Source organism: Sulfitobacter sp. 1A13679, assembly GCF_043557115.1.
Lineage (GTDB): Bacteria > Pseudomonadota > Alphaproteobacteria > Rhodobacterales > Rhodobacteraceae > Sulfitobacter > Sulfitobacter faviae.
This window is the reverse complement of record NZ_JBIFFO010000008.1, coordinates 1-55,185: the sequence shown is the minus strand read 5'-3', so window position 1 is coordinate 55,185 and position 55,185 is coordinate 1. Positions and strand designations below refer to the sequence as shown.

Genomic DNA, 55,185 nt, shown 5'->3' with positions numbered 1-55,185 from the left:
GCCGAGGTCCGCGCTGAGGTGGCCCGGATGGAAAACCTGACCCGCCGCCTGTCGGACGACTACCTCGACCTTGATCTTCTCGACGAACGTGCGCGCAAAGTGCTGGGCATGGTCCGTACCGATGAGATCGTCATTCGCTAAGCTTTCGCGGCTTATCGTCTATCGGCCCCTGCCCTGCGCCTGCGGCCTTGCAATCACACCAAATCTCTGGCCTCCTTCGCCTTGTCAGCCGTGGTGCGCGCACCACTTCACAAAGTCTCTCGCAATCCATTCTGGAATGCGTTAGGGAATAGTTTAACGCTAAACTACTTTTGGCACCTGACCAAAGCCGACGGAGGAGACGTCCATGGCCGCGAGGAAATCGAGCAAGAAACCCAATGTCTCGGCGGAGGAGCTGACCAGCTACTACCGCGACATGCTGCTGATCCGGCGGTTTGAAGAGAAAGCCGGACAACTTTACGGCATGGGGCTGATCGGGGGGTTCTGTCACCTCTATATCGGACAAGAAGCGGTCGTTGTTGGGCTTGAGGCCGCTGCTGAGGAAGGCGACAAGCGCATCACCTCCTACCGCGACCACGGCCATATGCTGGCCTGCGGCATGGACCCTAACGGCGTCATGGCCGAGCTGACGGGCCGCGAGGGCGGTTATTCCAAAGGCAAGGGCGGCTCAATGCACATGTTCTCGAAAGAGAAGCATTTCTATGGCGGTCACGGCATTGTGGCGGCACAGGTGCCGCTTGGCGCGGGCCTTGCCTTTGCCGATCAATACAAGGGCAACGGGCGCGTCACCTTCACCTATTTCGGCGACGGTGCGGCGAACCAGGGCCAGGTCTACGAGACCTTCAATATGGCCGCTCTGTGGAAACTGCCGGTGATCTTCGTGATCGAGAACAACCAATACGCCATGGGCACCTCGCAGCAGCGCTCGACCTCCTCGGCCGAGATCTGGGAACGTGGCCGCGCCTTCGGCATCCCCGGTGAGGCGGTCGACGGCATGGATGTGCTGGCTGTCAAGGAAGCCGGTCAGAAGGCCGTGGAACACGCCCGCAAGGACGGCCCCTATATTCTGGAGATCAAGACCTACCGCTACCGTGGTCACTCCATGTCCGACCCCGCGAAATACCGCACCCGCGAGGAAGTGCAGAAGATGCGCGACGAACGCGACCCGATTGAGGCCGTGCGCAGCCTGCTGTTAGAGGGCAACCACGCGAGCGAGGAAGATCTCAAGGCCATCGACAAGGAGATCAAGCAGATCGTGAACGAAAGCGCCGATTTCGCCAAGGAGAGCCCGGAGCCCGACCTCGACGAGCTCTGGACCGACATCTACGCAACCGAAGTTCCGCAGGAGGCCTGAAGCAATGGCAACCGAAATTCTCATGCCCGCCCTCAGCCCCACCATGGAAGAAGGCACGCTGGCGAAATGGCTGGTCAAGGAAGGCGACGAAGTCTCCTCCGGTGACATCCTCGCCGAGATCGAAACCGACAAGGCCACGATGGAATTCGAGGCCGTGGACGAAGGCACCATCGGCAAGATCCTGATCGAAGAAGGCACCGAAGGCGTGAAGGTGAACAGCCCCATCGCCGTGCTGCTCGAAGAAGGCGAAAGCGCCGACGACATCGAAACCGCGAAATCCGCCCCCGCCGAGGACAAGGGCGAAGAGGCTAAGCCCGCGCAGGTTAAATCCTCGGACGATGACCGCGAAGCGCCTGCCGAGGGCAAGAAGCAGCCCGAGCCCGACACCAGCCCCGACTGGCCAGAGGGCACCGAGATGAAGCAGCAAACCGTCCGCGAAGCGCTGCGCGACGCCATGGCCGAGGAAATGCGCCGCGACGAGAACGTCTTCCTCATGGGCGAAGAAGTCGCCGAGTACCAAGGCGCCTACAAGATTTCCCAAGGTCTGCTAGACGAATTCGGCGCCAAGCGCGTGATCGACACGCCGATCACTGAACATGGCTTTGCCGGTATCGGCGTCGGCGCGGCCTTCGGCGGTTTGCGCCCCATCGTCGAGTTCATGACCTTCAACTTCGCCATGCAGGCAATGGACCAGATCATCAACTCGGCGGCGAAAACACTCTACATGTCCGGCGGCCAGATGGGCGCGCCCATGGTCTTCCGTGGTCCCAACGGTGCCGCCGCCCGCGTCGGCGCGCAGCACTCGCAAGACTACGCCGCGTGGTTCATGCAGATCCCCGGCCTCAAGGTCGCGATGCCCTATTCGGCTAGCGATTACAAAGGCTTGATGAAGACAGCGATCCGCGATCCGAACCCGGTGATCTTCCTTGAGAACGAAATTCTCTACGGTCGTAGCTTCGATGTGCCGGACCTCGAGGATTACACCGTCCCCTTCGGCAAGGCCCGCATCTGGCGCGAGGGTTCGGATGTCACCATCGTCAGCTTCGGCATCGGCATGACCTATGCGCTGGAAGCGGCCGAGAAACTGGCCGAGGACGGTATCGAGGCCGAGGTCATCGACCTACGCACCCTGCGCCCGATGGACACCGAAACGGTGCTTAAATCCGTGATGAAGACCAACCGCTGCGTGACGGTCGAAGAAGGCTGGCCGCAGGGCTCGGTGGGTGGCTACATCAGCGGCGTGATCATGCAGGAGGCGTTCGACTACCTCGACGCCCCGGTCATCACCTGCACCGGCAAGGACGTGCCCATGCCCTATGCCGCCAACCTCGAAAAACACGCGCTGGTTACCACCGACGAGGTGATCGAAGCCGTGCGCAAAGTCACCTACCGGTAAGGAGCGGATCATGCCCACAGAAATTCTCATGCCCGCCCTTTCGCCCACGATGGAGGAAGGCACGCTCGCCAGATGGCTGGTCAAGGAAGGGGACGAGGTCGCCTCGGGTGACATCCTCGCCGAGATCGAGACCGACAAGGCCACGATGGAGTTCGAAGCCGTCGACGAAGGCACCATCGGCAAAATCCTGATCGAAGAAGGCAGCGAAGGCGTGAAGGTAAACACGCCGATCGCCGTGCTGCTCGAGGAAGGCGAAAGCGCCGACGACATCGACAGCGCCGCCCCGGCCAAAGAAGAGAAACCTCAGGCCGAGGAAGCGCCCAAAGCAGCCGAGGCCGAAACGCCCGAAGCGGGCTATGGCCGCGGTGCGACGGATGCAAATGACGCGCCGACCAACAGCGACGCCAAAGCCCCCGCCGCGCCCAAGGACGACAAGGGCGGGCGCATCTTCGCCTCCCCCCTCGCCCGCCGGATCGCTGCGGACAAGGGGCTGGACCTCACCCAAATCGAAGGCAGCGGCCCGCGTGGTCGGATCGTCAAAGCCGATGTGGAAAGCGCCCAGCAGACGGCTGCCAACACCGACAGCCCCGCCGCCGCCAAGGACGCCGCGCCGGTGACACAGCCTGCTCCCGCCGGCCCCTCCTCCGACGCCGTGCGCAAGATGTACGAGGACCGCGAGGTCGAAGAGGTCAAGCTCGACGGGATGCGCAAGACCATCGCCGCGCGCCTCACCGAGGCCAAGCAGACGGTCCCGCATTTCTACCTGCGCCGCGACATTCAAATCGACGCGCTGCTCTCCTTCCGCAGTGATCTGAACAAGCAACTCGAAGCGCGCGGCGTGAAGCTCTCGGTCAACGATTTTATCATCAAAGCCTGTGCGCTGGCGCTGCAATCGGTGCCGGATGCCAACGCCGTCTGGGCCGGGGATCGTATCCTGAAGCTCAAGCCATCGGACGTGGCCGTGGCCGTGGCCATCGAAGGCGGGCTGTTCACCCCCGTGCTACAGGACGCCGACACCAAGTCGCTCTCGACCCTCTCGGCGCAGATGAAAGACCTTGCCACCCGCGCCCGCGACCGCAAGCTGGCACCGCATGAGTATCAGGGTGGCAGCTTCGCCATCTCCAACCTCGGCATGTTCGGGATCGACAATTTCGACGCGGTCATCAACCCGCCGCATGGCGCAATTCTCGCCGTGGGGGCTGGTGTCAAAAAGCCCATCATCGGCAAGGACGGTGAGATCACGGCGGCAACGGTAATGTCCGTGACCCTCTCGGTCGATCACCGCGTGATCGACGGGGCGCTCGGAGCCCAACTGTTGAATGCGATTGTCGAGAACCTTGAAAATCCGATGATCATGCTGGCCTAAGGGCGGCACCACCCAAACGAAGAAAGCCGGGGCATGCCCCGGCTTTTCTATTGCGATACTGGCATCTGCCGTTATTCGGCGTCTGGCCCGAAAAGATGGTTCATCGACATCGACGGCTGATCGCAGCCCGCCTCCCCAACGATCCGCGCGGGGATCCCGGCGACGGTTTTGCAGGCGGGCACAGGCTCCAGCACAACCGACCCCGCCGCGATGCGGCTGCAATGGCCGATAGAGATATTGCCCAGAACCTTCGCGCCTGCGCCAATCAACACGCCATTGCCGATCTTGGGGTGACGGTCCTCTTCCTCTTTGCCGGTGCCGCCAAGGGTCACCGAATGCAGCATCGAGACGTTGTCGCCCACCACCGCCGTCTCACCGATGACGATGGAATGCGCGTGGTCGATCATGATGCCCTTGCCCATCTTGGCCGCCGGGTGGATATCCACGCCAAAAATCTCGCTCACCCGCATCTGGATGAAATAGGCCAGATCGCGCTTGCCCTTAGCATAGAGGTAATGGCCCACGCGGTAGGCCTGCACCGCCTGATAGCCTTTGAAATACAGAATCGGCTGCAACAACCGGTGGCAGGCCGGGTCTCGGTCATAGATGGCCACCAGATCCGCACGCGCCGCGGCGACGAGATCAGGGTCTTCGGCATAGGCTTCTTCGACCATCTCGCGCACGACCATCATCGACATCTCGTTCGACGAAAGCTTGGCCGCGATGCGATAGGAAAGCGCATTCTCGATAGATTTATGGTGCAGGATACAGGCATGCACAAAGCCGCCGATCAACGGCTCATCACGCACCGCATCCTCAGCCTCTTGCTGAATCTGGTCCCAGACCGGGTCCACTTTCGAGATATTTCTGCGTGTCTGCGCCATGGCACGGGCTCCTTCACTCTGCCGTAAGGGTAGCTCATGCAATAGCGTAGGACCATTTGTAAATCCGCACATGCTCAAAATCGTGATAACGCGCGGGCCTATCCGGGGACGGTCAAACCTGTAGTCGGCCCCGCGCCATATGTGGCCGAGACCTGCGCCACCGTCACGTCAAACGCCCCGCTGACGCCATCCGCCGCCCGTGCCGCAGTGCTATAGATCCACCGCGGCGTATCGATCAGCACCTCCCGCCGCTGCTCGCCGCCTTCGTAAACGCGTAAGAGATAGCGTTCACTTTCCTCGCCAAGCGGCACCTCCGGCCCCTCCCAAGCGTCGCCGTCGATCCGCGTTCGGCGAATCCAGCTAAGGGTGATATCGCCACTGGCCCCAGCCTCGGCCCGCAGATGACAGAGGCTGTAGGGCCGCAGACCATTCCCGTCAAAGGCATGAACCTGATGCAGGTAAGAGGGGTCATCCACCGGTCGCCGCGCAGGCCCGATGCGGTAATGCTGCGCCACGCGGCGCAAGTGCGGGCTCAGCTCGACCTGCTGTGGCGTCCCGTTCATCAGCACAAAGCGCGACCCGGTGGGCCAAACCTCGGGCATCAACCCATCGCTGCCTGCCTGCCCGCGCAAGCGACCCGTCAGCCAATAGGTCATCGGGGCGACAAGCTGCGCCTCCTCAAACTGGAACAACTCCCAACGGTCCGCGCTCCCATCCCCAATGGCGGCAAGGTTCGCCCCATTCAAAAGCGCCTCTCTGCTAACGGACTGAAGGCTGCCGCTGGTTAATTTGACCTCCAGCACCGGCCCCGCGTCAATCAACCCTGGTCGTGCCGCGCTTAGCGGCGTTTGGGTAACGCCCATGATCGACCGGTTCGCCACGATGGCGTTCAGCGCATAATCCGAATCCACGGCAGAGCGGTAGACCGCGACGGACCCCGGCCAAGGGGTCGCCGTCACCGCCAGATGCGGCGCATGGGGCACCTCATCCCCGCGCAAAAGCGGCAGGTCCATGAACTGCGGCAGAACCGGCAGCGGCGGGACGAAGGGGCGCAGCGCTGCAAGTTCTTCATCAAGCGGTGCGGGATCATAGACTTCGGGCTCAATCCGAACGCCGTCGATCAGCAGGGAGCCGGCCTGTTCCACCCGGTCGACGCGGTAGCGCCCCGGCCCCTCCGCCCCATCGCCCGGCAGTTCGATCACATCCCCCGCCCCGACAGCCATCCGCGACGGCGGCAATGCCAGCCGCAGCGTCTCACGCGCGACACGCGCTTCGGTCAGCCAGCGTTCGGCCACCTGCCGCCCCTCGCCCCGGGTCAAGGCCATGTTCAACTCGGTCCCGGTGACCGCATGGGTCGCCTCATCTGCCAGAACCACCTCTTCGGCAATCGGGTCAAAATCCGCATCGGCCTGAATGAACCGCAGCCGCACACGGCCCGAGACTTCGGCCTCCGCCTCACGCAACTGCTCGGTCAACCCGCTCAGGTCGGGGTGAACCGCCAAGTGATCGGGGTCGAGGGGCAACGCATCCGTCCCGTCACGCATCCGAAACTGCAAGACCCCGTCGCGTTCGATCGCGTCAAACCCATAACGCAGCATCAGCGGTTGCAGCGCGGCCCGCGCCTCGCCAACCTCGGCTACCATATAGCCGCGCACATAGCCGAACAGCGCGGAGGGATCGAAATGCGCCACACCCGCGCGGCGGCAAATCTCTCCCACGACCGAGGCCAGCGACCGCGCCGAGGCGCGCCCGTTCAGCCAGTGGCCCCGGCTGTAATTCTCCCCATCGCTCCAGAGATCGACATCGTTGGGGAAGAAGGGAAACGGCCGCGTGTCCCATGCCCAGACAAAAGCGCGCGTCATATCCAGCATCGGCGCACCATATTCCTCCGAAATCGGATTATGCGCCGGATCGCGCCAGTAATCCGAGATCGCCCGCAGATATTGCATCTGCATCAGATCGTCCCGCGCGCCAGTGGAATAATGCGGCAAGGCGCTTTCCGAGCTCTTCAGATCGAGGAACTTGTTGGGCTGGTTCGCCCCTTTGTCGATGGCCGCGCAGCCGTATTCCGTGAACCAGATCGGTTTCGACATCGGCTGCCATTCCGTTGGAGCGGCTTGCCGCTGCCAGCCGATACGCGGGTGGTGCGGGCTCTCCCACCAACGGCGCAGGTCTTTGTAGCGGTACACCCAAGGCTCATCATGCGCGCCATCGGTGATCGGCGTGCGGATCTGCGCGTCGCGGGCCTCGGGCGAATGGTAGTACCAGTCATAGCCCTCGCCGCCTTCGATGTTGGATCTCAGATAGCCGACATCGTAGATCGCGGGCCAGTTCTCGCCGTCCAGATGCCCTTCCTCATCGCGCCAATCAGACAGCGGCATGTAGTTGTCGATCCCGATGAAATCGATCTGCGGATCTGCCCATAGCGGATCAAGGTGAAAGAAGACATCGCCGCTGCCATCCTGCGGGTGATAGCCGAAATACTCAGACCAATCAGCGGCATAGCTGATCTTAACCTCCGGCCCCAACAAGGCGCGCACCTCTCCGGCCAAGGCCCGCAGCGCGGCCACCGCGGGAAAGCTGTTGCCCGCCGCGCGTATCTGCGTCAGTCCCCGCATTTCCGAGGAGATGCAGAACGCCTCGACCCCGCCTGCCGCTGCGCAAAGCGCGGCATAGTGCAAGATGAATCGCGATAGGGTCCATTCCTCGGGGCCGTTGTAGATAACCGAGCCTTCGCCCACCGCGAAATCCGCAGCCGTGACGGTTCCAAAAAACGCCGCCACCTCGGCTTCTGCCACCGCCGTACCGTCCGGGCTGCCCGGTTGCCCCGGGGCCACCGAAAGCGTGATCCGCCCGCGCCACGGCAAGCGGGGCTGGTCCTCGGCATCGCTATAGGGGTCCGGCAGGCCGTTGCCTTCGGTCTGATCCATCAAGATAAACGGATAGAACATCACCGCCTTGCCCGCTGCCTTCAGCGCGTGAATGGCCTCAATCACCGCGGCATCGGCTGGCGTGCCGCCGTAGATCGGGCGCGCCTCTTGCTGGGCGATCACCTCCGCCGTGCCACGCGTCACGCCAGAGACCCGCCAAGGCATATTCTCCCCATCGATATCCGGGTCTTCGACCTTGGGCCGCAGGCGACAGTCGCCGCAGCGCAGATCGCTGCCAAACCACGACACGACGAGAGAGGCCGCTTCCAACCGTGGCAATTCCTCGGTCAGGCTTTCCAAGGACACAGCAAAATCGGTCTTGGCGGCGGGCGAGTTCACATTGGCGCTCCACCGGCTGCCGGGGCCATCGGTGTAATGCACCGGGGTCGTCGCCAGCGCGTATTCCCCGGTGCCGGGGATCAAGGCGACCCCCTGAACACCATAGGCGGGCGCATGCTCCCACCCCGGCGCTTGCGGCTGTTCCGGGCGCAGCACCTCGAAAGAGAACTGCGGCACCCGGTTGCCAAATTGCGCAAGCGAAAGGTCCTCCATCACCACATAGGCCGTGCCGCGATAGGCGGGCACCCGGTCCGCGCCCTCAATCGCGGCGATGGTCGGGTCAGGCTGCTGGTCCGCCGCGCCCCGGTAAATGCGCATGTTCAGATCGTCCGGGGCAATCTCCTCCCCATCTGCCCAGATGCGCCCGACGCTGGTGATCTCCCCTTCGCAGAGCCCGATGGCAAGGCTGACGGTATAGCTGTATTCGGTCGTCTTCGGCGTCGGCGGGCCGCCCTTTCCGCCGCCACTGACTTCGGTGACCTCTTGGAACTGCGAGGCCCAGATGACATGCCCCGCCAGTCGCATCCGCCCGTAAAGCTGCGGTATCGCCGCCCCTTCGCCCAAGCCTGTCAGGCGAAAGCGATCCACCTTGCCGGTCTCGACCGCCTCCCCGCCTTGGCCCAGCAAGCGTTGATCCACCAACCGCCCAAGGCTCGCCCCCACCGCGCGGCCCACCGCGACCGAAGACAGCCCCGCCAGCGTGCCCCCGATGGAGCCGCCAACCGCCGCCCCCGCTGCCGAAAGAACAATCGTCGCCATCAGGAGACCTCCTCAGGAAATACAAAACGCGCCACGATGCGCCGCTGCCATGCCGGGCTGAGCGGGCTTTCCACCACCCCGTGCCGCGCATAGGCGTGGATGAAACTGGCGCTGGCCCCGACGCGCGCCTGCAGCCCAAGGTGCTTTGCCACCGCACCCTGCCGCATTCGGAAAAGCAGCACGTCACCGGGGGCCGCATCACCGCTGTCTTTCATCGCCATATGACGCCGCGCCGCCGCCCAGAGCCGCTCCTCCCCCTGCGGCTCGGACCAATCCAGCGAATAGGCCGGGACCGTCTCAGGTTCCGCGCCCAGCAACTCCCGCCAAAGCCCCCGGATCAGCCCCAGACAATCGCAGCCCGCCCCCTTTGTCGCCGCCTGATGCACATAGGGCGTGCCGATCCATCCGCGGGCGCCCTGTACCAAACGCTCCCCCGCCGCACTCATCGGCGCGACCCGCCGCCGTTCGCACCGTCCGACCGGGGCACCGCCATCATCCAATCCTCCCCCGGCAAATCGGGAAAGCCGCGGTAGTTCAGCAGGTTGTTGAATTTCAGCCGACAGGTTTCCATCCGCTTGTCGCAGCCTGCGGTAAGCCGGACACGGGCGCCCGCCGCCACCGCGCCGCGGATCGGCTGCCAAAGCTCGATCACGCGCTGCCCGTCCTCATGGTAGTCACGTTTGACCATGCCCCAGAGCCCCGCCGCTGGCCCCTCCAGCACATCGAGCCGCCCCCGGGCAAACCAACCTTCCTCGTAGCCCGGGAACGCGGTCCAACGGAAATACTGCGCCTCCGCAATCGTCTCGACCACACGCGTCTCAGCATAGCCGGGCGCGGTGAGATCGAACCGGCACTTGCCATCTCCCAACACCGCCGAACAGGGCTTTTGATAGACCCGCCCCATGGGCCGGTTGAGCGGTTCCGTCAGCCCGCGCAACTCGGCGCGAAAGCTGCCCCCCGCGCGGTGCAACTCACCGATTGAGCCGCGAAATTGCAGCCGCCGCTGCGCGGGCTCCGCCCAGTTCACCAGCCACGCCTGCACCTCGGCGCCATCAAAGCGCCCCTGTTCGATTTCATCCTCGCGGATCGCATCATCGCTGAGCGCGCCAAGCGCCTCTGTGTTATCAACCGACAACCCGCTGGTCTGGTCCAGCGCCCTCGCGCTCAGCCCTGTATCGGCGCGAAAGGTGACCCCGTCGAACACCAGCGGCATGTCATGATCGGTAAAGGCAAATACCGCCCCATCCGCGCGCGTCACCTGCCAGCAATGGCAGAGCGTCGTCACACCCTGCGCGATATGGGCTGCAAAGCCTCTGTCCAGCCCCGCCATCAGACCCGCACCTCGATCACCGGCACGTCGGGCACCTGTCCGGCCTGAAAACTCTCGACCGAGACCAGAATGCGGTCGGTATCAAAGCGCACCGGCACGTCGAACTCGAAGCCCGCGAAAATCTCGATCTCAGGATCAGGCGGATGGGCAAAGGTGATGATCCCGCTCTCTGCGTCGACCTCAAATTCGACGCCCTCGCGCAGCTCATCCTGCTCCAGCCCCACGCGCACGGTCCCGGCCACCGGTTTGGTGATCGGACGGCGATAGGACTGCGCCCCCGAGCGGTAGGTCTTGGTCAGTTGAAACGCCGCCCGGACCCCATCCCCATAGCCGATGCTCTGGTCGTCGAAAGCCACCGGAAGCGCCATTTTGCCCGACTTATAATCGGCCCAATCTTTCCAGCGAAACCCGTACATCTGTCCCATGCGTGCCTCGAAAAAGGCAATCAGCACCTGTAGATCGTCGATTGAGCGCATCCCCAGCCCGGCATCATAGACCCGCCGCGAATGGGCCCAAGGCGAGTTACGCTCCTCATGGCCGTTGGCCAAGGTGACCACATCTGTCTGCCGTTGCGGCCCCCCGACAGAGCCAAAGCTTAGCGACGGGGGAAATCTGACCTCGTGAAACTGCATGATCTGCTCCTTTATCCGCCGCGAGGCCTATCGGTTGCGGTTGCCGGTGCTGAGGGCACGGCTCAACTGTGCGGCGATCTGGCTTTGGCTGCGCTGAAACCCCTGCACATCGGGGGTAGTGATGTTCATCACGATGGTCGTCGCGCCGCCGCCGTTGCCGTGCACGCCCAGCTTGCCATCGGCGCCCGCGCCAAGGGCATGATCGCCTCCGGCCCGGCCTCACCCATCAGCCCCGTGCCGCCACGCATGGGAAAGGCGGTCGTCGAGGTGACCACCCCACCCTGCGCGAAGGGCATGACCTTGCCTTGGGAAAAAGGCGCGCCATTGGCGAAGGGCAATATCCCCTCCACGATGCTGCCCACGCCCTCGCTGATCAGCCCGCCGAAATGGTCCGTCACCGGACGCATCGCGGCATTGTAAGTCGTGCGGATCATCGACTGCGCCAAGTCGCTCAGCGCGTCCGAGAGTTTGGCCCCGTCAAAGACCACCCCATCAAAGGCCCGCCGCAACCCACGGCTTAGCCCTTTCTCAAGCGTCGCCACGTCTTTGCCCGTCGCGGCAAGCGCGCCGCGCATCCGCCGTAGCTCACCGTCGAACCCGGCCACCAAACCGCTGGTCTGCGCTAACGTCTCATTCACCCCCTCGGCGCGGCTCTCAAGGTTCTCGAAATCGTCAAAGTCAGCCATCACCGGCCCCTTTCGTCTCATCTGGATAGGCCGCCATCAGCGCGGCGAGACCGTCGCTCAGGAGCGGCGCGGGGCCGGACTTCGGCCCCAGCATCAACTGCAACTCCGCCGGCGTCAGCGCCCAGAATTGGTCCGGCAACAGCCCCAATCGCGACAGCCCCACCCGCAGCAACGCGGACCAGTCAAAGCCGCGCGCCGCACTCACGCCTGCACCGTAAAGGCCCGCGCCAGCAATTCCGCCGCCGCCCGCGCCGCCGCCATCGGCCCGCCCTCGATCTGCGCGTGCTCAAGCGTTGCGGCATCCATCTCCGCCCCGCCTCCGCGCAGCCCGGCGAGCAACAGGGCCAAGACATCGCGGCTCGAAAAACGATTGCTTTCAAACCGCTCTACCAGGGCCACAAGGCTGTCGGCCTGCAACGCGGCCTCCAACTCGGCCAAGGCCCCGAGGGTCAGCCGCGCCTCATGACGTTCGCCATCAATCACGAGGCTCACCTCGCCGCGCCACGGGTTCGCCATGCTCACACCACCACATCGGGGGTAAAGATCAGCTCCCCCGCCGATTGCAGGCTAAGCTCAAAGGTGGCCTCCCCATTCAGCGACCCCGCGTATTCCAGAGCGGAGACCTGAAACGGCCCCAGCACCACGCCGAAATCCGGAATGATCACCTGAAAATCCGGCGTCAGCCCGTTGAAGAACAACTGCCGCGCCCGTTCATCCGTGCCCGCATCGCGAAACACCCCCGACCCGCTGATCGCGGCCGAGCGGACACCGGCACCCGCCAGCAATTCCCGCCAACCGCCGCTTGAATCGAGCGAGGTCACATCCACCGTTTCGGCGTTGAAACTCACCCGTTTGGCCCTGAGCCCGGCAATCGTCTCGAACTGCCCATCGCTGGTCATATCCACTTTGACCAAAAGGTCTTTGCCCGCTTGAACTGCCATCACTGTCTCCTCGCACCAATCTGAAATCCAAAGTCTTATGCGTCCGCGACGCGGGCGCGGAATTTCAGGTCGATCCGCCGGGCAGAGGCCCCGTCGATCCGCCGCGCCGTCGCTTTGAGAAAGGCCATATCCACCACGCGCCCCCGGCTGAGCGCCGGCTCCGCCCCATGCAGCAGGTCTGAGATCACCGCCGCGCAACCCTTCGCCGTGCTGAACCCCGGCGCGCTGGTGACCACCGACAGGGTCAGGCGATGCTCCGCCCCCGCGCCCTGCGGGTCCGACAGGTCCTTCGCCACCTCTTGGCCCAAGAGCACATAGGTCTCTGGCAGGCTCCCCCCCGGCACCGCGTCAAAGACAGCGTCACCGATCAGCGCGGTGAGCCCCGGATCGCTCTGCAACAGGTCATAAACCGCCGCCTGCAAAGCCCCTGAAAGCGCATAGGTCATACCGCCACCTCCTCATCGGCAAAGCAGATCAGACACCGCCCGCCCGCATCGCTTTCGGCCACCGCCCGGATCACGAAGACCCGCGTGCCCTCGCGAAACCGTTGCTCGGGGGTCGGCCGCTGCGGGGCACCTTCCGGCGCCGCCCGCACTGTGATCTTGACCCCCATCCGGCTAACGGCCACCCCGCCCTGCGCAGTCTCCCGCCCCGTCCGCGCGCGCACCTCGGCCCAAAGGGTGCCCAAGGGCTGCCAGACCTCGCGATGCCCTCCCGCGCCATCGCTCACCCACTGCGGCGCTTCCAACACGAGGGGCCGGTTCAACTGCGGGCGGCTCATGCCGTTCCCCCAAAGCCGAGGCGCACCCGGCGGTAGCGTTCGATCAGGCTGCTGACGCCAAAGGGCATGCACCCTTCGCCAAGCGCCGTGTCGTCGCGGTATTCATAGTAATGCGCGGCCAGCAGCATCACCGCTTGGGCCAAATCATCCGGCATTCCACTCCAATCGGCGGCCATGCCCGCGTCAAAACTAATCAGCGCGGCCCCCGCGCTTGGGATGCGCGGCAGGGCGGCGGTGCTGGCCCGAAGACGCGGCGTTTGCGCATCGCGTTCCAGCCAGTAGCGCTCGGGGTCCACCGCCGTCTCCACCCCGTCCCGCGCCACAAGCGCCACCCGCGCGATCTCTTGCACCGGCGCCACGGGCAAGACCTGCGCCGCCGCATCGCGCCAAAAGGTCAGCGACAGGGCAAACCGCCGAATGATCAACACCTTGCCTGTCCGCGCCTCCACCGCCGCCATCGCCGCGCGCAGGAAGCTGCGCAACACCGGATCTTGAAGGCCGTCCTGCGCAAAGCCGGTGCCAAGGCGCAGATGCATTCTGAAGGCCTCAACCGGCAAGACCGCATCCGGCACATTTGTCTCTTCGATCAACATCATCGAACGTCTCCAAAAATCGCTCCCGCGCCCCTTGGGGCCATGCGGTTATTCCCGGACGCGCACCGGTTGCATTGCTCGGTCGGAGGGGAGCAGCTAGACAACGCAACCTCGCAGGCGCACGTCCGGACCGGGGCCAAGTTGCCCCGGCCCCGGCTTCGGCACCGGCTTACGCCAGGCCGAATTTCATCAGCTTGATCGCCGCGAAATCGCTCACGTCGCCGCCGACACGTTTGGTGGAATAGAACAGCACATGCGGCTTGGCGCTGAACGGATCGCGCAGGATCCGCAGATCGGGGCGTTCGGCCACGGTGTAGCCTGCGGAAAAGTCGCCAAAGGCGATGGCCATCGCATCGGTCGCCGGGTCGGGCATGTCCTCGGCCACCAGCACCGGATAGCCCATCAACCGCGCAGGCTCTCCCGCGGCCAGTCCATCCGACCACAGAAAGCGCCCGTCAGTGTCTTTCAACTTGCGCACCTTGGCCGTGGTCTTGGAGTTCATCACGAAGACCGCTTTCTTGCGGTAAGCCGCGCCAAGGGCGTAGACCAATTCGATGATCGCATCCGCCTCGGGATTGGCGTTGATGCCGCTGGGGACATAGCCCAGATTGCCCCAAGTCCAGACGTCGTTGTCGACCGCCGGATGGCTCAGAAAACCGGTAGGCTTGTCGATGCCGTCACCGCTGACAAAGGCCGCCGCTTCGGCCCGTGCAAATTTGTCGGCGATACGCCCCGCCAGCCAACCTTCGATATCAAAGGCACTGTCATCTAGCAGACGTTGGCTCGCCTTGGGCAGCGCGCTCAGCTCATGCAGCGGCACGGTGATCCGGTCGATCTGGGGCGTGTCCGTCTCGGCTTGCGCCCCGCTTTCGGTCGCCCAACCAGCGCCCACATCGGCGTGATCGACCAGCACGTCATAAGAGGTGGCCTCCACCTGCACCACCGAGGCAATCGCGCGGATCGACGCCCCCGCATTCAGCACAGATTGCACCCGGTCGGCAGTTTGCGGATCCACCAGATAGCCGCCGTCCGAATTGACCGCCGTCGACATCGATTTGCTGTCCAATTCCAGCCCCCGCAGCCCATCGTCATCGCCGTTGCGCAGATAGGCGTCAAAGGCTTTCTTATGCGGCGCATCGTGATCGATCGCGCCGCTCAAAGGGCTGCGGGCAGGCAGGGTCATCTTGCGGTCCATCATGGCAATTCGCTCTTCTGATTGTTGAAGTTTCGTATTAATCTCGGCCCGAAAGCCGTTGAAGTCACTGACAAAACCGCTCACGGCCTGCCGCACTTCCTCCGCCGGAGACAGGTCTTTGCCCGCCTTTGTGCTCATCTCATTCTTGGTCATCGCTTTTCCTTCGATCTGCTCAGTCAAACTCAGGCTCAGCCCCGCGCCATCTCGGCCCGCGCGGCATCAAAGGCCGCCGCCATCTCGCGCAGCACATGGCCCACGGCCCTGAACTCCCCCTTGGCCCCGACCCGCGCCCAGGGCAGCATCGGAAAGGTCACCAAAGACACCTCCCAAAGCTCCAGTTCCGACAGCAGCCGCTGCCCCTTGGTGGTCTTGCCTGCTTTCACGGTGCGGTAGCCGATGCTGAGCCCGTCGATGGCCCCCGCCTCGATCAGCGCCGCCGCCTCCCGGCCCTTGGCCACAGTGCTAAGGATGCGCCCCTTGACCCAAAGACCCCGGCCATCCTCGCGCACCTCGTCCCATACCCCGATGGGCTGGGCCGGGTCATGCTGCCACAGCATCTTGACGCTGCGCCCCGCCTTCGCGACCGCCGCAAGGCTCACCGCATAGGCCCCCGCCTCGACCACATCGCCGCCCTGATCGACCGCGCCAAAGAGGCTGGCATAGCCGCTGATCTTCAGCCCATCCTCCACCGATGTCACGCTGCCGAAGCGTGCAAATTTATGCTCCAACCCGCAGCCCGTAGGCGCAACTTCCCCGTTCTCCGGCCAGCCGCCGAAGGCGTCCAATTGATAAGTCATCGTATTTTCCCTCGTTCAGCCCACTACGGCGCCACCGCCAGAAAGGATTGCACCGCCTGCGCCAAGATCACCGCCACCACGCCGTAGACCGTCAGCCACAGCCGCCGTTCCAACCGCTCCATCATCTGCTCGATCCGGTCGAGCCGCTTTTGCATGTTCTCGCGATGCACCGCGCTGAGCGTCTCATGCGCCTGAAGCCGCAACCCCGGCGCACATTCGAAGCGCTCGATCTCACGCAGCTCAGGCATCATCGGCCACCGCTGGAAGCCCCAATAGGCTGCGCTTCTCCGCATCGCTCAGGAACGCCGCCGCAGACACCCGCGCCCATTGCGCATCACGCTCCGCCGCCAATGCAGGCACTTGGTCAAGGTCCGGCTTCACCATCACCGCCGCCCCCAGATACCCGCTCAGCCACTCCGCCAGCGCCGCCGTCACCCGCGTCGCCAGCGGCAGCACCGTCAGACGATAGAACGCCCGATGCGCCTCCTGATAGTTTGCGTAAGTCGCGTCCCCCTGCACCCCGATCAGCATCGGCGGCACCCCAAAGGCCAGCGCAATCTCCCGCGCCGCACTCTCCTTTGTTTTCTGAAACTCCATATCAGAGGGCGAAAAGCCCATCGGCTTCCAGTCGAGCCCGCCCTCCAGCAGCATGGGCCGTCCCGCATTGCGCGCCCCTTGATGGTGGCTCTCCATCTCACTCACCAGCCGGTCATACTGATCCTCACTCAGCTTGCCCTGCCCCTCAGCCCCGCGATAGACAATCGCCCCCGAGGGCCGCGCCGCATTGTCCAGCAGCGCCTTCGACCAGCGGCTCGCCGCGTTATGCACGTCCATCGCCATCGCCGCCGCCTGCATGGGGCTAAAACCATAGTGATCGTCCTGCGGGTGAAAATTCCGGATATGACAAACCGGCGTCGCCGTCCCACTCGCGTCGAAACGGTGCTTGCGCCCACCCACCGCATATTCATAGGCCACCGGCCAGCCATCCGCCCCCGGCACCACGCTCATCCGGTCCGACCGCAACACATGGAGCTCAACCGGCAAACCATCCTCGCCGCCCACCGCTTCGACATAGCCATCCCCGCTCAGCAGCATCTGTCCATAAAGCGCCTCAAGCAACTCTGCCCGGCCTTGCCCCGCATTCGGGCGCCGCATCAGTTCCATGAGCGGGTGTTCGTCATAGCGCCGCGCGCTATCCTGCACGACCAGCGGCAGCGCCGCCGCAGCCTCGGCGATCAGCTTGACCGAACGAAACCCCACCGGATTGCCGCAAAAGCCCGAGCGCGTCAGGCTCACGCTATCGCGCGGGCTCCAGGCTACACGGCCCGAGGTCTGATAGGCGACGACCGACCCGGTGGCCGAAGCCCTGCGCTCCGCTGTTTCAACCGCCGCGCCCCGCCGTAGAAAATCGAATACCATGTCGTCGCTCCTCATTCTGCCCGACCCCGGCGGCGAAGACCTGCCCCGCATTGCCCGGCGTTGTCAGACTTTCCCTGAAATCCCTTAACGCTGGAGAAACCCACCGTGCGCTGTCCCACGCAACAGCCCGCTCACAGGCTCCGCACCCCCGGGCTGCGCCACTGCGCGGCAGGTTCGATCATCAGCTCATGCAGCGCCCAGACCAGCGCATCGACCCGGTCCGGGCTGCCCTTGCCCTCATAGCCGCGCGCCGTCATCAGACACATCTGATCCTCCAGCGCATCCAGCCCCGGCAAATGGCACACCCGCCCCTGCTCATAAAGCGCGGCCACTGGCTCCGCCCGCGCCACCTTGCCCCGCGCCGCATGAACGGTCTTGAGCGAGACCAGCGGATCGACCTGCCGCAACACCTCAGCCACCAACTGCCCGCCCTGATTGACCTCAGCCACCAACCGATCCGCCCCATAGCGCGTCATCGCCGCAATCGCCGCCTGCGCCCAGCCCATGGGCGTGGCCCCCTGCACCGTGCAATCAGCCAGCACCACCGCCCGCCACTCCTGCGGCGGCCCCTTTGTCTGCGCCCCCACCACAACAATCCCGCACTCGTCCGAGCCCGCCCCACTCGTCGTCGCCGGGTCCAAACCCACCACGATCCGGTCCAGCTCCGGCGCTTCTCGCACCCGCCCCGCCTCCAACAAGGCCGAGGTCCACAACGCCCCATCGGCATCGGCCAACAAAACACCATCCAACTCCTGCCGCCCCAGCCGCGTGCCGCGATACCGCGCCCGCACCTCTTCAAGGAACGACCCTGCCAGATTGGCCGCATTCGCCTCCGTCGGCGCATGGGTCGTGACCGTCGAGGGCGCGGCCAAAAGCGCCTTCAACACATCCACATTGCGCGGCGTCGTCGTCACGCAGACCTGAGGCCGCTCCCCCAATCGCAGCGCAAACTGCAACTGGTCCCAAGCCTCCTGCCCACGCTTCCACTTCGCCAGTTCATCCACCCAAGCCGCATCAAACTGCGGCCCGCGCAGTCCTTCTGGGTCATGCGCCGTATGCACCGTGGCAATTGCGCCATTGGGCCAGACCAACCGCTTGCGCGTCGCCTCCCAATCGGGCCGCCGATCCGGCGGGCTACAGGCCAGAATGCCGCTGTCGCCGAAAATCATCACCTCGCGCACCTGCTCGATGGTCTCCCCCACCAGCGCCACGCGACTGCACGCACCGGGGTCAAGCGGTCGGCTCCCCTCAACCTTGCTGCGCACCCATTCCGACCCGGCCCGCGTCTTGCCCGCGCCGCGCCCGCCCATGATCACCCATGTCCGCCAATCGCCCTCAGGCGGCAGTTGGTGGTCCAGCGCCCAAAACTCAAACAAAAAAGGGAGAGCCAGAAGCTCTCCCTCACCGAGTTCATTCAGAAACTGCGCCTGGGCCTGAGCATCGGCGCAGGCGATCCAGCTTGCACCCGATGTCAGCCCGCGCTTTGTCCATGTCGAGGGCATAGCCCCCGCGCGCGATTCCAGCTTGTCGGTTTCGACAGTCATTCAGCGTGTTCTCCGCTTTTAGGCAATGCGCCAGCAGTCCCGCCACTTTGGACGTTTTGCCAGACACCGCAGTTTCCTTGAGTTCCCCCCCCGGACCGGGTCTGTTCCGTCAGACCTTCGATTTCCCGACGCAGTGCGCCGATTGCTTCTTGGAGACCGCGCAGGATTTCCGCGCTGTCTTCCGTCTCTTGCTCCGGGGTAATGATCGTCATCGCTTTACCTCTCGTTGGTTATCCCCAACCGAGCAGACACAAAAAAACGACCACCGGGTCACCCCGGGGCCGTTCGCCCATGTCCTCTAGCGTGCCACAAGTCCTACGTCAGACCGCGCGCAAAGTCAAGAAAAACTGTGTCAACAACACCTTACAACGCCGTGCGGCAAAGCACCCGCGCAAATAAAAACCCCGCTGTCTCCAGCGGGGTTTTCAGTGGTCTCAGTTTCCGCCGGTTGAGGCATTGCCCGCCGCTTCCGCGCCGCGCTCCGCCTCGATCTGACGCCAGCGCGCCACGTTGCGGTTATGCTCGTCCAAGGTTTCCGCAAAAGCGTGCCCCCCGGTGCCATCCGCCACGAAAAAGACGTAGTCCGTCTCCGCCGGTTGCGCTGCAGCCATCAAGCTTGCCCGGCCCGGGTTGGCGATGGGCGTGGGCGGCAGACCGTCGATCACATAGGTGTTCCACGGCGTCTCTGCCCGCAGTTCCGAGCGGCGCAGCCCGCGGCCCAGCACGCCCTTGCCCTCGGTCACCCCGTAGATCACCGTGGGGTCGGTCTGGAGCCGCATGCCTTGGTTCAAACGGTTCACGAAAACGCTCGCCACCTGCTCACGTTCGGCGGCGACACCGGTTTCCTTTTCGATGATCGACGCAAGGATCAGCAGCTCCTCGGGCGTCTCGATCGGCAGATCGGGGTCGCGCGCTTCAAAGGCTTCGGCCAAGAGCACCTCCTGCGCCGCGGCCATCCGTGCAATCACCTCGGCGCGGTCGTCGCCCGGACGCACCTCATAGCTATCGGGCGCGAGGCTGCCCTCTGCTGGAAGCTCCGCAACCTCGCCGGTCAATTGCTCGACCTGCTTGAGCGCTTCGACAACCTGCCAGCTGGTCACCCCTTCGGCCAATGCCACACGGAACCGCGTGTCATTGGCGCTTGAGATTTCGGTATAGGCTTCGGGAGCCGCCTCCTCACCCGGGGTGAATTCCGCGCGTTCAACAAAACGGCTGGTGACCGGGTCCAACTCACGGACCTGCACGCTCACCCGGTTCACCCCGATGCGATAGACTACCTCAGTACCGCAGGTGCTGGCCCCGCCTTGGGTCACGATATCCACGATCCCCTGCATCGAGGTGCCGGGTTGAACAAGAAAGCTGCCCGCCTTCAGGCTGCTCGACTTCTCCTCGTAATCCGCGCCCATGCGGAAGATCGCGGGCGAGGAAACCGCGCCCTGTTCCTCAAGGTTCTGGCTGACCTGCCGCATGTTCGAGCCGCGCTCGACCTGCACACAGATCGCCTGTTCCAACGGACCCTCAGAGACATAGGTCGACTTGCCCCAGAGGATGATCCCCCCAAGCAGGAACAGGCCGACCAACAGAAACGTCACGGCGTTAGAGGCGATATGACGCCACATTTAGCTGACTTTCCCGAACAGGACCGATGCGTTGGTGCCGCCGAAACCAAAGGAGTTGCTGAGCGCCACGTCGATCTTGCGCTCGACCTTTTTGTTTGGTGCCAAATCAATCGGCGTCTCAACCGCCGGGTTATCAAGGTTGATCGTCGGCGGCGCCACCTGATCGCGGATCGCGAGCATGCAGAAGATCGCCTCGATCGCGCCCGCAGCCCCCAAAAGGTGCCCGGTGGCGGATTTGGTCGATGACATCGTCACATCGCCCCGAGCCTCGCCCATCAGCCGCTCGACCGCACCCAGCTCAATCGTGTCGGCCATGGTCGAGGTGCCATGCGCGTTGATGTAATCCACATCCGCAGGCTCCAGCCCCGCATTCTTCAGCGCCGCACGCATGGAGCGTTCGCCGCCCTCGCCGTCCTCGGAAGGGGCGGTGATGTGATGCGCATCGCCCGACAGGCCATAACCCAGCACCTCGGCATAGATCTTGGCACCGCGCGCCTTGGCGTGTTCATACTCTTCCAGCACCACGATGCCCGCACCCTCGCCCATGACGAAACCGTCGCGGTCCACGTCATAGGGGCGGCTGGCCTTTTGCGGATCGTCGCCGCGTTTGGTCGAGAGCGCCTTGCAGGCGTTAAAGCCCGCCATGCCGATCTCACAGATCGCCGCCTCGGCACCGCCTGCGATCATCACATCCGCATCACCGTATTTGATCAGCCGCGCCGCATCGCCGATGGCATGGGCGCCGGTCGAACAGGCGGTCACGACCGAGTGGTTCGGCCCCTTGAAACCATAGCGGATCGACACCTGACCCGAGATCAGGTTGATCAGCGCGCCCGGCACGAAGAAGGGGCTTACGCGACGCGGGCCCTTCTCATGCATCATGACGGCGGTATTGGCGATGGAGTTCAGCCCCCCGATGCCCGAACCGATCAGAACGCCGGTGCGTTCCTGATCTTCCTGCTCGGTCGGCTTCCAGCCCGAATCCTCAACCGCCTGCTGGGCGGCGGCCATGCCAAAGAGGATGAAGGTGTCGACCTTGCGCTGCTCTTTCGGCTCCATGTATTTATTGGCGTCGAAGGTGCCATCGCTGCCATCGCCCAAGGGCACTTCGCAAGCGTATTGAGTCACCAGTTTGCTGGCATCAAAGCCGGTGATCGGCCCGGCCCCGGACTTCCCATCAAGGATCCGTTTCCAGCTTTCTTCCACGCCGTCCGCGAGCGGGGTAACCAAACCCAAACCCGTTACTACAACTCTGCGCATCTCAGTGCCCCTTGCCGATAATGTCTCGGCGAACCTCTTACCCTGCAAAAGCCTGTAGGCACAAGCATATCGGCGGGGGTCCGCAGGCAGAGCGCAAAAATGCCGATGGGTCGAATCTCAGGGGCCTTCGCGGCTCACAAGCTCAGCCCGGCGGGCCGCGCCGGGTCATCAGATGCACCGCACCGCCCCCGGTCTTGACGTCGCGCAGCCCCTGATAGCCAAGCGCCCCCGCGATCCGCAAAGCGGCCTCATTCCCCGCCGAAATCATGCAGACCGTGCGGCCCGTGATCACCCGATCAAACCACTCATGCGCCGCCCGGGCGGCTTCTGCCCCAAGCCGCTGGTCTTGGGCCTGAGGGGCCAAGACCAGCCGCGCTTCGGGGTAAGTGTCGAAATCCTCACCGAAATTGCGGGAGCCAAAGACGAAACCGGTCTGACCCAACATCTCGCGCTGGCGGTGGAGCTGCACCGCCCACTGCCCAAAACCGGTGATCTGCCAATGGCCCGCGTTGCGCAGAAAAGCATCCCATGACTGCCCCTTGGGCCGGGGCTGATCGAGGATCCGGTCCGCCACATCGGGCATCGCCCAAATCTCGGCATAGCGCTGAAAATCCTCGGCCCGCATGGCGCGCAGGGTCAGTCTGGCGGTGTTGATGGTCGGGATCGTGCGAGACATGGGGTGAATTGCCTTCACGCTTGAGACTTCTTGGCGCAGACATGCGGCCTCCGCCTCCAAGGGACAAGCCCACCCCCGTTCAGACAAATAAAAACGGCGTCATTCCGCTAGGAACAACGCCGTTTTCAAAACTCAAATCCGCCGGTTGCCCGGCAAAGCCTTAGGAGGCTTCTTTGATGAACTTGACCGCATCGCCAACGGTCTGGATGTTCTCAGCCGCGTCATCGGGGATCTCGATGCCGAACTCTTCTTCGAACGCCATCACCAGTTCCACGGTGTCGAGGCTGTCTGCGCCGAGATCGTCGATGAACGACGCATTCTCAGTCACTTTGTCCTCTTCCACGCTCAGGTGTTCTACAACGATCTTTTTCACGCGGTCTGCGACGTCGCTCATAATAAGTCCTCATGTCTTCGGGCCATTCAAGGCCCCTTTTGGTTTCCGCCCGCCGGTAATCGGCGTTTGGAGGATGCCCCAAAAGGGGCGGCTATTTCCTTGTTCGCACAAGGCGCAGGGGGTGATCAAGCACCCTCCGTTTCGATTCTGCGCCCCCTTTAGCACATGCGCCGGGCTTGGCAAACGCTATTGAGGCGCAGGGTCACAACATGGCCATACCGCCGTTCACATGCAAGGTGGTCCCTGTCACATAGGCGGCCTCGGGGCTGGAAAGATAGACCACAGCCGCAGCGATCTCATCCGGGTCGCCCATGCGGCCTGCGGGAATTTGCCCCATGATTGCAGACTTTTGCTCATCCGTCAGCTTGTCTGTCATGGCGGTGGTGATAAAGCCCGGGGCCACGGCGTTCACGGTGATCCCGCGGCTTGCCACCTCATAGGCCAGCGACTTGGACATGCCCACGACACCGGCCTTGGAGGCCGCGTAATTCGCCTGACCGGGGTTGCCGGTGGCGCCCACCACGCTGGAGATATTGATGATCCGGCCCCAACGCGCCTTCATCATGCCGCGCATCACCCCTTTGCAGAGCTTGAAGGTCGCGGTGAGGTTCACATTCAGGACCGAGTTCCACTCTTCGTCCGACATCCGCATAAACAGGTTGTCGCGGGTGATGCCAGCGTTGTTCACCAGAATATCGACCGACCCCATCGCTTCCGCCGCCTGCTTCGGCAGCGCGTCGACAGCTTCCATATCGCTCAGGTTGCAGGGCAGCACGTGCGCGCGCCCACCCAACTCGGCCTTCAGCGCTTCCAGTGGTTCAGTCCGCGTCCCCGACAGGCCGACGGTCGCCCCTCGGGCATGCAGCTTGCGGGCGATGTCAGCACCAATGCCGCCCGAGGCGCCGGTGATCAGGGCATTTTTTCCTGTAAGATCGAACATGTCTCTTCCTTTATTCTCTCAAAGGGCGCGAGGCCCCGACGCGGCGGGAATGCCGCTTATTTTCATGCCTCAGGCGTCAGACGCGGCCTTAACCTCATCCGGCGTGCCGATGCTGCGGGTGGCGACACTTTTGTCGATGCGTCGGATCATGCCCGAAAGCGCCTTGCCCGCGCCGATCTCCCACGCCTCTGTCACGCCCTGCGCGGCCATCCACTCGATCGAGGAACGCCAGCGCACTCGGCCCGTGACCTGTTCGACCAGCAACTCGCGAATGCGGGCGGCGTCCGACACCGCCTCGGCGGTGACATTGGCCACCAACGGCACGGCGGGATCGTTAAAGGTCACCTCGCCCAGTGCTTTTGCCATCTCTTCCGCAGCCGGCCCCATCAAGGGGCAATGGAAAGGGGCGGAGACGGGCAGCAGCAACGCGCGCTTGGCCCCGGCCTCTTTCGCCATGGCAACGGCCCGCTCTACCGCGGCCTTTTCGCCGGAGAGCACGTTCTGGCTCGGGTCATTCTCATTGGCGACCTGACAGACCGCGCCCTCGGCAGCGGCTTCGGCCAGTTTCTCGGTCTCTTCGATGCCGAGGCCGAGAATCGCCGCCATGGCGCCCTCACCCACCGGCACGGCGGCCTGCATGGCCTTGCCGCGGATGCGCAGCAGCCGCGCGGTGTCAGCCAGCGACAGCGCGCCCGCAGCACAGAGTGCCGAGTATTCACCAAGGCTGTGCCCGGCCACGAAGGCCGCTTTCTCGACACTTACACCCTCGGCCTTCAGCGCGGCCATGGCGGCCATCGAAGTCGCCATCAGCGCGGGCTGCGCGTTCTCGGTCAGGGTCAGCGTCTCGATGTCGCCTTCCCAGATCAGGTCAGACAGCTTTTCGCCCAGGGCCGCGTCGACCTCGTCAAATACGGCGCGGGCTTCAGGATAGGCTTCGGCCAAATCGCGGCCCATGCCGATGGTCTGGGCGCCCTGCCCGGGGAAAACGAATGCGATGCTCATGGTTGCAGCCTCTTATTAGCGATTTGGCCTGATGTATCGCGTCCCGTGCCGTAAGGGCAAGCCTTGCGCCGCACCGCCGGTCTCTGGCGCGGCGGGCATCGGGGCTTGCCGTGGCCGGGAAACCGTGTATACGGGCGCTTCCTTGCACAGCATATGAACCGCGCAGACTCTCGTGGTGGGGAGCAAGGATAAACGCCCCGCCTATGAAATGCGCCTTGATACAAATAGGAGTGCACATGCCGCTTTATGAGCATGTTATGATTGCGCGTCAGGACCTGTCCAACACGCAAGCAGAAGGCCTCATCGAACACTTCGGCACCGTTCTCGCGGACAACGACGGCAAGCTCGTCGACAGCGAGTACTGGGGCGTCAAAACGATGGCCTACAAGATCAACAAGAACCGCAAGGGCCACTATGCCTTCCTGCGTTCGGACGCACCCGCGACCGCCGTGCAGGAAATGGAACGCCTGATGCGCCTGCATGACGACGTGATGCGCGTTCTGACCATCAAGGTCGACGAGCACAAGGAACTGCCCTCGGTGCAGATGCAGAAACGTGACGAACGCGACAACCGTCGCGAGCGCCGTTGATCAACGCTTGAAGAAGAGGACTTAAATCATGGCTGCAAAACCATTTTTCCGCCGCCGCAAAGTCTGCCCCTTCTCGGGCGACAATGCACCTGCGATCGACTACAAGGACACACGTCTGCTGCAACGCTACATCTCTGAGCGTGGCAAGATCGTTCCTTCCCGCATCACCGCCGTATCGGCCAAGAAACAACGCGAGCTGGCCCGTGCCATCAAACGCGCCCGTTTCCTCGCCCTGCTGCCCTACGCCGTCAAGTAAGGAGAGAGCACATGCAAGTTATCCTTCTGGAACGTGTGGCCAAACTGGGCCAGATGGGCGAAGTCGTGGACGTAAAGCCCGGCTATGCCCGCAACTACCTGCTGCCGCAGGGCAAGGCGCTGTCGGCCTCCAAGGCCAACGTCGAAGCCTTTGAGGGCCAGAAAGCCCAGCTCGAAGCACAGAACCTCGAGACCAAGAAAGAAGCCGAGAAACTCGCCGAGAAGCTGAACGGTCAGCAGTTCGTCGTGATTCGCTCCGCTTCCGACGCCGGCGCGCTCTACGGCTCCGTCACCACCCGTGACGCCGCCGAAGCCGCGACTGCCGAAGGTTTCTCGATCGACCGCAAGCAGGTCGTTCTGGGCAATCCGATCAAGGAACTGGGCGTGCATGACGTGCGCATCATCCTGCACCCCGAAGTCGACGCCACAATCGAGCTGAACGTTGCCCGTTCGCCCGAAGAAGCCGAGCTTCAGGCATCGGGCAAATCGATTCAGGAACTGGCCGCCGAAGAGGAAGCCGCCGCTGAATTCGAGATCTCCGAACTCTTCGACGACATCGGCTCTGCCGCTGACGAAGACGGCGACTCGGATGTGGTGCGCACCCCCGAGGGCGACGCACAGGACGACAGCAACAGCTGATCCGGCCTGTCCGATCTGACATGAAACGCCGCGCGGTCCTCCGCGCGGCGTTTTCTTTTGCGCAAGCCCTCCAACCGCCCTGCGCGGGCCTCTGACGCAAACCCCTGCAAAAACAGCGCGATTTATGCTATGATCCCTCCATTCAGCATGGAGGATGACACATGCGTTACATCACCATCACCACTTGGGAACTCGCTGACGGGGCGGATTACGACGTGGCCCTGCGCGCCATCGAAGAAAAGCGCCTGCCCGCCCTCAAGGGCTTTGGCGCCAGCCGCATCACCGTGGTCCGCACCTCTGAGCGCACAAGTGCCGCGATCACCGAATGGCCCGACAGGGCCACGCGCGACGCCGCCGAACTCAAGATCGACGAGGTCCGCCGTTCGGTAAAACGCGAAGATCAGAGCCGCATGACCGGCGAAATGAAAGGCGAAATCGTCGCCGACGTTTAAGCATGGCGAAAAGCCGCGCCTGAGGGTCCAAGGCTTGGGCAAGGGGCCGCGTATCCTGCGCCTGCGCTCTTGCCCGATGCCCCCCTTGGGGCGATCCTCGGGGCGAGATAACAAGCTCCGGTGCATCATGCCTCAGACCACACGCCGCATGTTCCTTTCCCTCATCGCTGCCAGCACGCTCACCGCCTGCAACGCCGCGCCCGAAGTCTCCCCCACGCCGCCGCAGCACCCCGCCCTGCCGCTTCACCCGAATGAGACGCCCGAGTTGCGGCGCAAGATCAACCACTGGGCCGACTTCTATGACTTGCCGCGCCCCTTGGTGCACCGTCTCGCCATCCGCGAAAGCACCCACAATCCCCGCGCCCGCAACGGCCCCTATTACGGGCTGCTGCAGATCCTGCCCGCCACCGCACGGTCGATGGGGTTCCGGGGCAAACCTTCCGATCTTTTAGACGCCGATACCAATCTGCAATACGCGCTGAAATATCTGCGCGGCGCCTGGCTCCTGTCGGACGGCGACCATGGCACCGCCATCAAATGGTACGCCCGCGGTTACTATTACGAGGCAAAGCGCCGCGGCATGCTTGTGGAAACCGGCCTACGGGACGGGTGATTAATTTTCGGGCTTGCGCGGCCTCTCGCTTCGCCTCAGGTAGGTGTTAATCACGTCAAGAAGGAACGCCGCATGACCCTCCGCCTCAACCGTCGTCACTTCCTCGCCGGCACTGCCGGATTGCTGGCCCTCCACCCCTTTTCTCTCCGTGCCGCGGCCAATCAGGCGCATCTGCGGCTGATGGAGACGACGGACCTGCATGTGCATGTCTTTCCTTACGACTATTACGCCGACAAAGAGGTCGACACCGTGGGCCTTGCCCGCACCGCCAGCATCGTCAAATCGATCCGCGCCGAGGCGACCAATACCCTGATGCTCGATAACGGCGACTTTTTGCAGGGCAATCCGATGGGCGATTACATCGCTTATGAGCGCGGCATGAAAGAAGGCGATATGCACCCTGTGATCCAAGCGATGAACACGCTTGGCTATGACGCCTCGACCCTGGGCAACCACGAGTTCAACTACGGGCTCGACTTCCTGATGAAATCCCTCGCCGGGGCCGACTTCCCGGTGGTCAGTGCCAATGTCGTAAAGAAGATCGGCGCCAAGCCGAGCGACGATGACACGCTGGTCAAACCCTATGTCCTGCTCGACCGGATGTTGACCGATGGTGCCGGTGAGACGCATCCGATCAAGATCGGCATCATCGGCTTCGTCCCGCCCCAGATCATGAGCTGGGACCGCCGCCATCTCGAAGGCAAGGTGCAGGCCCGCGATATCCTCGAGTCCGCCCGCGCATGGGTGCCCCAGATGAAAGAGGCAGGGGCCGACATCATCATCGCGCTGTCGCACTCGGGCATCGGTGCGGCCAAGGAAGAGGATATGATGGAGAACGCCTCAGTCCCCCTCGCCGCCGTAGAGGGGATCGACGCCATCATGACCGGACACAGCCACCTCGTCTTCCCCTCGGGCAGCTATGCGGACTATCCGGGCGTGGACGTTAGCGAAGGCACGATCCACGGCAAACCCGCCACCATGGGCGGCTTCTGGGGCAGCCATCTGGGCCTGATCGACCTGATGCTTGAGCGTGACGGCAGCGGCTGGCGCATCGCCAGCCACAGCGCCGAAGCCCGCGCCATTTCGCAGCGCAACGAAGACCGCTCTGTGATGCCGCTGGTGGAAAGCGATGCCGAGGTGCTTGCCTCCGTCCAACAGGAACATGATGAGACGCTGGCCTATGTTCGCCGCGCCGTGGGCAAGACCGACGCCAATCTGCACAGCTATTTCGCGCTGGTGGCGGATGATCCTTCCGTGCAGGTCGTCTCCAACGCGCAGCGCTGGTATATCGAACAGATGCTGAAGGGGACCGAACATGAGGGGCTGCCGATCCTCTCTGCCGCCGCCCCCTTCAAGGCCGGTGGCCGTGGCGGGCCGGAGTATTACACTGACGTCCCGAAGGGCGATGTAGCGATCAAGAATGTCTCCGACCTCTACCTCTACCCCAACACAGCCCGCGCGGTGCGCGTGACCGGGGCGCAGGTGAAAGACTGGCTCGAACGTTCCGCTGGCATGTTCAACCAGATCACCCCCGGGAAGGCCAACCAACCGCTCTTGAACCCCGAGTTCCCCAGCTACAATTTCGATGTGATCGACGGGGTGACCTATCAGATCGACCTTAGCCAGCCTTCGAAATTCGGGCCCAAGGGCACCGTTGCAAACCCTGAGGCAAGCCGGATCGTAAATCTTGAGTTCGAAGGGCAACCCCTTGATCCTAAATCCGAATTCATCATCGCCACCAACAATTACCGCGCCAGCGGCGGCGGGGCTTTCCCCGGCGCGATGGGCGATACCATCGTGTTTGAAGGGCCCGACACCAACCGCGATGTGATTGTGCGCTATATCGTCGAAAAAGGCACCATTAGCCCCCGCGCCGATGGCCACTGGCGCTTCGCGCCGTTGGAGGAAACGAGCGTGATGTTCGAAACCGGTCCGAAGGCGGCGGACTACGTCGATGAGGTGACAGGGGTAGAGATGGAACAGGTAGGCGACACGGAAGACGGCTTCGCGCAGTTCCGGATTACTTTGTGACGTACCCGGTGCGTATCAGCATCTGACATTGCCAAATAGAGCAGCGTCCTCCCTTGGGGGCGTTGCAACGATGGTGGCCTGCGGTCGCCCCCATCGCACACAACTACTGCGAATTTTCAAGACCTTGCAAATCGCCCCCCGGGGTGCCCCCGGGCGGGACGTCGACAGTAGGGTCGTAATCCTTCACGGCCATCCCGAGTGACAGGCAAAGGCCACGCTTCGCGTGCAGTCCAAACGAAACAGGGGCGACGGTTTCCCGTCGCCCCTGCTCCAAAATCCGATCCGGTAAGACTTACTCGTCTTCCAGCTCTTCAACAGCTTTCTGAAGCTCTTCTTTCGAGATCTCTTTCTCGGTCACCTTGGCCTGCTCGACCACGTGATCGACGACCTTGTCCTCGAAGATCGGCGCGCGCATCTGCTGCTGCATCTGCTGGTTCTGCTGCACGAATTCAAAGAACTGACGCTCCTGACCCGGGTACTGACGCGCCTGGTTCATGATCGCTTGGGTCATCTCGGCGTCGGTCACCTGAACGTCGGCTTTCTGGCCCAGCTCGGCCAGCAGCAGGCCCAGACGGACGCGGCGTTCGGCCAATGTCTTGTGCTCGTCTGTCGGCTCGATCTCGGGGTGGTCGTGGCCTTCCACATCGGGGTTTTCCTCGTGCCACAGCTGATGCGCGATCTGCTTGGCTTCGGCGTCAACCAGCGACGGCGGCAGGTCAAAGCTGACCTCTTTGTCGAGCGCGTCCAGCAGGTTACGCTTCATCACGGCGCGCGATGCACCAGCGTATTCAGCTTCCAGACGCTCAGCGATCTGACCTTTCAGCGCGTCGAGATCCTCGGCACCGAATTTCTTGGCCATCTCGTCGTTAACCTCGGCGGCGACGGGCTCTTTCACTTCTTTCACGGTGCAAGCGAAGGTCGCTTCCTTACCGGCCAGATGCGCGGCCTGATATTCTTCGGGGAAGTTGACGACGACGGATTTCTCTTCGCCCGCTTTCACACCAACCAGCTGCTCTTCGAAGCCGGGGATGAAGGAGTTGGAGCCCAGCACCAGCGGGTAATCTTCCGCCGCGCCGCCTTCAAATTCTTCGCCGTCGACGGAGCCTTTGAAGTCGATCACAACCTGATCGCCATCTTCGGCCTTGGCACCCTCTTCGCGGGCTTTGAAGTCCTGCGCGGTTTCGGCAAGGCTTGCCAGCGCTTCTTCGACAGCCGCGTCGTCAGCTTTGACCACCATCTTTTCCAGTTCGATCTTGCTCAGATCAACTTCGGGAATCTCAGGGAGTTTTTCGTAGGACATGGAGACTTCGACATCGTCGCCTTCTTTCCAGTCCTCATTGGTCATCTTGACCTCGGGCTGCATCGCGGGGCGGTCGCCGGTCTTCTCGAAGTGCTCGTTCATGGCGCCGTCGATGCTTTCCTGCATCGCTTCGCCCATGATCCGCTGGCCGAACTGCTTTTTCAGCAGCGCCATCGGCACCTTGCCCTTGCGGAAGCCCTTCATCTCGACTTCGGGCTGCGCTTCGGCCAGCTTCTCGTTGACCTTGGCTTCAAGCTCATCGGCGGTGACGGTGATGTTGTAACCGCGTTTCAGACCTTCGTTCAGCGTCTCGTTGACCTGCATGTGTGCTCCATAGGGTAAGGCCGCGCGGCGGGGGCGCGGGCGAAAATTTGTGTCCTTCTATGGGTGTTGAACCGCCTGCGCAAGGGGGTCCGCGGCCCATCGCGCCACTTCCGCAGAATTCGCCTCCACCCCCGCCGGACAACCCTGTGCCGGGTTACACCAAAAGCACGGCGACATAAGCCACATAGGCCAGCGCAAAGAGCGCCCCCTGCCCGCGTGTCACGCGCCCGCCAACGGCGCAGGCGATCAGCGCCACCGTGGCCCCCAGCATCACCCAGATGTCGAGCGCGGCGATCTGCGCAGCCACCCCCACCGGCTGGATCAGTGTGGTGATGCCCAGAACGCCGAGGATGTTGAAGATGTTGGAGCCGACCACGTTGCCCAATGCCACATCGCTCTGTCCGCGCCTTGCGGCGATGACCGATGTGACCAATTCCGGCATGGAGGTGCCAACGGCCACGATGGTCAGGCCGATCACCGCCTCGGACAGCCCCACGGCCTGCGCAAGCGCCACGGCGCCGGTGACCAGAAACCGCGCCGAAAGAATGGTCAGCAAAAGCCCCCCCAGCAGCCAGACGAGCGCCAGCCAAAACGGCGCTTGATCCGGCAGCGGTTCCATCGCCTCTGCCCCGCTTCGATCGCTGCGAAAGGTGTAAATCAGATAGGCCGCCAGCCCCACGAGCGCGACGCCCCCCGCCAGCCGATCCACCTGCCCCAGCAGCACGGCGCCAAGGCAAAGCAGGCTCGCCGCCAGCATGACCGTCCCGTCCCGCGCGAAACTACGTCCGGAGATGGCCACCGGGGCGATCACCGCCGCAAAGCCGAGAATCAGCAGGATATTCGCGATGTTCGATCCCACGACATTGCCAAGCGCGATGTCCGGCGCGCCCAGCAAAGCCGCCTGAACCGAGGTCACCAGTTCCGGGGCCGAGGTGCCAAAGCCCACCACCGTCAGCCCGATCACTAAGGGCGACAAGCCAACCCTCTGCGCCAGCGCCACGGCGCCGCGCACCAGATACTCACCACCGAGCACGAGCCCCAGCAGACCACCAAGGACAAACAGAATGTTCACGGGAAAAATCTCACCGGCCTCAGACCATCGGGCGTCGCGGAGACCGCGCAGACGCCCGATGTAAATGGGGATGGGCCGGAGGCATTCAAGGCCGCGCGGAAAATTCAGTCCCGCCGCGGCGGGGCGCTCACATGCCCAAGGCTTCTTTGTACATTTCCATCACCGCTTCTTCTTCGGCGATGTCGTCCTTGTCGCGCTTGCGCAGGGCGATCACCTTGCGCAGCACCTTGGTGTCGTAACCGCGCGATTTCGCTTCGGCCATCACCTCTTTTTGCTGTTCGGCAAGGTCTTTCTTCTCGGCGTCCAAACGCTCGATCCGCTCGACGAACTGGCGCAGCTCATTGGCGGTGACCCGGTAGGTCGCATCACCTTGGGATTCGACGACATCGGGATTGTTGCTGGTATCGCTCATGGGAAGTCCTCACGGAATGGCTGGCTCTGGCGGGTTTGACTACAGGCTGCACGCCCAGCCCGCAAGCGGGACTTGCCCCCCTTGGCGGTTTGGCGTAGCTCTGCCGCCATGGAAAGCGCAAACACATCTATTTTCGATCTCATGGTCTGGGGCGGCGCCGGTCTGTCCCTCTTGGGATTGCTCGGTCTGGGCTGGTGCATTATCAAGGTGAGCCGTGCAAAACGGGCGCAATTGGACGATGAGGCGATGCGCGTGGTGTTGCGCAAAGTCGTGCCGCTGAATATGGGCGCGCTGTTTCTGTCCGTGATCGGCCTGATGCTGGTAATCCTCGGGATTTCGCTGGGCTGATCGACGGGTTTGACCGGCCCGCTTCGGCGGTGCTGGACAGGGCCGCTGCATCTGCTTAAATCAGCTCATGGATATTCGCCAAATCACCCCCCGCTATTTCGTCGCCCCGCAGATCGAGCCCGGTGACATGGAAAGCCTGCGCGCCCAAGGCATCACCCGCATCCTGTGCAACCGCCCCGACGCGGAAGTGCCGCCCAGCCATCAGGCCGCCGCCATGCGCAGCGCGGCCGAGGCCGCGGGGATTGCCTTTGCCGAACAGCCGCTGACCCACCAGACCATGACCCCAGATGTCATCGCCAAGAACCGCGCCCTCGGCGTGGAAACCGATGACACCGTGCTGGCCTATTGCGCCTCGGGCACCCGCTCCACCATCGCTTGGGCCTTAGGCCAAGCCGGTGAGATGGACAGCGACGCGATCATCGAAGCGGCACGTCAAGGCGGATATGACCTTGAGAACATGCGCCCCATGCTGGGGCAAAGCTATACCTGAGGTCTCTGCCGGTCCCATTGGGGGCCGGTATTCTACGCCGCCGCGGTCAGGGCGCGGGCGGGCAGTTGCACACGGAAGGCCGTGCCGGGCACATCCCGCAGAAAGCTGATCTCTCCGCCCAAGCGGCACATGATTTCACGGCAGATGGCAAGGCCAAGCCCCGCGCCATCGCCTTCCCCCGTGATGCGCGAGAACTTCTCGAAAATCAGCGCCTCCGACCCTGCGTCGATCCCATGGCCGTTGTCGACGAAATCAATCACCAGCCCCTGCGCCGTCACCCGCGGCGTGATCACCAGTTGCGGGTTATCCGCAGCGCAGTATTTGCGGGCGTTGGTGACGAGGTTGATAAAGACCTGCACCAGCCGGTCGAGATCGCTGGTCAGCACAATATCCTCGGCCTGCGGATCGCGCAGCACCTTGAGCGGCCGCGTGGCCCCCGCCTGCGCCGTGGTCACCGCCAGTTCCAGCAGATCGCGCAGGTTGCCCTCGCGCTGGTTCAGCGTCACCTGCCCGTTTTCCAGCACCGAAAGGTCCAATAGATCGTCGAGCAGCCGCGTCAGACGGATCGTCTCGCTATGAATGATTGTGGCATAGCGGTTCTTGTCGGCGTCCGTGAGACCGGGCGCATCGCGCAAGATCTCGGAAAACGAGCGGATCGAGGTCATCGGCGTGCGCAATTCATGGCTGATCTGACTGAGGAAACTGTCCTTTTGCAGCGACAACTGCGTCAGCTTCTCATTCGCCGCGCGCAGCTGCGCTGCTGTCTCGGTCAACTCACGCGACTTGGCCTCCAACTGGCTGGAATACTCCAGCATCTGCGCGGATTCGTCGGCCACAGCCAGCAGGTCTTGGACCGAGACCGAGGCCCCGCCGACGATCTGCGCCACCATCGCATGGGCCGTGGCCGCCCCGACCGAGGCGGCCAACTCCCGCTCCAGCGCCTGCACGAATCGTGGTGTGGGCTCGGGCAGACGTTGCCCCTGCCCCTGCCGTTCTGCCTCGCGGGTGAAAAACGCCTGCGCCTCCGTTGCGCCCAAGATGCGCTGCGCCATGATCATCAGGTCTTCGCTGCCCGCGACCGAGGCCGTCCACCCCCGCGCCGGGCCAGAATGGTCAAAGACATTGACGAATTGCGCGCCCTGAAGCCGCTCCAACGGTGTGGGAAAGCTGAAGAGCGAGACGATCACGAAAACCAGCGTGTTGAGCGCGAGGCTCCAGACCACCGCATGCACCGTCGGGTCGATACCCACGATGCCGAAAAGCGCCTCGGGGCGCAGCCAAGCGAGCCCCCAAAGCCCCTGCTCCAAGGTCGCGCTCGACAGGGCCACATCCGCGCCAAAGCTGGGCAGCAGCATGGTAAAGACCCAAAGAACAAAGCCCGTGCCCAGCCCGCAAAGCGCACCGGTCCGCGTGGCCCCGCGCCAGAGCACGCCGCCCAGCATCGCGGGCAGAAACTGCGCCACCCCGCCGAAGGAAATCGTGCCAATCGCCGCCAGCGCCCCGCTGCCGCCCGAGGCGCGGTAATAGAGATAACCCAAGCCCACCACGCAGAAAATCGACAACCGCCGCGCAAGGATGACGATATTGCGCACATCCCCCGACTGCGTCGCCCCATCGCGGCGCAGCGCCAGCCAGATCGGCATGACGATATGGTTGCTCACCATGGTCGAGAGCGCCAGCGTGGCGACGATCACCATCGAGGTCGCCGATGAGAAACCGCCCAAGAAAGACAGCATTGCCAGCCCGTTCTGCCCTTGGCTGAGTGGCAGGCTCAGCACGAAAAGATCGGGGTTCGCGCCTTCGGGCATCAGGTCTAGCCCCACCACCGCGATGGGCACGACGAAAAGGCTCATCAGCATCAGGTACAGCGGGAAGGCCCAGCTTGCGATTTGCAACTGCCGCTCGTCGTCGTTCTCGACCACCATGACCTGAAACATGCGCGGCAGGCACAAAAGCGCGGCCCCCGAAAGCACGGTCAACGCGGCCCAACGGCTGCCCTGCACTTGCCATTGGCCGATGTCGGAGGCGTCGATCCGCGCCAAGGTCTCGCCCAAGCCCCCGGCCAGGCCCCAGATGACGTAGACCCCCACCGCCACCAGCGCCAAGAGCTTGACCACGGCCTCCACCGCGATGGCGATGACCACGCCGTGATGCCGTTCGTTTACGTTCAGGTTCCGGGTGCCGAAAAGCACGGTAAAGAGCGTCAGCCCCGCCGCGACCCAAAGCGCCGCCTGCCCCCGGTTGATCACATCGCCCCCCGCCTCGGCCAGCGGCACGTCGGCGGCGGCGAAGATCGACAGCGACAGGATAACCGATTGCAATTGCAGCGCGATATAGGGCGTCACACCGATCACGGCCATCACCGTCACGACGATCGCCAGCGTGTTGGACTTGCCATAGCGCGATGAAATCAGGTCCGCGATCGAGGTGACGCGATGGCTTCGCCCGATCCGCACCAAACGCCGCAGCCCCCACCACCAGCCGATCATCACCAGCGAAGGGCCGAGGTAGATGGTCACATATTCCAGCCCCGAGCGCGCCGCATATCCCACCGCGCCGTAAAAGGTCCAAGCGGTGCAATAGATCGACAAGGACAGCGTGTAGACCAGCGGCGAGCGCAGCAGCCAGCCGCCCTGCCCGCGCAGGGCCGCGCGTTCGGCGGCGAAGGCCACGATGAACAGCCCCGCCACATACATCAGGCAGACCGCCACCAACTGATTGAGCGATACCATCAGCGCGGCCCGTCCGGCTGTGCTGCATCCTCACCCGAGGCCACATCCCGGGTCCGCCGCCAGAGCGCCCATGTCCCCAAGATCAGCAACGCCCAGACCCCAAAGAGATAGCGCAGCGCCACGCTCATCGGGATGGTCGGCGCGGTGGGGTCTGGGCTGCCCGCTGGGACGGGCCAAAGCAGAGGCACCATCCACAGCATCAACCCCAGAAACGGCAACAGGCGCACCGCATCCATCATCCGCCGCTGACGGTAGCCGCGTTTTTCCAGAAAGATCGGCCTACGGGGCATGGCAGGTCAACTGGCGATCAGGTCGCGCACCGCGTCCAGCATCTCGGCATTTGAGAACGGCTTGGTCATGAAGCGGCTGACACCCGCCTTTTCGGCCATGGCGCGGTCCCGGCTTTGGCCCCTCGCGGTCAGCATCAGCACCGGCAACGCGCCGGTTTCGGGGTCACCCCGCAGCTCATCCAATATCTCGAAACCGCTCTTGCCCGGCAGCATCACGTCGAGCATGACCAGATCCGGCGATGCCTTGCGGATCACCTCCACCGCGCCTGACCCATTGGCCAAGGTCTCCACACGCCAACCCTCTTGGCTCAGCAAAAAGCGGATGGCCTCGGCGATATTCACCTCGTCCTCCACCAGAACTACGAGTTTGCTCATCGGCAAAAAGTCTCCCCCCTCGGTGTGCGGCCGCCCCGTCTTGCTGCGGGGTCTCGCGCACCGGGGCGAGCATGCATCGGTTTGCCAGCCCTGTCAAAAACTGCCTTCCGCGCGGCCTCAGATCCCCTCGCGCAGGATCGAAGGCTCGCGCCGCGCGCGGCATCCTTCGACCGGGCAAATGCGACAGGTCGCGCCCACGGGCTGCGCAGGCGCCGCCCCCGAGGGCACCGGCAAGAGCAGCATGACCGATTGGCTGAGCGGCGGCGTGTTATAGGCAGCGGCGGCCTGCACTTCGCAGGTGGCAATCGCCTCGAACTCCGCCTGCCCGCGCCCCATCTGCATGACGCGGGATTTCATCACCAGCCCCGGCTGCCCCTGCACCGCAAAGAGCGGCCAAAGCGGGCAGCAGGCGCCAAAGCGCGGCACGGTGAACCCCTCGATCGACTTGGCGAATGTCACGCTGCCAGAACGGTCACAGACCACCAGCCCCGCGCCGAGGTCAGGCAGTGACGCCAAGCGCCGCAGCACCCGGCCCATCGGCTGGTCGAGTGCCTGCGCCAATTCGGCAGGATCGTGACCCATCTCCCCCGTCGCCCGCTCCAGCCGCGCCAAAGGCAGCGCCGCCGCATCGCGGGCGATCTGTTGCAACACCCCCGTCGCGATATGCCGCGCGGCCTTGGTCTTAAGCGTATCGGCCTGTTCGACCAGCGCCGCAATCGCCGCCTGCGGGGCGCGCGCCTCTTCCAAAGGATCGAAACGGTAGTCATGCGCGGCGAGGAAGCTCTCAACCTCGGCCTGTGGCGAATGGGCGACCTCGCGGGTCTCGGCGGCATTGTCGAAATAGGTCACCAGCGCCTGCGCACTGTCGGACAGGCGGCGGCTGTCTTGGTGGATATTGGCGTGAAACCGATCGCGCCATTCCGCTTGCAAACTGTCCGTTTCGGCCAGAATCGCCGCGGTGGAACGGATCGCCGCGGCTGTGCTGAGCAATTCATGCATGGAGGTGGCAAGCTGCGGGTCATGGGCCAGCCGGTCTGACAACGCCTCGACCGTCTGCTCCAATGCCGCGATGCGGCGCTGGCTGTTGGCCAGCACCTTGGCCCAGCCCGGAAACCGCCCCGCGAATTCATCCGCCCGGTCGCTCTCTGGCCCGGTTAGCACCGCATCCTCTGCCGCCTCGCGCAGGGTGGCAATCAGCGCGGCTTCGGCCCCTTCGGTCAACGCCTGCGGCTCGACCCCAAGCGCATGGGCAATATTGAGCAAGAGCTTGCCGCCGATTCTGCGCCGATTGTGTTCGATGAGGTTAAGATAGCTGGCCGAGATGCCGCTTTGCTGCGCAAGCTCCGCCTGTTTCAGCCCCGCCATCACGCGCCGCTCACGGATGCGGCTGCCGGTCAGCCCCTCACGCATGGGACGGCCCCGCGTGATTTTTCGCCCGTTGTTTCAAGGTCTTTCTGCGCCGCAATATCATATTCTTTACAGGCCCACCGATGCGATTGCGAATATATTTACAAAAAAATCGTTTCGATCAAGCGCCTTATTGATCGGTTTTCATTTTCCGCGCCATAGTTTCTTTGCACTATTGCGTGTTGTGGCATCGGGGGGAGGTTCCGCTGCTGCGACTTACAAAAATGGGAGGACTTCATGTCGTTTACGAAACTGACACGCCGCGGGCTGATCCAGACCGGCGCGGTTGCCGGTGCAGGGTTGGCGCTGCCGACCTATCTGCGCGCGGAAAATCACGCGGGCTTCACCAATGCCCCCACGGGCAGCACCGTGACGCTTGGCTTCAACGTGCCCCAGACCGGCCCCTATGCCGAAGAAGGTCTGGATGAGCTGCGCGCGCAGGAGCTTGCGGTCGAACACCTCAATGGCGGGGGCGACGGCGGCATGATGAACACCTTCAGCTCCAAGGCGCTGAAAGGAAACGGCATTCTGGGCAAAAAGGTCGAATATGTCACCGGCGACACCCAGACGAAATCCGACGCGGCCCGCGCCAGCGCCAAATCGATGATCGAAAAAGACGGCGCGGTGATGATCAACGGCGGCTCGTCCTCGGGCGTGGCCGTGGCGGTGCAAGACCTCTGCCAATCGGCGGGCGTGATCTTTATGGCGGGTCTCACCCATGCCAATGACACCACCGGCAAGGACCGCAAGGCCAATGGATTCCGGCATTTCTTCAACGCCTATATGTCCGCCGCCGCGCTCGCCCCAGTGCTCAAGAACGCCTATGGCTCTGAGCGTCGCGCCTATCACCTGACCGCGGATTACAACTGGGGCTGGACCCAGCAAGAATCCATCGCCGCCGCGACCGAGGCGATGGGCTGGGAGACCGTGGAGAACGTGCTGACGCCGCTCGCCTCGACCGATTTCTCCTCCTATATCGCGCCGGTGCTGAACTCGGGCGCCGATGTGCTGGTGCTGAACCACTACGGCGGCAACATGGTGAACTCGCTCACCAATGCAGTGCAGTTCGGCCTGCTCGACAAACAGGTCAACGGCAAGAAGTTCGAGATCGTCGTGCCGCTCTACTCCGAGCTGATGGCCGCCGGTGCCGGGGCCAACGTGCAGGGCGTGATCGGCTCGATGAACTGGAACTGGCAGCTGCAAGACGAAGGGTCCAAGGCCTTTACCAAATCCTTTGGTGAGAAATATGGCCGTCCGCCGTCGAACTCCGCGCATACCTGCTACGTGCAGACCCTGCTCTATGCCGATGCGGTGGAACGGGCGGGCTCGTTCAACCCCTGCGCCGTGGTCGAGGCGCTTGAGGGCTATGAGTTTGACGGGCTGGGCAACGGGCCGACACTCTACCGCGCCGACGATCACCAGTGCTTCAAAGACGTGCTCGTGATGAAGGGGGCAGAGAACCCGACCAGCGAATACGACACGCTTGAGATCGTCGAACAGACGCCCCGGGCACAGGTCGAATATGCCCCTGATCACCCGATGTTCGCGGGCGGTGATCTGGGCAAATGCAACCCCGGCGCCTGATCCGCTGACATCAGATGGCGCGCGGGCCTGATCCTGCGCGCCCTTTTTATCGCTGCAAGCGGCCAAGCCGCTTGTAAACGCTTCCCTTACAGGTGGGGACCATGGACGCAATCCTTCTGCAAATACTCAACGGCCTCGACAAAGGCTCGGCCTATGCGCTGATCGCGCTCGGGCTGACACTGATCTTCGGCACCCTTGGCGTGGTCAACTTCGCCCATGGGGCGCTCTTCATGATCGGGGCCTTCTGTTCGGTCACGCTGCAACGCATTCTGACGCTCAGCGTCGAGACCATCGACGAGACCAAGAAGGATTTCCTCGGCAATCCGCTGAAGGTCAAAACCCCCTATGTCGAACAGTGGTTCGGGCCGGAAACGGGACAGGCGATCATTGATTGGTCGGTGCCGCTGGCGATCCTCTTTGCGATCCCGGTGATGCTGCTTATCGGCTTCATCATGGAACGCGGGCTGATCAAACATTTCTACAAGCGCCCCCATGCGGATCAGATCCTCGTGACCTTCGGCCTCGCCATCGTTTTGCAGGAAGTCGTCAAATATTTCTACGGCGCCAACCCAATCCCCACACCCGCGCCCGAGGCCTTTGTCGGCAGCTTCGATTTCGCGCCGCTCTTGGGCTTGGACACGTCTTTGGCCTACCCCTATTGGCGCTTGGTCTATTTTGGCTTTTCCACACTCATCATCGCCGCTGTCTTTGCCTTTCTACAATTCACCACCTTCGGCATGGTGGTCCGCGCAGGCATGGCGGATCGTGAGACCGTGGGCCTTCTGGGCATCGACATCGACCGCCGCTTTACCATCATGTTCGGCATTGCTGCCGCCGTGGCGGGGCTTGCGGGCGTGATGTATGCGCCGATCAACTCGCCCAATTATCACATGGGCATGGACTTTCTGGTGCTGAGCTTTGTCGTCGTCGTGGTCGGTGGCATGGGCTCGCTGCCGGGCGCGGTGCTGGCGGGGTTCCTTTTGGGCATCCTCGAAAGCCTCGCTTCCATGAATGAAATCAAAAGCATCATCTACGGTATCGACCAGATCATCATCTACGTCGTTGCCATCGTGATCCTGCTGGTCCGCCCGCGCGGTCTGATGGGACGCCGCGGCGTGATGGAGGAATAAGACATGTTCGGACTGGAAAAACGCGATACGCTTCTCTTGGGGGTCGTGATCGTTCTCACGCTCTTCGCCCCCTTCATCCTTAACCCCTTTCCCGCAGATTCGGGGCTTGCACAGTTCAACGCGGGCTACCCCGACTTGATGCAACGCTTTGTGATCTTTGGCATCTTCGCCATCGGGTTCAACATCCTCTTCGGGCTGACCGGCTATCTCTCCTTTGGCCATGCGGCCTTTCTGGGGGTCGGTTCCTACTCTGCTGTCTGGATGTTCAAACTGCTCAGCTACAACGTCGTGCCCGCGCTGGTGCTGGCCGTTATCATGGCGGGGCTGTTCTCGGCACTGATCGGCTACATCAGCCTGCGGCGCTCGGGCATTTACTTTTCGATCCTGACGCTAGCCTTCGCGCAGATGTCCTTCAACCTCGCCTATTCGGTGCTGACGCCGATCACCAACGGTGAGACGGGGTTGCAGATCTACACCTCCGATCCGCAGTACCTCCAATCCGTCGACGCGCCTTCGTTTCCGAATCTCTTCGGGGCGGCGATGAACTCCTCGACGACGCTGTTCTTCGGCGGTTGGACCTTCACCTTCTCAGTCGGCTACTATTTCTGCGCGGTCTTCCTGATCCTCGCCTTCTATCTGGCGATCCGCATCTTCCGCTCGCCCTTTGGCATGATGCTGCGGGCGGTGAAATCGAACCAGCAGCGGATGAATTACACCGGGTTGAACACGCGGCCCTACACGCTGGCGGCCTTTGTCATCTCGGGCATGTATGCCGGGCTTGCGGGCGGTCTGCTGGCGGCGATGGACCCGCTGGCGGGGGCCGAGCGGATGCAGTGGACTGCATCGGGCGAAGTGGTGCTAATGACGATCCTTGGCGGCGCGGGCACCTTGATCGGGCCGGTGCTGGGCGCAGGCTTCATCAAGTATTTCGAGAACATCTTTGCCAAGATCAACGACAACGTGCTGCACGGCTGGTTCGCCTTCATGCCCGACGGGATCGAAGACGCGATGGTCGCGATCATCCACCCCTTCGTCGGAAAGGGCTGGCACCTGACGCTTGGCCTTCTGTTCATGCTGGTCGTGATCTTCCTGCCCGGTGGGCTGGTCGAGGGCGGGCAACGTCTGGGCCGGGTCTTCCGCCGCCGGGACAAGAACGCAGGCTCGGTCGAGGCCGACGCCGCCCAACAGCGCAGCGAAGCCGCGGAATAGGAGAGACATCATGGCCATTCTCGAAGTCAAAAATGTCGGCAAGCGCTTTGGCGGGTTGCAGGCGCTGAGCGATGTGAACCTCAGCGTGGCGGAGAACTCCGTCCACGCCATCATCGGCCCCAATGGGGCAGGCAAATCCACCCTGCTGAACTGTCTGGTGGGCAAGCTCATCCCCGATACCGGCTCTGTCATGTTCGACGGGCAGTCTGTGCTGGGCCGCAAACCCTATGAGATCAACCAGATGGGCATTTCCCGCGTGTTCCAAACGCCCGAGATCTTTGGTGATCTGACGGTGATGGAAAACATGCTGATCCCCTGCCTTGCCAAACGCGACGGGGCCTTTCAGCTCAACGGCTGGTCCCGCGTCGTGGGCCAGCAGGACATGATCGACAAGGCCGAGGAAATGCTGCGCGACATGCGTATGATCGACAAACGGCACATGCCCGCAGCCTCCATGTCCCGCGGGGACAAACGGCGGTTGGAGATCGCCATGTGTCTCGCCCAAGACCCCCGTCTGCTGCTCTTGGACGAACCGACCGCCGGAATGGCGCGGGCCGATACCAATAACACCATCGACCTGCTAAAACAGATCAAGGACGAGCGCGACATCACCATCGCCATCATCGAACACGACATGCATGTCGTTTTTTCACTCGCCGAGCGGATTACCGTGCTGGCCCAAGGCACGCCGCTGGTCGAAGACACGCCCGACCGGATCAAGGGCCACCCCAAGGTGCGCGAAGCCTATCTCGGCGAAAGCCAAGACGCCGCCTGACCCCCTCCCTTTGCCGCAGATCTAGGACAGCATATGACCACCAGCACGCTCGACAAAAACGCCAACCACGCCCAAACCGCCCCCGCCTTCCTCTCGGTCTGGGACATTCACGCCTATTACGGCGAAAGCTACATCGTGCAGGGGGTGAGCTTTAACGTCCATGAAGGGGAGATTCTCGCCCTGCTGGGCCGCAACGGGGCGGGCAAAACCTCGACCCTGCGGGCCATCGCGCGGGTGAGCGACCCAGAGTTGAAACGCGGCGAGGTTTGGCTCGACCATCAGCCGCTGCATAATATGGCCAGCCACCAAGCCTCTGCCGCGGGGCTGGCGCTGGTGCCCGAGGATCGGCGCATCATTTCCGGCCTCACGGTCGAAGAGAACCTCAAACTCGCCCAGATCGCCCCGCCCATCGGCTGGTCGCTCGACCGGCTCTATGACCTCTTCCCCCGCCTGCGCGAGCGGCGCCATCAAGAGGGGGTGACCCTCTCCGGCGGGGAGCAGCAGATGCTTGCCATCGCCCGCGCTTTGGCTCGTGACATCAAGGTGTTGCTGCTCGATGAGCCCTACGAAGGGCTGGCGCCGGTGATCGTGGATGAGATCGAAAAGACGCTGGGGCTGATCAAGGCGCAGGGCATCACCACGATTCTGGTCGAACAAAACGCGGTGCGGGCGCTGAAGCTGGCCGACCGGGCGGTGATCCTAGACACCGGCGGCGTGGTCTTTGACGGCACCGCCGCCGAGGTGCTGGACAACGCGGAACTGCGCGCGGAATACCTCGCGATCTGACCTAAGGTCACTCATGTCCGGCGCGCGCGGCTGAGGCCCCGCCTTTTTCTCGCGCCCCGGACTGCTTTGCGCGACAAAAAACCGATCCTACCCCCTAGACAACAGTTGGCTTTTCATGGCTTTGCCCATGCCCTATAAGCGTGCCAATCAATCGCGCAGCGACGGGCCGCAGGCCTGCCGAAATCTTCGAGGATCCAATGACAAACAACACCCATGACGCTGACGTGGCCTTCATCAAGGCCCTCGCCGAGCTGCTGAATGAAAACGACCTGACCGAGCTTCAGGTGAAACGCGACTACGCCGAGGACGACAGCCTGAACGTGCGCGTCAGCCGCAAGCCCCCGCAGCAGGTCATGGCCGCCCCCCAGCAGCAGTACCAAGCCGCCCCGGCGCCCGCCGCCGCATCGGCGCCCGCCGCTGCCGCCCCCGCCGCTTCCGCACCTGCCCCTGCCGCAGACGCCGATCCTGCAGATCACCCCGGCGCCGTGACCTCGCCCATGGTCGGCACCGTCTATCTGCAAGCCGAGCCGGGCGCGCCCGCCTTCATCTCCGTCGGGGCCTCGGTCTCCGAAGGTGACACGCTTCTGATCGTCGAGGCGATGAAGACCATGAACCACATCCCCGCCCCCCGCGCCGGCACCGTCAAACGCATCCTCGTCGGCGACGGCGATGCCGTGGAATTCGGCGCGCCGCTGGTCATCCTGGAATAAGGGCCGGACATGTTCAGCAAAATCCTAGTCGCCAACCGGGGAGAGATCGCGCTGCGCGTCATCCGCGCGGCCCGCGAGATGGGCATCCAGACCGTCGCGGTGCATTCCACCGCCGACAGTGACGCGATGCACGTGCGCATGGCCGACGAATCCGTCTGCATCGGCCCGCCCTCCTCGACCCAATCCTACCTCTCGATCCCCGCCATCATCGCGGCCTGCGAGATCACCGGCGCCGAGGCGATCCACCCCGGCTACGGCTTCCTGTCCGAGAACGCGAATTTCGTGCAGGTGATCGAAGATCACGGGCTCACCTTCATCGGCCCCACCGCCGAGCATATCCGCGTCATGGGCGACAAGATCACCGCCAAAGACACGATGAAAAAGCTCGGCGTGCCCTGCGTGCCCGGCTCCGACGGCGGGGTCACCTCGCTGGAAGAAGCCAAGCGCATCGGTGAGGAGATCGGCTATCCGGTCATCATCAAGGCCACCGCCGGTGGCGGCGGCAAGGGCATGAAAGTGGCCCAGACCGCCAAGGACATGGAAAAGGCCTTCCAGACCGCCCGCGCCGAGGGCAAATCGAACTTCGGCAACGACGAAGTCTATATCGAGAAATACCTCACCACGCCGCGCCACATCGAGATTCAGGTCTTTGGTGACGGCAAGGGCAATGCCGTGCATCTGGGCGAGCGCGACTGCTCGCTGCAGCGCCGCCACCAGAAGGTGTTTGAGGAGGCCCCCGGCCCCTCCATCACCGAGGAAGAGCGTGCGCGCATCGGCAAGGTCTGTGCCGACGCCGTGGCCAACATCAACTACATCGGCGCGGGCACCATCGAGTTCCTCTACGAGAACGGCGAGTTCTATTTCATCGAAATGAACACCCGCCTGCAGGTGGAACACCCGGTGACCGAGGCGATCTTTGGTGTCGATCTGGTGCGCGAGCAGATTCGCGTGGCCGAAGGGCTGCCGATGTCCTTCACGCAGGATGATCTGCAGATCAATGGCCATGCCATCGAGGTGCGCATCAACGCCGAGAAACTGCCGAACTTCTCGCCCTGCCCGGGCAAGATCACGCAGTATCACGCCCCCGGCGGTCTTGGCGTGCGGATGGATTCGGCGCTCTACGACGGCTATTCGATCCCGCCGTTCTACGACAGCCTAATCGGCAAGCTCATCGTGCACGGTCGCGACCGGCCCGAGGCGCTCGCGCGTCTAGACCGCGCTTTGGGCGAGTTGATCGTGGACGGGGTCGACACCACCGTGCCGCTGTTCCACGCCCTGCTGGCCGAAGAAGACATCCAATCGGGCGGCTACAACATCCACTGGCTTGAGCATTGGCTGGAAACCAACCTCGGCGACGGCTGACATGACATGTCGGATCTGACGCCAGAGATCCTGCTCCACGGCTATTCCATCGGGATTTTCCCCATGGCGGAACACCGCGACGACCCGGAAATTTTCTGGGTCGATCCGCGGCGCCGTGGGGTGATGCCGCTCAACGGTTTCCACATCTCGCGCTCTCTGGCCCGCGCCATTCGGCGCAGCACGTTCCACCACACGATCAACCGTGATTTTCAAGCTGTCGTCGCCGGTTGTGCCGACCGCGAAGACACATGGATCAATGCCGAGATCACCGCGCTCTACACTGCGTTGCACCGCGCGGGCTATGCCCATTCGCTTGAGGTTTGGGACGGTGACGCGTTGGTGGGCGGTGTCTATGGCGTCACGCTGGGCCGGGCGTTTTTCGGCGAGAGCATGTTTTCGCGCCGGACCAATGCGTCAAAAATGGCGCTGGCAGCGCTGGTGGATCGGCTGCGCCGCGCGGGGTTCACCCTGTTCGATACGCAGTTTCTGACCGATCACCTCGCCTCTCTCGGGGCGGTGGAGATTTCGCGGGCAGAATATCACGCGCAGCTCGATGTGGCGAAACGCGGCAATGCGCGGTTCAGCGCGCCTAAGTTGGACAGTCTTCAGGACGTGCTGCAGCGCATGACCCAGATGTCATAGCGGAAATGCTCCAGCGCGTGCAGCGCGGGGGCCGAGGCGATCATCCAACCGGAAAACAAGGCGCTGTCGCTGCCCTCTTCGGTGATCTCAAGCGCGGCATAGGCATTGGCCGCCGGATCCCCCGCCGGATAGCGGCAATCGACCATGGTGATCTGCAAATTGCCCAAGGTCAGCCGGTCGCCCTTGGTGATCTCCAGATCGGTCGTATCGCCCGAAATCTTGTCTAAGGCACGCAACACGCCACCCGAGGCGCTGGCGACCTGCCCCCCCTCTTGAGCGTGAAGCGGCGCGGCCAGCAAAAGCGCGGCCAAGAGAAGCTTTTTCATGGGTACACCCGGATTGCGTGAGCTTTGGGGCCGCGCGAAAGGCGCGGCCAACCGATCATTCAGGCTGCCAGGCCTCGTAATCCTTACGTTCGATAGGTTCGGCGCGGCGCAGCGACCCGGCGGGCGCATAGGCCATGGCGGTGCCGGTGCGATTCTCCACATGGGCCTTTTCCCATGGCTTATGCGCCAGCGGCTTGTCGGTCGGCGGCTCGTCCCATGTGCGGTGCAGCCAGCCATGCCAATCGGGGCTCACGCGGCTCGCCTCGGCCTCACCGTTGAAAATGACCCAGCGTTTGCTGTCGTCGGCGTTGCGGTAATAGACGTTGCCCTGCGCGTCTTCGCCCACCTTGCTGCCCTTGCGCCAAGTGAAAAGCTGGGTGTTCAGCGTCTGGCCGTTCCACCATGTGACACTGCGCAGAAGTGAATTGAGAATGCCCATTGAGGTCTCCGTTCCTGTTGCCCGTTATATGCACCATGGAGGCTTTGGCGTCCAGCCTCACCGCGCAGGAGGTTCCACGCGCGGCAGGATTCGCCGCCGAAAATCAGCCATCTGCCGCCGCGCGCAAAAGGGCCGTGCATTCGATCTCAATCCGGTATTTCGGGTCGATCAGCCCGCATTCGATCATCGTCGCCGCGGGCGGATGCGCGCCGAAGGCCGAGCGTAGAAGCGGCCAGCAAGCTTCGAACTCCGCCGCGTCGGTTAGCATATAGGTGACGCGCACCACATGGGCGAAATCACTTCCTGCCTCGGCCAAGGCCGCCTTGATCGTTGCCAGTGCCGCCGCGCATTGCGCCGTCACCTCTGCCCCCTCACCCACGGTGCCGGAGACATGGACCATGCCCCCCGCCACCACAGCGCGGCTGTAGCCGATCTTACCCTCATAGATGCCGCCAGATGAAATGCGCTGCATAAAGCCCTCTCCCGAAACGCAAAAGGGCGGACCAGATGGCCCGCCCCTATGACTTTGCCTTACGCGCTTAGCCCGCGCTGGCTGGTTCTTTGCTTTCGCTGTCGGCGTGGATCATCAGCGGCTTGGCCTCCGATGTGACGGCCTCCTCGTTGACGACCACTTCGCTCACCGTCTCCAGCCCCGGCAGTTCGAACATCGTGTCGAGCAGGATGTCTTCGAGGATGGAGCGCAGACCGCGAGCGCCGGTCTTCCGCTCGATCGCGCGTTTGGCGATGGCTTGCAGCGCGTCATCGGTGAAGGTCAGCTGCGTGTCCTCCAATTCGAACAGACGCTGGTACTGTTTGACCAGAGCGTTCTTCGGCTCGGTCAGGATGGTGACCAGAGCGTCCTCATCCAGATCTTCGAGTGTTGCCAGAACCGGCAGACGGCCCACGAATTCCGGGATCAGACCGAACTTCAGCAGGTCTTCGGGCTCAAGATCGGTGAAAATCTCACCAATGCCGCGAGCGTCATTGTCACGCACGTCGGCGCCAAAGCCCATGGCAGAGCCTTTGCCACGCTGCGCGATGATCTTGTCGAGACCGGCAAACGCACCGCCGCAGATGAAGAGGATGTTCGTGGTGTCCACCTGCAGGAACTCCTGCTGCGGATGCTTGCGCCCGCCCTGCGGCGGCACGGAGGCCACGGTGCCTTCCATCAGCTTCAGCAGCGCCTGCTGCACGCCCTCGCCCGACACGTCGCGGGTGATCGAGGGATTTTCAGACTTGCGGGTGATCTTGTCGACCTCGTCGATATAGACGATGCCGCGCTGCGCGCGCTCGACGTTGTATTCCGACGCCTGCAACAGCTTGAGAATGATGTTCTCCACATCCTCGCCCACATAGCCGGCCTCGGTCAGCGTGGTCGCATCGGCCATGGTGAAGGGCACATCGAGGATGCGCGCCAGCGTCTGCGCCAGCAACGTCTTGCCGCAGCCAGTGGGGCCGATCAGCAGGATGTTGGATTTCGCCAGTTCTATATCGCCGCCCTTCTGGGCGTGGTTCAACCGTTTGTAGTGGTTGTGGACCGCCACCGAGAGCACGCGCTTGGCCATCGCCTGACCGATCACATAGTCGTCCAACACGCCGCAGATGTCGCGGGGCGTGGGCACGCCATCGGTCGCCTTGAGGCCCGAGGCTTTGGTCTCTTCTCGGATGATATCCATGCACAGCTCGACGCATTCGTCGCAGATGAACACGGTCGGCCCCGCAATCAGCTTGCGCACCTCGTGCTGGCTCTTGCCGCAGAAGCTACAGTAGAGCGTATTTTTGCTGTCGTTGCCGGAATTATTCGCCATCTCAAACCTTTCAGGTCTGTCGTGTATGTCCGCCCCGGTCTTGGGGCCGCGAGATTTGGCCTCAAGCTTAGGCCAGTGACCCCGGCGCTACAATCGCAAAATATGCAGCGCCGGGCCCCTTCGATTACTTGTCTTTCTTGTCCTTGCCACCGGCGGCAGCCTCATCGGCCTTGCCACGGCTTTCGACGATTTCATCGAGATGGCCCCATTCCTTGGCTTCCTCGGGCGTCATCCACAGATCACGGTCGAGCGCTTTTTGAACGGTTTCCAGCGGCTGGCCGGAGTGTTTGACATAGAGCTGATACATCCGCTCACGGGTGCGCTCGATGTGCCGCGCCGAGATCAGGATATCTTCGGCCATGCCCTGCGAGCCGCCGGAGGGCTGGTGGATCATCACTTCGGCATTGGGCAGCGCGAAACGCATGCCCTTTTCGCCGCCGATCGCGATGACCGACCCCATGGAGGCCGCCATTCCGCAGATCAGGGTGGAGACCTTGGGCTTGATGTATTGCATCGTGTCGTAAATCGACAGGCCCGCCGTCACCTCGCCACCGGGCGAGTTGATGTACATGCTGATTTCCTTGGAGGGGTTCTCTGCCTCAAGGTGCAACAGCTGGGCGACGACCAGATGGCTCATCCCGCTGTGGATCGGACCGTTGACGAAGATGATCCGCTCTTTCAGCAGACGCGAGAAGATGTCGTAGGACCGCTCGCCCCGGCTGGTTTGCTCAACCACCATCGGGACAAGCGTGTTCATATAGGTGTTGATCGGATCGTTCATGCGTGCCTGCCTCAGTTCCTGTTCGCGGGACCATACCCGCAAAACTGTTACCCAGAGATTAGTCCCCCCGGTATGGGGGTTCAAGGGGGGCAGGCACGACAGTCTGCGCTAATCGCGCCGATCACTCCGACGCGTCGCGCAGGTAGGCGATCAACGCGTCGATATCCTCGGGCTTGCGGACACCCCGGAACGACATTTTAGTGCCGTTCATGAAGCCCTTAGGGTCCGCCAGAAAGGCGCTCAACTCATCGTGAGACCAGACCAACCCCTCCGCCGCTGCGGCCTGCATGGCTTTGGAGTAGCGAAAGCCGTCAACCGCACCCGCCGGGCCATCCACGATGCCGTTCAGCATCGGGCCGACACGGTTCTTCGCCTTGGCGCCGATCTGGTGGCAGGATTTGCATTTGCGAAACGCCTTCTCCCCGGCCTTGATCAGCGCGGGATCGGCGGCGGGGGCTTTGGCCACCTCGACCGGCGCGGGGGTCTCTTCGGGGGCAGGCTCCGCCGCGGCTTTGCTCTCTTCGGCCTTAGCCTCTTCGGCTGCGGCCTTGGCGGCGGTCTCCTCGGGCGTCACGTCCAGCACGGCGGCGCGCATGGTGATCTCGACCGAGGGTTTGCAATCGCTCATGCAGGGCTCTTGCTTGAAGGACGCAAACTCGACCTCCGCCCGGTCATCGGGTTTAAAGGCCGCCTCATTCGGCAGGCGCAGCTCGGCGAAATTCTCTGACGAGAGCACGAAATCCTCATCCACCTCGTCATTGAGATAGAGCAGATAGGCGGTGATCGCATAGACCTCGTCATCGCTCAGCGACTGCGCATCGCCGAAGGGCATCGCCCGGTTCACATAGTCGTAAACCGTTGAAAGGTATGGCCAATAGCTGCCGATCGTCTTGACGGGGCGCATGTCGGTCAGGCTGCCCTGCCCACCCGCGAGGACCGGCCAACGGCCCGTGCCCTCGCCAAAGACGCCGTGGCAGGAGGCGCATTTCGCGGTGTAAATCTCATCCCCGGTCATCACGTCGCCACGGCCCTCGGGCAGACCTGTGCCGTCAGGGCGCACGTCGATGTCCCACAGCGCCACTTCCTCGGGGGTGGCGGCGCGGCCAAGGCCCAAAGGCTCGGCGGCCAGCGGGCTTGCCAGCGCGGTGGTCAGGAGGGCAGCTTTAAGAAATTTCGACATTTTCGGCCTTTCCGTCTGCATCGACCGCCCAGGTCTGGATGCCGTTATTGTGGTAGATCGAATTCTCGCCGCGCACTTCGCGCAGCGCATCCTTGGTGGGCTGGACGTAGCCGGTGCTGTCATGCGCGCGGCTTTGCAGCAGCAGGGGTTTGCCGTCCCATTCGAAGTCAAAGTAGAAGCGGTGCAGCGCCTTGGGCGTGCTCGGCCCGTCCATCCGCGCCTGATGCCACGTGATGCCACCGTCGAGCGTCACATCCACGCGCGGGATCGTGCCGCGGCCCGACCACGCGAGGCCGGTCAGAACGGTCGGCCCCGGGCCATGGGTGATCGGCGCCTGCGGGCTGGGGCTGGTGATGACTGATTTCGCGTCCATCTCCCAGGTAAAGCGCCGCGCGACGCCGTCGGCCATGAGGTCGGTGTATTTGCTGGTCTCCTCGCGGTGGTGCCAAGGCTGGTCGCCGACTTCGAGCCGGCGCAGCCATTTAACCCACATGTTGCCCTCCCAGCCGGGCACCACGAGGCGCACCGGGTAGCCCTGTTCGGGGCGCAGCGCTTCACCGTTCATCTTGAAGGCCACGAGGCAATCGTCGAGCGCCTTTTCCATCGGGATCGACCGGCTCATCGCCGCGGCATCGGCGCCCTCGGCCAGAAGCCATTTGCCCTCGGGCTTCACGCCGGCCTCTTCCAACACCAGCCGCAGCGGCACGCCGGTATACATCACGTTGTGGATCATGCCGTGGGTGAACTGCACGCCGTTCAGCTGCGATCCGCGCCACTCCATGCCCGAATTCGCCGCGCATTCGAGGAAATAGACGTGGTTTTCGCGCGGGAAGCGGTGCAGGTCTTCCATCGTCAACACCAAAGGCTTTTCGACCAGACCGTTGATCATCAGCCGGTGCTGCGCCGGGTCGACCTTGGCGACGCCGGAATGGTGCCGCTCGAAACACAGGCCGTTGGGGGTGATCGTCCCGTCAAGGTCATGCAGCGGGGTAAAGTTGATCGAACTTACCGGATCGGCGGTCAGCCATTCCACCGTGCGCCGCTTTACATCCGCCTCATACGGCGAAGGCATCCCGTAAGGCGCGACGTCGACGCCGTCGCCCAGTTCCTGCATCCATGGATGGATCGCGATGCCCGGATCGGTCTGCGCGGCACTGGCTTGCCCTGCCAGCGTCCCCGCGGCCGCCGCCCCTGCCCCCGTCAGAAAGGCACGGCGCGATGGCCCCTTGTGGTTCTCTTCTGTCATGTCGTGGCCCTCACATATTCAAATTCATTTTATTGAATTTGTATCTATGTGAGAACCCCTATTCTCATTTTCCTTACTTTGGCAGAACGATTTTCACTGGGGTCCGGGCGCCTTCGCCCACGGTGTTCAGTTTCGAGATATGGCTTTCCACCACGTCCCAGATCGGCGGGCCTTCGGTGCCCTCGTTGACGGAGGCCCAACCGGCCACGACATAGCTGCGCTGCGGGTCGATGGGCTCGCCGGTGCTGAGCAAAGTCATCTCGCTAATCCGCTCGCCCTGCGGCTTGGCGATGTCCATCTTGAAGCCCATGCCCCCGACGCGCACCATGTCCCCGCCCTGCTGGTAATAGGGATCGGGGTTGAACAGGTTGTCGCCCACGTCCTCCAGCACGACTTTCAGGAATTCGCCCGTCATTTCCGTGCGGTAGGCATTGGGATAGGTCATTGAGGTGACGTTGAAGATATCCTCGCGCGTAATGTCCTGACCGGGCAAGATCGACGGCCCCCAACGCACCCCGGGGCTGAGCGCGATCTCGGCGTCGCGCTCGCTCAGCAGCGCGTCGCAGATGAGGTCATCCCACGTCCCGTTGAAATTGCCGCGGCGGTAGAGCAGCGCATCCGACTGCCCCACCACATGGGTCAGATCCTCAAGGAAGGGCGCGCGCTGTGCGTCGATCAGCTTTGCCACCTCGGCATCGGGCGTGATGAGATCTGAGAAGATCGGGATCAGCTTGTGCCGGATGCCCATCATCTTGCCGTCGCGCACGTCCAGATCGACGCGAGAGACGAATTTCCCGTTCGAGCCGGAGGCGATGATATGCGTCTCGCCCACCAGCACCGGTTCGGGCAGCGCGTCATGGGTGTGGCCCGAGAGGATCACGTCGATCCCTTTGACGATCCCGGCCATCTTCTTGTCGACGTCGAAACCGTTGTGGCTCAGACAGACGACCAGTTCGGCGCCCTTGCTGCGCACCTCGTCGACCATCTGCTGCATATGCTCGTCGCGGATGCCAAAGGAGTATTCGGGGAACATCCAGCCGGGGTTGGCGATGGGCATATAAGGAAAGGCCTGCCCGATGACGGCGATCTTCACGCCGCCGCGCTCGAAAAATTCGTACGGCTTGAACAGCTCCGCCGGCTCATCCCATTCACGGTCAAAAATGTTCTGGCCGAGGGCGGCAAAGGGCAGCCCTTCGACGATCTCCTGTACCCGCTCGGAGCCCAGCGTGAACTCCCAGTGGAAGGTCATCGCATCGGGCTTCAGCGCGTTCATCACGTTAACCATGTCCTGCCCTTCGGTCTTGAGACAGGTCATCGAGCCGTGCCATGTATCGCCGCCATCCAAGAGCAGCGCGTCGGGACGGTCGGCGCGGATGGCGTTCAGCACGGTGGCCACGCGGTCGAGCCCGCCGACCTTCCCGTAGGCCTGTGCTTGGGCCACGAAATCGTCGTAGGTCAGGGCATAATCCAACGGCGTGCCGCCGCCGATGCCGTAGCGGACGCGGAAATCCTCGCCGGTGATATGGGGCACCTTGCCGCGGTTCTCGCCCACGCCGATGTTCACAGACGGTTCGCGGAAATAGATCGGCTTTAGCTGGGCATGGATGTCGGTCACATGCATCAGGGTGACATTGCCGAACTTCTCGAACTCCAGAAGCGCGTCCTGATCAAAGCGGTCCTGTGCCGCCAGCCGCGCCCAGTTGCCGAAGCCCGAGCCGCCATAGATGGAGGCCGCGGCCATGGACATTTGCAGAAAATCACGGCGAGACAGCATGTTACGCTCCAGCACTTGAAAACAGGGAAAGGCCCCGCCCCCGTGTCAGGGGGCGGGATCACGTCAGGCGAAACGCCCGAGATTCAGTTCAGTTACGCACCGAAGGCGCTTCGACCGAGAGGCCGTTGCCGCGGCTGGCGACGTAAAGCTCCAGCGCCACAAACTCGGGACTGCCGGGGCTGAAGGTCTCGGCCCTTGTGTCGCGGACGCAGCCCCTGAAACGCGCATGGGCGCTGTTGAGCTTGGTATTTTTCAGACGGTAGACCGGGAAGCCGTTGATCTGGCCTTGGCTCAGGTGGTCGGCCCGGATCATGTTGCCGTAGTTGTCCTCGTGGCAATTGGCGCAGCTCAGCTCAAGCTGGCCGTAGCGGGTGTAGTACATCTCCTTGCCCTGCTCCCATGTGCTCTGGGCCGGGCCGTCGATCGCCACGTTGACCGGCATGCCGCGCGACTGAACCGAGATCAGCGCCTCCATGGCCGTCATTTGGCTGCCGGTGTACTTGTAAGGCTCGGCGCCCATCTGGTTCTCGCGGCAGTCGTTGATCTGCTGCGCCAGCGTGCGCACCTCACCGGCCTCTTCGTTCCACTTCGGATAGACCGCCCGGACGCCCTTCATCGAGGTTTCCACGTCGTTGTGGCAGGAGGCGCAGGACTTGCCCTCGCTGCCCTCGGCCGTGTCCCAGGCGGCTTGGGCCTGATCGACGAAGATCATGCCCGAGTTGTCGAAGTCGTCCATCTGGAGGGCTTGGGTTTCATCCGAACGGAAACGCCAGCCCGACATGATCTCCGGCAAGGCGCCTTCGAGATGCGCAGGCGGTTCGGTCTTGGTCACCATCTCGATCTCACCGTTGACGACAAGCTCGGCCTCCTCATCGGCCGCTGCAAACGTGGGGGCCGCCACCAAAAGCGCCGCGACTGCGGTCATTGCCTTGAATTTCATGTCTTTCCTCCCTGTTCCAAGCGCGCTGCGGCTGCCCCGAGGGGTCAGCCGATCGCGATGGATTTGACTTCTTCGTAGACCGAGCCGTCGTCATCGTACCACGTGAACTTGAACTCGCCGGCCTCGGGCACCGTGGCGTCGAACTCGAAATAGGGGTTCGTGGACATCGCCGGCTCCATCTTCACGTCGATCACGTTCTGGCCGTTGAACTCGGCCGTGAAGCGATTGATGATCGAGCGCGGGATGACATTGCCGTCGCTGTCCTTGCGCTGGCCCGATTCCATCGGGTGGCTGATCAGCGTCTTGATCGTGATGACCTCGCCGGC

60 protein-coding genes and 1 pseudogene (1 of these 61 only partly in view) are annotated in these 55,185 nt (G+C 63.2%); 20 read left to right on the top strand and 41 right to left on the bottom strand.

The window, feature by feature from the left end:
• The 4 genes from ACGYLA_RS08220 to ACGYLA_RS08205 form a co-directional block, all read left to right on the top strand.
• Positions 1-141, top strand: partial view of a septum formation initiator family protein gene (locus tag ACGYLA_RS08220; protein ID WP_067265383.1) — the 3' portion only. 159 nt of this gene lie to the left of the window's left edge; the window shows 141 of its 300 coding nt (coding positions 160-300); its start codon lies off the left edge, out of view; it ends in the stop codon at positions 139-141.
• Between the two features lie 205 nt (positions 142-346).
• Positions 347-1,354 (top strand): pyruvate dehydrogenase (acetyl-transferring) E1 component subunit alpha, encoded by a 1,008-nt coding sequence (pdhA, locus tag ACGYLA_RS08215; protein ID WP_271689898.1) that lies wholly within the window; start codon positions 347-349, stop codon positions 1,352-1,354.
• 4 nt (positions 1,355-1,358) lie between these two features.
• Positions 1,359-2,750: a pyruvate dehydrogenase complex E1 component subunit beta gene (locus ACGYLA_RS08210; RefSeq protein WP_394431744.1), complete on the top strand. Its 1,392-nt coding sequence runs from the start codon at positions 1,359-1,361 to the stop codon at positions 2,748-2,750.
• A 10-nt stretch (positions 2,751-2,760) separates the two neighbouring features.
• Positions 2,761-4,116, top strand: a complete 1,356-nt coding sequence (locus ACGYLA_RS08205; RefSeq protein ID WP_394431742.1) for a pyruvate dehydrogenase complex dihydrolipoamide acetyltransferase — start codon at positions 2,761-2,763, stop codon at positions 4,114-4,116.
• Between the two features lie 71 nt (positions 4,117-4,187).
• Here ACGYLA_RS08205 and cysE read toward each other — a convergent pair whose 3' ends face one another.
• The 24 genes and pseudogenes from cysE to fabD form a co-directional block, all read right to left on the bottom strand.
• Complete coding sequence (gene cysE, locus ACGYLA_RS08200; RefSeq protein ID WP_209217607.1) at positions 4,188-5,000, bottom strand: serine O-acetyltransferase; 813 nt, start codon at positions 4,998-5,000, stop codon at positions 4,188-4,190.
• 98 nt (positions 5,001-5,098) lie between these two features.
• Positions 5,099-9,028 carry a glycoside hydrolase/phage tail family protein gene (locus ACGYLA_RS08195; protein WP_394431740.1) on the bottom strand — a complete coding sequence of 1,310 codons (3,930 nt, stop codon included), beginning with the start codon at positions 9,026-9,028 and terminating at the stop codon, positions 5,099-5,101.
• A complete protein-coding gene (locus tag ACGYLA_RS08190; RefSeq protein WP_394431738.1) occupies positions 9,028-9,474 on the bottom strand; it encodes an NlpC/P60 family protein in 447 nt (148 codons plus the stop codon). Before ACGYLA_RS08190 ends, ACGYLA_RS08195 begins: the two co-directional genes overlap by 1 nt.
• The gene (locus ACGYLA_RS08185) at positions 9,471-10,358 is read right to left on the bottom strand and encodes a DUF2163 domain-containing protein (protein ID WP_394431736.1); all 888 of its coding nucleotides are present in this window, start codon (positions 10,356-10,358) and stop codon (positions 9,471-9,473) included. Before ACGYLA_RS08185 ends, ACGYLA_RS08190 begins: the two co-directional genes overlap by 4 nt.
• Complete coding sequence (locus tag ACGYLA_RS08180) at positions 10,358-10,990, bottom strand: TIGR02217 family protein (protein WP_394431734.1); 633 nt, start codon at positions 10,988-10,990, stop codon at positions 10,358-10,360. Before ACGYLA_RS08180 ends, ACGYLA_RS08185 begins: the two co-directional genes overlap by 1 nt.
• 27 nt (positions 10,991-11,017) lie before the next feature.
• Positions 11,018-11,676 (bottom strand): annotated as a pseudogene (locus ACGYLA_RS08175) (phage tail tape measure protein).
• The gene (locus tag ACGYLA_RS08170; RefSeq protein WP_394431732.1) at positions 11,669-11,881 is read right to left on the bottom strand and encodes a rcc01693 family protein; all 213 of its coding nucleotides are present in this window, start codon (positions 11,879-11,881) and stop codon (positions 11,669-11,671) included. Before ACGYLA_RS08170 ends, ACGYLA_RS08175 begins: the two are co-directional and overlap by 8 nt.
• Positions 11,878-12,192 carry a gene transfer agent family protein gene (locus ACGYLA_RS08165; protein WP_394408367.1) on the bottom strand — a complete coding sequence of 105 codons (315 nt, stop codon included), beginning with the start codon at positions 12,190-12,192 and terminating at the stop codon, positions 11,878-11,880. The genes ACGYLA_RS08170 and ACGYLA_RS08165 overlap by 4 nt, the downstream gene beginning before the upstream one ends.
• A gap of 2 nt (positions 12,193-12,194) precedes the next feature.
• On the bottom strand, positions 12,195-12,617 hold the full coding sequence (locus ACGYLA_RS08160) for a phage major tail protein, TP901-1 family (RefSeq protein WP_394431730.1): 423 nt from the start codon (positions 12,615-12,617) through the stop codon (positions 12,195-12,197).
• Positions 12,618-12,652: 35 nt separating this feature from the next.
• Positions 12,653-13,063, bottom strand: a complete 411-nt coding sequence (locus tag ACGYLA_RS08155) for a DUF3168 domain-containing protein (protein WP_394431728.1) — start codon at positions 13,061-13,063, stop codon at positions 12,653-12,655.
• Positions 13,060-13,398: a head-tail adaptor protein gene (locus tag ACGYLA_RS08150; RefSeq protein WP_394431726.1), complete on the bottom strand. Its 339-nt coding sequence runs from the start codon at positions 13,396-13,398 to the stop codon at positions 13,060-13,062. Before ACGYLA_RS08150 ends, ACGYLA_RS08155 begins: the two co-directional genes overlap by 4 nt.
• Positions 13,395-13,994 (bottom strand): head-tail connector protein, encoded by a 600-nt coding sequence (locus ACGYLA_RS08145; RefSeq protein ID WP_394431724.1) that lies wholly within the window; start codon positions 13,992-13,994, stop codon positions 13,395-13,397. Before ACGYLA_RS08145 ends, ACGYLA_RS08150 begins: the two co-directional genes overlap by 4 nt.
• A gap of 166 nt (positions 13,995-14,160) precedes the next feature.
• Positions 14,161-15,339 (bottom strand): phage major capsid protein, encoded by a 1,179-nt coding sequence (locus ACGYLA_RS08140; protein ID WP_394431722.1) that lies wholly within the window; start codon positions 15,337-15,339, stop codon positions 14,161-14,163.
• 35 nt (positions 15,340-15,374) lie between these two features.
• On the bottom strand, positions 15,375-15,983 hold the full coding sequence (locus tag ACGYLA_RS08135; RefSeq protein WP_394431720.1) for an HK97 family phage prohead protease: 609 nt from the start codon (positions 15,981-15,983) through the stop codon (positions 15,375-15,377).
• A 23-nt stretch (positions 15,984-16,006) separates the two neighbouring features.
• Positions 16,007-16,234, bottom strand: a complete 228-nt coding sequence (locus ACGYLA_RS08130) for a hypothetical protein (protein ID WP_394374191.1) — start codon at positions 16,232-16,234, stop codon at positions 16,007-16,009.
• Complete coding sequence (locus ACGYLA_RS08125; RefSeq protein ID WP_394431718.1) at positions 16,224-17,402, bottom strand: phage portal protein; 1,179 nt, start codon at positions 17,400-17,402, stop codon at positions 16,224-16,226. Before ACGYLA_RS08125 ends, ACGYLA_RS08130 begins: the two co-directional genes overlap by 11 nt.
• Positions 17,403-17,533: 131 nt before the next feature.
• Complete coding sequence (locus tag ACGYLA_RS08120) at positions 17,534-18,904, bottom strand: DNA-packaging protein (RefSeq protein WP_394431888.1); 1,371 nt, start codon at positions 18,902-18,904, stop codon at positions 17,534-17,536.
• Between the two features lie 38 nt (positions 18,905-18,942).
• A complete protein-coding gene (locus ACGYLA_RS08115; RefSeq protein WP_394431716.1) occupies positions 18,943-19,158 on the bottom strand; it encodes a hypothetical protein in 216 nt (71 codons plus the stop codon).
• 222 nt (positions 19,159-19,380) lie between these two features.
• Positions 19,381-20,565: an endolytic transglycosylase MltG gene (gene mltG, locus ACGYLA_RS08110; protein ID WP_394431713.1), complete on the bottom strand. Its 1,185-nt coding sequence runs from the start codon at positions 20,563-20,565 to the stop codon at positions 19,381-19,383.
• Positions 20,566-21,825, bottom strand: a complete 1,260-nt coding sequence (gene fabF / locus ACGYLA_RS08105) for a beta-ketoacyl-ACP synthase II (protein ID WP_394431711.1) — start codon at positions 21,823-21,825, stop codon at positions 20,566-20,568.
• A gap of 142 nt (positions 21,826-21,967) precedes the next feature.
• Complete coding sequence (locus tag ACGYLA_RS08100) at positions 21,968-22,501, bottom strand: GNAT family N-acetyltransferase (RefSeq protein ID WP_394431709.1); 534 nt, start codon at positions 22,499-22,501, stop codon at positions 21,968-21,970.
• A 160-nt stretch (positions 22,502-22,661) separates the two neighbouring features.
• Positions 22,662-22,895, bottom strand: coding sequence for an acyl carrier protein (locus tag ACGYLA_RS08095; RefSeq protein WP_067261852.1), 234 nt, complete (start codon positions 22,893-22,895; stop codon positions 22,662-22,664).
• Between the two features lie 202 nt (positions 22,896-23,097).
• Positions 23,098-23,835, bottom strand: coding sequence for a 3-oxoacyl-ACP reductase FabG (gene fabG / locus ACGYLA_RS08090; RefSeq protein ID WP_394431707.1), 738 nt, complete (start codon positions 23,833-23,835; stop codon positions 23,098-23,100).
• A gap of 69 nt (positions 23,836-23,904) precedes the next feature.
• A complete protein-coding gene (fabD, locus tag ACGYLA_RS08085; protein ID WP_394431705.1) occupies positions 23,905-24,837 on the bottom strand; it encodes an ACP S-malonyltransferase in 933 nt (310 codons plus the stop codon).
• Between the two features lie 236 nt (positions 24,838-25,073).
• Between fabD and rpsF the strand changes: the two genes are divergently transcribed.
• The 6 genes from rpsF (at position 25,074) to ACGYLA_RS08055 (ending at position 29,417) form a co-directional block, all read left to right on the top strand.
• The gene (gene rpsF / locus ACGYLA_RS08080) at positions 25,074-25,427 is read left to right on the top strand and encodes a 30S ribosomal protein S6 (protein WP_067261847.1); all 354 of its coding nucleotides are present in this window, start codon (positions 25,074-25,076) and stop codon (positions 25,425-25,427) included.
• 28 nt (positions 25,428-25,455) lie between these two features.
• Positions 25,456-25,683 (top strand): 30S ribosomal protein S18, encoded by a 228-nt coding sequence (rpsR, locus tag ACGYLA_RS08075; RefSeq protein WP_005852865.1) that lies wholly within the window; start codon positions 25,456-25,458, stop codon positions 25,681-25,683.
• An 11-nt stretch (positions 25,684-25,694) separates the two neighbouring features.
• Positions 25,695-26,321: a 50S ribosomal protein L9 gene (gene rplI / locus ACGYLA_RS08070; protein ID WP_067261846.1), complete on the top strand. Its 627-nt coding sequence runs from the start codon at positions 25,695-25,697 to the stop codon at positions 26,319-26,321.
• Positions 26,322-26,482: 161 nt separating this feature from the next.
• Positions 26,483-26,773, top strand: coding sequence for a hypothetical protein (locus ACGYLA_RS08065; protein ID WP_168612589.1), 291 nt, complete (start codon positions 26,483-26,485; stop codon positions 26,771-26,773).
• Between the two features lie 127 nt (positions 26,774-26,900).
• Positions 26,901-27,386 (top strand): transglycosylase SLT domain-containing protein, encoded by a 486-nt coding sequence (locus ACGYLA_RS08060; protein WP_394431703.1) that lies wholly within the window; start codon positions 26,901-26,903, stop codon positions 27,384-27,386.
• 72 nt (positions 27,387-27,458) lie between these two features.
• Entirely contained in the window at positions 27,459-29,417 is a 1,959-nt protein-coding gene (locus ACGYLA_RS08055) for a bifunctional 2',3'-cyclic-nucleotide 2'-phosphodiesterase/3'-nucleotidase (RefSeq protein ID WP_394431701.1), read from the top strand.
• 292 nt (positions 29,418-29,709) lie between these two features.
• Here ACGYLA_RS08055 and tig read toward each other — a convergent pair whose 3' ends face one another.
• From tig to ACGYLA_RS08040, 3 genes are all read right to left on the bottom strand, one after another.
• Positions 29,710-31,041 (bottom strand): trigger factor, encoded by a 1,332-nt coding sequence (gene tig, locus ACGYLA_RS08050; RefSeq protein WP_067261839.1) that lies wholly within the window; start codon positions 31,039-31,041, stop codon positions 29,710-29,712.
• Between the two features lie 154 nt (positions 31,042-31,195).
• Positions 31,196-32,113 (bottom strand): calcium/sodium antiporter, encoded by a 918-nt coding sequence (locus ACGYLA_RS08045; protein WP_394431699.1) that lies wholly within the window; start codon positions 32,111-32,113, stop codon positions 31,196-31,198.
• A 127-nt stretch (positions 32,114-32,240) separates the two neighbouring features.
• Positions 32,241-32,525 carry a DUF2312 domain-containing protein gene (locus ACGYLA_RS08040; protein WP_394431697.1) on the bottom strand — a complete coding sequence of 95 codons (285 nt, stop codon included), beginning with the start codon at positions 32,523-32,525 and terminating at the stop codon, positions 32,241-32,243.
• 108 nt (positions 32,526-32,633) lie between these two features.
• Here ACGYLA_RS08040 and ACGYLA_RS08035 point away from each other — a divergent pair, with 108 nt between their 5' ends.
• Both ACGYLA_RS08035 and ACGYLA_RS08030 read left to right on the top strand, forming a co-directional pair.
• Positions 32,634-32,873, top strand: a complete 240-nt coding sequence (locus ACGYLA_RS08035; protein ID WP_271689863.1) for a hypothetical protein — start codon at positions 32,634-32,636, stop codon at positions 32,871-32,873.
• 67 nt (positions 32,874-32,940) lie between these two features.
• Positions 32,941-33,363: a TIGR01244 family sulfur transferase gene (locus tag ACGYLA_RS08030; RefSeq protein WP_394408411.1), complete on the top strand. Its 423-nt coding sequence runs from the start codon at positions 32,941-32,943 to the stop codon at positions 33,361-33,363.
• 32 nt (positions 33,364-33,395) lie between these two features.
• On the opposite strand, the gene ACGYLA_RS08025 is transcribed toward ACGYLA_RS08030, so the two are convergent.
• The 4 genes from ACGYLA_RS08025 to ACGYLA_RS08010 all read right to left on the bottom strand — a co-directional run bounded on the left by ACGYLA_RS08025 (position 33,396) and on the right by ACGYLA_RS08010 (position 38,170).
• Positions 33,396-36,095: an ATP-binding protein gene (locus ACGYLA_RS08025; protein ID WP_394431695.1), complete on the bottom strand. Its 2,700-nt coding sequence runs from the start codon at positions 36,093-36,095 to the stop codon at positions 33,396-33,398.
• Positions 36,095-36,385, bottom strand: a complete 291-nt coding sequence (locus tag ACGYLA_RS08020) for a hypothetical protein (RefSeq protein ID WP_394412658.1) — start codon at positions 36,383-36,385, stop codon at positions 36,095-36,097. The genes ACGYLA_RS08025 and ACGYLA_RS08020 overlap by 1 nt, the downstream gene beginning before the upstream one ends.
• A gap of 6 nt (positions 36,386-36,391) precedes the next feature.
• On the bottom strand, positions 36,392-36,760 hold the full coding sequence (locus ACGYLA_RS08015; RefSeq protein ID WP_067261826.1) for a response regulator transcription factor: 369 nt from the start codon (positions 36,758-36,760) through the stop codon (positions 36,392-36,394).
• A gap of 117 nt (positions 36,761-36,877) precedes the next feature.
• Complete coding sequence (locus ACGYLA_RS08010; RefSeq protein ID WP_394431693.1) at positions 36,878-38,170, bottom strand: helix-turn-helix domain-containing protein; 1,293 nt, start codon at positions 38,168-38,170, stop codon at positions 36,878-36,880.
• A gap of 234 nt (positions 38,171-38,404) precedes the next feature.
• Here ACGYLA_RS08010 and ACGYLA_RS08005 point away from each other — a divergent pair, with 234 nt between their 5' ends.
• The 8 genes from ACGYLA_RS08005 to aat all read left to right on the top strand — a co-directional run bounded on the left by ACGYLA_RS08005 (position 38,405) and on the right by aat (position 46,365).
• Positions 38,405-39,751, top strand: coding sequence for a substrate-binding protein (locus tag ACGYLA_RS08005; protein ID WP_067261823.1), 1,347 nt, complete (start codon positions 38,405-38,407; stop codon positions 39,749-39,751).
• Positions 39,752-39,852: 101 nt separating this feature from the next.
• Positions 39,853-40,881 (top strand): branched-chain amino acid ABC transporter permease, encoded by a 1,029-nt coding sequence (locus ACGYLA_RS08000; protein WP_271689857.1) that lies wholly within the window; start codon positions 39,853-39,855, stop codon positions 40,879-40,881.
• A gap of 3 nt (positions 40,882-40,884) precedes the next feature.
• Positions 40,885-42,090: a branched-chain amino acid ABC transporter permease gene (locus ACGYLA_RS07995; RefSeq protein ID WP_209218747.1), complete on the top strand. Its 1,206-nt coding sequence runs from the start codon at positions 40,885-40,887 to the stop codon at positions 42,088-42,090.
• A gap of 10 nt (positions 42,091-42,100) precedes the next feature.
• Positions 42,101-42,865, top strand: coding sequence for an ABC transporter ATP-binding protein (locus ACGYLA_RS07990; RefSeq protein ID WP_394431691.1), 765 nt, complete (start codon positions 42,101-42,103; stop codon positions 42,863-42,865).
• A gap of 33 nt (positions 42,866-42,898) precedes the next feature.
• Positions 42,899-43,651: an ABC transporter ATP-binding protein gene (locus ACGYLA_RS07985; protein ID WP_067261816.1), complete on the top strand. Its 753-nt coding sequence runs from the start codon at positions 42,899-42,901 to the stop codon at positions 43,649-43,651.
• A gap of 197 nt (positions 43,652-43,848) precedes the next feature.
• Positions 43,849-44,361 (top strand): acetyl-CoA carboxylase biotin carboxyl carrier protein, encoded by a 513-nt coding sequence (gene accB, locus ACGYLA_RS07980; protein ID WP_394431689.1) that lies wholly within the window; start codon positions 43,849-43,851, stop codon positions 44,359-44,361.
• A gap of 9 nt (positions 44,362-44,370) precedes the next feature.
• Entirely contained in the window at positions 44,371-45,723 is a 1,353-nt protein-coding gene (accC, locus tag ACGYLA_RS07975; RefSeq protein WP_394431687.1) for an acetyl-CoA carboxylase biotin carboxylase subunit, read from the top strand.
• A 6-nt stretch (positions 45,724-45,729) separates the two neighbouring features.
• A complete protein-coding gene (gene aat, locus ACGYLA_RS07970) occupies positions 45,730-46,365 on the top strand; it encodes a leucyl/phenylalanyl-tRNA--protein transferase (RefSeq protein ID WP_394431685.1) in 636 nt (211 codons plus the stop codon).
• On the opposite strand, the gene ACGYLA_RS07965 is transcribed toward aat, so the two are convergent.
• The 10 genes from ACGYLA_RS07965 to soxZ form a co-directional block, all read right to left on the bottom strand.
• Entirely contained in the window at positions 46,329-46,691 is a 363-nt protein-coding gene (locus ACGYLA_RS07965; RefSeq protein ID WP_394431683.1) for a DUF2155 domain-containing protein, read from the bottom strand. The two genes, aat and ACGYLA_RS07965, sit on opposite strands and share 37 nt — an antisense overlap.
• Before the next feature lie 55 nt (positions 46,692-46,746).
• Positions 46,747-47,130 carry an NADH:ubiquinone oxidoreductase subunit NDUFA12 gene (locus ACGYLA_RS07960; protein ID WP_394431681.1) on the bottom strand — a complete coding sequence of 128 codons (384 nt, stop codon included), beginning with the start codon at positions 47,128-47,130 and terminating at the stop codon, positions 46,747-46,749.
• A gap of 103 nt (positions 47,131-47,233) precedes the next feature.
• Positions 47,234-47,602 (bottom strand): Rid family hydrolase, encoded by a 369-nt coding sequence (locus tag ACGYLA_RS07955; protein ID WP_394431679.1) that lies wholly within the window; start codon positions 47,600-47,602, stop codon positions 47,234-47,236.
• A gap of 67 nt (positions 47,603-47,669) precedes the next feature.
• On the bottom strand, positions 47,670-48,938 hold the full coding sequence (gene clpX / locus ACGYLA_RS07950) for an ATP-dependent Clp protease ATP-binding subunit ClpX (protein ID WP_271689851.1): 1,269 nt from the start codon (positions 48,936-48,938) through the stop codon (positions 47,670-47,672).
• A 124-nt stretch (positions 48,939-49,062) separates the two neighbouring features.
• Entirely contained in the window at positions 49,063-49,719 is a 657-nt protein-coding gene (locus tag ACGYLA_RS07945) for an ATP-dependent Clp protease proteolytic subunit (RefSeq protein ID WP_067267539.1), read from the bottom strand.
• A 121-nt stretch (positions 49,720-49,840) separates the two neighbouring features.
• Entirely contained in the window at positions 49,841-50,899 is a 1,059-nt protein-coding gene (locus tag ACGYLA_RS07940; protein ID WP_394431677.1) for a c-type cytochrome, read from the bottom strand.
• Positions 50,883-52,145 carry a sulfite dehydrogenase gene (gene soxC / locus ACGYLA_RS07935; RefSeq protein WP_394431675.1) on the bottom strand — a complete coding sequence of 421 codons (1,263 nt, stop codon included), beginning with the start codon at positions 52,143-52,145 and terminating at the stop codon, positions 50,883-50,885. The genes ACGYLA_RS07940 and soxC overlap by 17 nt, the downstream gene beginning before the upstream one ends.
• A 73-nt stretch (positions 52,146-52,218) precedes the next feature.
• Complete coding sequence (soxB, locus tag ACGYLA_RS07930) at positions 52,219-53,919, bottom strand: thiosulfohydrolase SoxB (RefSeq protein ID WP_394431673.1); 1,701 nt, start codon at positions 53,917-53,919, stop codon at positions 52,219-52,221.
• A gap of 88 nt (positions 53,920-54,007) precedes the next feature.
• Entirely contained in the window at positions 54,008-54,859 is an 852-nt protein-coding gene (gene soxA / locus ACGYLA_RS07925; RefSeq protein WP_394431671.1) for a sulfur oxidation c-type cytochrome SoxA, read from the bottom strand.
• A 44-nt stretch (positions 54,860-54,903) separates the two neighbouring features.
• The coding region (soxZ, locus tag ACGYLA_RS07920) for a thiosulfate oxidation carrier complex protein SoxZ (protein ID WP_394431669.1) at positions 54,904-55,185 on the bottom strand (282 nt) is incomplete at its 5' end.

Coding starts and splice junctions, on each gene's coding strand:
- ACGYLA_RS07940 (WP_394431677.1), bottom strand. CDS start 50,899: ATGTCGAAATTTCTTAAAGCTGCCCTCCTGACCACCGCGCTGGCAAGC.
- ACGYLA_RS08055 (WP_394431701.1), top strand. CDS start 27,459: ATGACCCTCCGCCTCAACCGTCGTCACTTCCTCGCCGGCACTGCCGGA.
- ACGYLA_RS07995 (WP_209218747.1), top strand. CDS start 40,885: ATGTTCGGACTGGAAAAACGCGATACGCTTCTCTTGGGGGTCGTGATC.
- accB (WP_394431689.1), top strand. CDS start 43,849: ATGACAAACAACACCCATGACGCTGACGTGGCCTTCATCAAGGCCCTC.
- ACGYLA_RS08025 (WP_394431695.1), bottom strand. CDS start 36,095: ATGGTATCGCTCAATCAGTTGGTGGCGGTCTGCCTGATGTATGTGGCG.
- ACGYLA_RS08060 (WP_394431703.1), top strand. CDS start 26,901: ATGCCTCAGACCACACGCCGCATGTTCCTTTCCCTCATCGCTGCCAGC.
- ACGYLA_RS08145 (WP_394431724.1), bottom strand. CDS start 13,994: ATGATGTTGATCGAAGAGACAAATGTGCCGGATGCGGTCTTGCCGGTT.
- ACGYLA_RS08000 (WP_271689857.1), top strand. CDS start 39,853: ATGGACGCAATCCTTCTGCAAATACTCAACGGCCTCGACAAAGGCTCG.
- ACGYLA_RS08185 (WP_394431736.1), bottom strand. CDS start 10,358: ATGGCGGGGCTGGACAGAGGCTTTGCAGCCCATATCGCGCAGGGTGTG.
- mltG (WP_394431713.1), bottom strand. CDS start 20,565: ATGTGGCGTCATATCGCCTCTAACGCCGTGACGTTTCTGTTGGTCGGC.
- ACGYLA_RS08210 (WP_394431744.1), top strand. CDS start 1,359: ATGGCAACCGAAATTCTCATGCCCGCCCTCAGCCCCACCATGGAAGAA.
- rplI (WP_067261846.1), top strand. CDS start 25,695: ATGCAAGTTATCCTTCTGGAACGTGTGGCCAAACTGGGCCAGATGGGC.
- ACGYLA_RS07960 (WP_394431681.1), bottom strand. CDS start 47,130: ATGGGCATTCTCAATTCACTTCTGCGCAGTGTCACATGGTGGAACGGC.
- aat (WP_394431685.1), top strand. CDS start 45,730: ATGTCGGATCTGACGCCAGAGATCCTGCTCCACGGCTATTCCATCGGG.
- ACGYLA_RS08065 (WP_168612589.1), top strand. CDS start 26,483: ATGCGTTACATCACCATCACCACTTGGGAACTCGCTGACGGGGCGGAT.
- soxC (WP_394431675.1), bottom strand. CDS start 52,145: ATGACAGAAGAGAACCACAAGGGGCCATCGCGCCGTGCCTTTCTGACG.
- ACGYLA_RS08005 (WP_067261823.1), top strand. CDS start 38,405: ATGTCGTTTACGAAACTGACACGCCGCGGGCTGATCCAGACCGGCGCG.
- ACGYLA_RS08160 (WP_394431730.1), bottom strand. CDS start 12,617: ATGGCAGTTCAAGCGGGCAAAGACCTTTTGGTCAAAGTGGATATGACC.
- soxB (WP_394431673.1), bottom strand. CDS start 53,919: ATGCTGTCTCGCCGTGATTTTCTGCAAATGTCCATGGCCGCGGCCTCC.
- tig (WP_067261839.1), bottom strand. CDS start 31,041: ATGCAGGTCAACGAGACGCTGAACGAAGGTCTGAAACGCGGTTACAAC.
- ACGYLA_RS08150 (WP_394431726.1), bottom strand. CDS start 13,398: ATGAGCCGCCCGCAGTTGAACCGGCCCCTCGTGTTGGAAGCGCCGCAG.
- cysE (WP_209217607.1), bottom strand. CDS start 5,000: ATGGCGCAGACACGCAGAAATATCTCGAAAGTGGACCCGGTCTGGGAC.
- ACGYLA_RS08035 (WP_271689863.1), top strand. CDS start 32,634: ATGGAAAGCGCAAACACATCTATTTTCGATCTCATGGTCTGGGGCGGC.
- ACGYLA_RS08140 (WP_394431722.1), bottom strand. CDS start 15,339: ATGACCAAGAATGAGATGAGCACAAAGGCGGGCAAAGACCTGTCTCCG.
- ACGYLA_RS08205 (WP_394431742.1), top strand. CDS start 2,761: ATGCCCACAGAAATTCTCATGCCCGCCCTTTCGCCCACGATGGAGGAA.
- ACGYLA_RS07955 (WP_394431679.1), bottom strand. CDS start 47,602: ATGCAGCGCATTTCATCTGGCGGCATCTATGAGGGTAAGATCGGCTAC.
- fabG (WP_394431707.1), bottom strand. CDS start 23,835: ATGTTCGATCTTACAGGAAAAAATGCCCTGATCACCGGCGCCTCGGGC.
- ACGYLA_RS08120 (WP_394431888.1), bottom strand. CDS start 18,904: ATGCCCTCGACATGGACAAAGCGCGGGCTGACATCGGGTGCAAGCTGG.
- soxA (WP_394431671.1), bottom strand. CDS start 54,859: ATGAAATTCAAGGCAATGACCGCAGTCGCGGCGCTTTTGGTGGCGGCC.
- ACGYLA_RS08190 (WP_394431738.1), bottom strand. CDS start 9,474: ATGAGTGCGGCGGGGGAGCGTTTGGTACAGGGCGCCCGCGGATGGATC.
- ACGYLA_RS08165 (WP_394408367.1), bottom strand. CDS start 12,192: ATGGCGAACCCGTGGCGCGGCGAGGTGAGCCTCGTGATTGATGGCGAA.
- clpX (WP_271689851.1), bottom strand. CDS start 48,938: ATGGCGAATAATTCCGGCAACGACAGCAAAAATACGCTCTACTGTAGC.
- ACGYLA_RS07985 (WP_067261816.1), top strand. CDS start 42,899: ATGACCACCAGCACGCTCGACAAAAACGCCAACCACGCCCAAACCGCC.
- fabD (WP_394431705.1), bottom strand. CDS start 24,837: ATGAGCATCGCATTCGTTTTCCCCGGGCAGGGCGCCCAGACCATCGGC.
- ACGYLA_RS08125 (WP_394431718.1), bottom strand. CDS start 17,402: ATGGTATTCGATTTTCTACGGCGGGGCGCGGCGGTTGAAACAGCGGAG.
- ACGYLA_RS08015 (WP_067261826.1), bottom strand. CDS start 36,760: ATGAGCAAACTCGTAGTTCTGGTGGAGGACGAGGTGAATATCGCCGAG.
- ACGYLA_RS07965 (WP_394431683.1), bottom strand. CDS start 46,691: ATGAAAAAGCTTCTCTTGGCCGCGCTTTTGCTGGCCGCGCCGCTTCAC.
- fabF (WP_394431711.1), bottom strand. CDS start 21,825: ATGCGCAGAGTTGTAGTAACGGGTTTGGGTTTGGTTACCCCGCTCGCG.
- ACGYLA_RS08020 (WP_394412658.1), bottom strand. CDS start 36,385: ATGCCCCGTAGGCCGATCTTTCTGGAAAAACGCGGCTACCGTCAGCGG.
- ACGYLA_RS07990 (WP_394431691.1), top strand. CDS start 42,101: ATGGCCATTCTCGAAGTCAAAAATGTCGGCAAGCGCTTTGGCGGGTTG.
- ACGYLA_RS08100 (WP_394431709.1), bottom strand. CDS start 22,501: ATGTCTCGCACGATCCCGACCATCAACACCGCCAGACTGACCCTGCGC.
- accC (WP_394431687.1), top strand. CDS start 44,371: ATGTTCAGCAAAATCCTAGTCGCCAACCGGGGAGAGATCGCGCTGCGC.
- ACGYLA_RS08040 (WP_394431697.1), bottom strand. CDS start 32,525: ATGAGCGATACCAGCAACAATCCCGATGTCGTCGAATCCCAAGGTGAT.
- rpsF (WP_067261847.1), top strand. CDS start 25,074: ATGCCGCTTTATGAGCATGTTATGATTGCGCGTCAGGACCTGTCCAAC.
- ACGYLA_RS08155 (WP_394431728.1), bottom strand. CDS start 13,063: ATGACCTATGCGCTTTCAGGGGCTTTGCAGGCGGCGGTTTATGACCTG.
- ACGYLA_RS08095 (WP_067261852.1), bottom strand. CDS start 22,895: ATGAGCGACGTCGCAGACCGCGTGAAAAAGATCGTTGTAGAACACCTG.
- ACGYLA_RS08010 (WP_394431693.1), bottom strand. CDS start 38,170: ATGCGTGAGGGGCTGACCGGCAGCCGCATCCGTGAGCGGCGCGTGATG.
- ACGYLA_RS08180 (WP_394431734.1), bottom strand. CDS start 10,990: ATGCAGTTTCACGAGGTCAGATTTCCCCCGTCGCTAAGCTTTGGCTCT.
- pdhA (WP_271689898.1), top strand. CDS start 347: ATGGCCGCGAGGAAATCGAGCAAGAAACCCAATGTCTCGGCGGAGGAG.
- ACGYLA_RS08195 (WP_394431740.1), bottom strand. CDS start 9,028: ATGGCGACGATTGTTCTTTCGGCAGCGGGGGCGGCGGTTGGCGGCTCC.
- ACGYLA_RS08030 (WP_394408411.1), top strand. CDS start 32,941: ATGGATATTCGCCAAATCACCCCCCGCTATTTCGTCGCCCCGCAGATC.
- rpsR (WP_005852865.1), top strand. CDS start 25,456: ATGGCTGCAAAACCATTTTTCCGCCGCCGCAAAGTCTGCCCCTTCTCG.
- ACGYLA_RS08115 (WP_394431716.1), bottom strand. CDS start 19,158: ATGACGATCATTACCCCGGAGCAAGAGACGGAAGACAGCGCGGAAATC.
- ACGYLA_RS07945 (WP_067267539.1), bottom strand. CDS start 49,719: ATGAACGATCCGATCAACACCTATATGAACACGCTTGTCCCGATGGTG.
- ACGYLA_RS08135 (WP_394431720.1), bottom strand. CDS start 15,983: ATGACTTATCAATTGGACGCCTTCGGCGGCTGGCCGGAGAACGGGGAA.
- ACGYLA_RS08130 (WP_394374191.1), bottom strand. CDS start 16,234: ATGATGCCTGAGCTGCGTGAGATCGAGCGCTTCGAATGTGCGCCGGGG.